Raw genomic sequence first — 56,579 nt, forward strand, 5'->3', positions numbered from 1 at the left:
TACGATCCGTTCGGCCAGCGCAGAAACCCGGTGTGGGGAGAGCCCACGCCGGCGTCGTTCGCCAGCGAGACGACGCGGGGGTTTACCGGGCACGAGGGCGATGACGAGCTCGGGCTCGTCAACATGAAGGGCCGGATCTACGATCCCAGGCTCGGGCGGTTCTTGACGACCGACCCGATCGTACAAGCGCCGCTCTCGGGTCAGAGCTGGAACCCGTACAGCTACGTGCGCAACGACCCGCTCAACCACGTGGATCCGAGCGGGTTTCAGCCGGCTGCTCAGGATGAGCAGGTCGATCCGGACGAGTTTCACAAGGATCCCGCGGTGCGGCGCATGCTGAACTGCGGTGGCGCCGAATGTAACGATCCATTCTTCCACCCAGAAAACCCGAGGGTAGAAGGCTCATTCGAGGCTGCGGAGGTCGGCGCGACGACGGCGCCTGTTGACGTTGGCACGACCGGAACCTCGTCGGGCTTCGCATCGCAGCCGGTGACCGTCTCGCCGGAGCACGCCGGCGCCGGCGGCCCCGGTACCGTCGTCGGCCAGACCTTGCTGGGCGCCGCGGAGGGCACGCGCGACCTCGGTCTCGGCATCGCACGGTCGCTGGTGCTGAACGCGCTCACGTTCGGGATGTACGGCGGCTACGAGCTCGGCGGCGCAATCTGGGCGGGCTACGAGCAGGACGGGATCTTCGGCGCGCTGAACGCAGTGAACCCGCTCTACCACATCGGGCTGGGCGCAGCGGACACGACCCTCGCGATCGACGGAGGCGACTACCGGGAAGCGGGCGCGGCGGGGACCAAGGCGATGATCCTCGCGGCGGCCACCGTCTTCGGGATGGGCAAGGGGCTGGGAGCGCTCGCGGAGGAGTCGGCGGCGGGAGGCGTAACCGCGACACCGCTGGCAGCGAGGGCACAGCAGATCCACAGCGCCCTGCATCCAGTCGCTCAACGGATGCGAACAACGGCGGCACTCGATACCACCGGCGACCGGATCATTGCCGGAGGCGGGCCGGACCTCACTCCTGCACAACGTGCGTTGCTCGTTCCAGGAGAGATCGGCGCGAGCCTGCCCAACGCCCATGCTGAGGCAACCGCACTCAGCCATGCGCAAAAAGCGGGACTATCGCCGCAAATGCTGGCGGTCACACGTTCTATCTGTCCGCAGTGCGCATCACTAATCGAATCGAGCGGCGGAGCACTGACAAGTCCAACAACAGCCACATGGCCCAGGTGACAACAATGCGAAAGTTCGACGAATCAAATCTTATATCCAACCTAGAACGCTTACCCATCCCCTTTCGAGTTGCTTTCGCAGCAGCTTGCGCAGAGCGACAAATGTCGGCCTACCGAAGATTCGCGACACAGAAAGGACAAACTTCGACGAATACCATGGATATGGCCCTAGATACGGTATGGGCGGACCCCAATGCGACCCCAAATGCGGCCGACCTCGAGCACCAGATCGAGACAATCATGGATCTGATCCCGCAGGAAGGCAGCATCGAAGGGCCGTGGACGCAGGATGCTACGAACGCACAGAATGCCGGCATGGCCGTAGCCTACGCGTTGCGCGCGAAGCTGGCTGGCGAAGCGCAGGAGGCCGCATGGGCTGCGCGAGTTGCGTACGAAGCGCTCGACAACCTTATCAGCAACAATGAGAGAATCGACCCGAACACCCCCGGCAATGAACTGCGTATCCTCTCACATCCACTTGTTCAAGCAGAGCTAGGTCGGCAGGAGCGAGACATTCGCACTCTACTCGCCGCAGACCATCGAGAAACTACCAGGACGGTCCAAGAGCTCCGAGATCGAGCAAGAGCCGATGCCTCCGCGTTCTTCGGATCGAATTGACGAGCACCGCACCAGTCATAGGCAACGGGAATCAAATGATTTGCCCCTGCGAGCAACGTCCTGAGACCGAGACGAGCGAAGACATCGCCCCGAGGACACACGGCCACATTCTCAAGCTGGCCACGATCGCGCTCCTCACAGCCTGCTGCTCCGAAGTTCCACCGTCGGCGACGCCCACCGCCATCCGTCACCGGCAGAACATCGAGCAATGGCGCTCCGCACAGGCGCTCTCCGACGCGTACGTCCCCGAGGTCCGGGCCCGGAACCTCGCCGCGCTCGGCAAGAGCCGCCACGTCCCCTTCGCCCTCTACATCAACTCCATGCACGAGCGCATCCATCCCGTGTACGAGGAGGAGCTGGCGGCTGCGCGCGAGGCGTACCCGGAGCTCCGCGGCGAGGCGGACAGGGCCGTGCTGCTCGAAATCGCCGTGAACCAGGGGGATAGCCGCCTGGCCCGGCTGGGCGTCGCCAGGTCGAGTGGCTCCGTCGCCTTCGACGTTGTCGCGCTCGAGGCCGTGCGGCGCGCGGCCCCCTTCGATGCGCCACCGCAACTGCTCGTGTCCCCGGGCGGCAAGGTCTATCTCCACTGGATGTTTCACACCGATCCGTACCGGGCGTGCGCCCCCATCAACGCACGGCCGTTCATGCTCGCCAGCGCGCCTGCCGCGGCCGCCGCCGGCCAGCAGCCCGTCCCCGGCCACCTGACCGGCGAAGACCGCTCCGCTCCCATGGCAGGTGCCGCGCAACAAGGTGCAGCGCGCCAGACTCCTTCGACTCGTTTCAGGTGGGCCTGTCCGTTCCCCGACGAGGCAGACAAAAACGGCATCGACACGGCAAGCGTTGTCCTCCAGGCTTCCGTGGGAATTGACGGCTCCGCCCGCTCGGTAACGGTCCTGCACGATCCTGGGAACGGTTTTGGGCACGCCGCAGCCGCGTGCGCCATGAGGAAGGATTACACCCCAGGAAAGGACCGATCTGGAGCACCGATCGTGGCCACGACGCCGCCGATCACCGTCCACTTCGTCAGAGGCGAGGCCACGACGGCCTCCATACCGGGTGCTGTGCAACTGGAAGCAGCGCGTCAGCCTCTATCGAGTAGCTCAAAGTGGGCGTGTCCTTATCCCGAGGAGGCAGACAAGAACGCCATCGACAGAGGCACCGCCGTCATCAAGGTGTACGTGGAGCCGGACGGTTCCGCGCGCTGGGCGCAGGTCCTGTACGACTCTGGGTACGGCTTCGGGTCGGCCGCAGCCCAGTGCGCCATGGGTCGACGCTACATACCAGCGAAAGACAGCTGTGGAGCACCGGGCGCTGCCTGGACGCCGCCAATCACCGTCAATTTCATCAGGTAGCGGCCCTGACCACAGACGAATCCCCCGCCTCTCGCACGGAGAGCCGGCCCCCCAGCCGCGTCGTGCGGCGCCATGACGAGCGGCCCAGCGGAGCCCCGGCGCGCCACGGGCAGGCCAACCCTGGCTGGCATCGCCGCGGGGCCTCAGCCGCGAGCGGGCAGGATTCATCCAGTCCAGCTGTACGAGCAACCCTGACCACGCCCGCGTGGGGGGACGCGCCAGAACTTGCAGCGCCGCGTGGAGGGACGCGCCAGAACTTGCAGCGCCGCGTGGGGGGACGCGCCAGAACTTGCAGCGCCGCGTGGGGGGACGCGCCAAAACTTGCAGCGCCGCGTGGGGGGACGCGCCTCGCCTCGCCTCACGCGCATCGCCCCGCCGGATACCTGCTGAGCGCTTGTCGATGCACACAGGCCGCGTTACCTCGGCCTCATGGCCAACTCCGCATTTCTCGCCCGCCGGCTCACGCCGAGCGGGTGTATCATTGCAGGAACCAAGCTCGCCGCTCACCGGGAGGCGTTGAAGGCGAAGAAGATCAAGCTGTCTGCCAAGGTCGATGCGGCGGTCCACGCCGTCATCGCGGCCACCGGGGCCATCGAGGCGCTCGGGAGCACCGACGCCACGATGACGGAGATCGACCGCGGCGCCGACCGGTGCATCGGCGCATTCAACAGCGTCGTCGATAGCGTCGAGCGCGCGTTCGATCACGACGGCATCCTGCCGCTCTCGGAGGACGAGGCGGCGCGCCGCAGCGACGCCCTGCTCGTGCGCTCCGAGGTGCTCTCGTCAGGCATCGATTTCGTCCGTCTCGTCTACTCCCAGCAATGGGTGCGCATGAGCGCGATGATCAAGGCGCTCGAGCGCAAGGACGTGAAGGCGGCGGTGGAGCGGCTCGGGCTCTCGGCCGAGGCCAGCCGCCTGCGGCGCTGGACCGACCTGTACGGCCAGAAGCTCGGCGTCACCGAGGCGAAGAGCGCGGATCCGGCGATCAAGGCCGTGGAGGCGTGGCACGAGGCCTACGGCACGCTCATGGTCCACGTACACGCCGAGTACGACGACGACAGGGACGAGACGCACGCGCTCCTCCGCGACCGGCTGCTCTCGCCGTACGAGGACGCGGCCGACGAGGTGCGCCGCGCCGAGCAGCGCGCCCGCACGGCCACCGCCAAGAGAAAGGCGCAGGCAGAGCCCGAGCCGATCTGAACCCTCGCCGCGCCCCACAGCTCCTGCGCGCCATCGATATCCCGACCCGCACAAGCAAGCATCGAGACAGGCGCTGACGAGATCTTCAGGATACGTACTTCTGCGACCGAGAATTTTCCTCGCGCCACCGGAATGCGTCCCACGACGCGCCTGACCAGCACGGTCACCCGCGCATCCCGGCGCCTCCCAGGCCTTCCACCGACAGCCCTGCTCTGGTACGTGCGGCTGTCGCCCGCAGGCCTGGCTCGGGCGTACTCCGTTCGATCCGAAGCTCGCCCAAGGAGACAAGGAGATCCGCACCCGTGCGCAGGAACACCCGCCTTGGCATCGCGCTCCCGCTGTGCATCGCCCTGCTGTCCGCCGCCGCGGAGGGTCGCGCCGAGGCGCCGCCGGAGGCGGTCGCCCGCCTCATGGCGCAGGCGAACGCCGCCGCCCGCGAGGACCGGCTCGCCGACTCGCGCGATCTGTGGATGGCGGTCTTTCGGCTCCATCGCTCCCAGGTCGCCGCCTGCAACATCGGGGCGCTGTCGCTCCGCCTCGGCGACGCGCCGGCCGCCGTGCGCTGGCTGTCGATCTGCAAGGAGATCATGCGCGCCCCGCGGACCCCCGAGGAGCGCGCGCTCTACGAATCCCGGCTCAGCGACCTCGCCCGCGCGCGCCAGCTCACCGGCGAGCTCCACGTGATCGCGCCCGCGGGCGCGCGGATCACGATCGACGGCGCGCCCGCCGAGCTCGACGGCGGCAACCCCGTCCCCGTCGCCCCCGGGCGCCACCTGGTGCGCGCCGTGCTGAACGGCGGCATCGCGACGGCCGAGGTCGACGTGCCGCGCGGCGAGGCGCGGGAGGTGGTGCTCACCCTTCCCGCCCGGCCCGCCGCCCCTCCAGCCCCCTCTGCGGCCCTCCCCGCCCCGCCCGCAGGCCCGCGCGCCGCGCCCGTGAGCCCCCGCCCCGCCTTCGCCCCGACCGCGGCCGGACCTCGTCGCCGGCGGCTTCGGGCTCTCCGCCACGCTGGCGGCGATCGGCGGCGTGATGCTCGTCGGCGCGGGGAAGAAGGACGAGGCGGGCCACGCCGCCGCGCGCGCCGCGGGGCCAAACCGCTGCTTCCGGCTGACCCGGCCGATGTGCCAGGAGTCGGCCTCGGCCTACGACGACGCGCGCGCCTACCGGGGCGTGGGCATCGCCGGCCTCATCACGGGCGGCGCCGCGCTGGCCGCCACGCTCGGCTACATCTTTTATCCGCGCGGCCCGGCCGAGATCTCGGCGACCGCGGGGGGACTCACGCTGACCAGCGCCTTTTGATTCGATCTCCCCCCTCGGCGGTGCGCCCGATCTGGCCGAAGGCCACCGCGCCCGCGCGGCGATCTGGCGAAAACTTGCGTGACGGCCGGGCGTCGAGCGCGGCATACTGCGCGCCTGAGACGACCTGGCAGACGACACCCCGGCGGATTGGGGCCGCCTGGATGTCAGCGCCGCAGCCTCGTGCCGGAGGACTGACGCATGGGCAGGCCCATCGCGCATTGCGCCGTAGCTTCCATCTTTCTCATCAGCTCAGCCTCGTTCTTTGCCTGTGGTGAGGGCACCTATCAGGGTGGAGCCTGCGCGACCACGGACCACTGTCAGTCGGACGACCAGAACGTGCCGGGGACCGTCTGCCTCGACGGACACTGCGAGTGCGGCGAGCCGGGGAAGGTCATCTGCTGCGCGCCCGGCGAGGAGGAGCCGGACTGCTTCCTCGCGTGCCGCCGCTGCGACGAGTGCGCGGAGAACACGGCGGAGTGCTCCGGGGTGCCCGTGCCGCCCGGGGGCTGCGAGAGCGACGCGGAGTGCGCAGGCCCGCCCGATCCACGGTGCGGCGTGGGGCGGTGCGTGGACGGCGCGTGCGAGGTGGAGATATGGCGAGGGCCGATCGCGTCGCAGCTCCGCGGCGATTGCAAGGACGAGGAGTGCACGGCCGAAGGGCGCGTGGTCAGCGTGCCGGCCTATGACGTCTACGATGACGGCAACCAGTGCACCCTCGACATCTGCGAGGTCGACGAGCCGCGGCATCTCACGCTCGAGGATGTCACCTGTCCTTCCTCCGGCGCGGGGCGATGCCATAAAGGCGCGTGCGTGCAGTGCTTTGCTGAAGACCCGACGCTGCTGTGTCCCGGCGGGCTCGCGTGCGATGGCATCTGGTGCGTACCGGGGCACTGCGTGAACGGCGCGCGAGACGCGGGGCTCGGGGAGACCGGCTTCAACTGCGGCGGCCCGTGCCGGCCGTGCCCGCAGAGCGAGCGCTGCGGCGCCGCCACCGACTGCGCGAGCGGCGTGTGCACGAACGGCAGCTGCATGATCCCGACGTGCAGCGACGGCGTGAAGAACGGCGACGAGAGCGGCGTCGACTGCGGCACGACGTCATGCCCGCGCTGCCCGCCGGGCCGGGGCTGCAGGACCGGCGCGGACTGCACGAGCGGCGTGTGCTGGAGCGGCGCCTGCGAGGCGCCCACCTGCAGCGACGGCGTGAAGAACGGCGATGAGACGGGGGTCGACTGCGGGGGCGAGGGATGCGCGGCGCCGTGCCCCGGTTGAGGGCGCCGGCGAGCGCCGCTCAGGTCGCCGCGTCGAGCGAGCGCGAGAGCGCGCGCAGCAGCGCGGCCCCGTCCCCCTCGTACGCCCGGCCGTGCATGCAGGCGAGCACGCGGGGCGACGTGGCCGCCAGCTTCTCGAGGAGCCGGGGCGCGTCGGGACCGTGCGCGTAGTAATCCATCGCCCGGCGCATGGCCTCGCTCGGCTCGAGGATGTCGTCGCGCGTGAGCGCCGGGTGGTCGGCGCCGGGCTGCGTGAAGAGATCGCCGCAGAGCAGCGTGGCGGTCGACTCCTCGAACAGGTAGCCGCACTCCCAGCCGTGCGGCAGGTGGGGCGCGTCGAGCCAGCGCACGCGGCGCCGGCCGAGCTCGAGGACCTCGCCGTCCTTGAGCGCCCGCGGCGCGCGGTCGAACATGTCCCCGTCGACCATCGCGGCGATCCGCCCGCACACCGGCGCCGCCTCCGGTGCCGCGTCGAGCAGCTCGTTCATGGCGCCGCACTCGTCCGACTCGCAGTGAGAGAACGCCACGTAGCGCAGCCGCTCGACCGGCATCACCCGCGCGATCGCCGCGCGCACCGCAGGGAAGAGGCGGCGCGGGCCCGTGTGGAAGAGCAGCGGCGCGTCGTCGACCAGGAGATACTGGTTGAACGAGAACGCAGCTCTGCCCTCCCCCACCGGGGTGTGGAGCTGGTAGGTGCCATCGGCCACCTCGGTGACCCGAGCCTCGCTCGGTGAGTCCGCCATCCGCTCCTCCTCTCGCGCGAGAGGCGCCGTTCCGCGCGCGCTCCCTCGTGAGCGGCCACCCTACCAGGGCGAGCCGCTCGCGAGAAGCGCCACGCCCGCGCCGCGCCGCTGCCGGAGGCGGCGCGCCGCGACGGCCGCGGTCAGTTCGCGAAGCGGAGGTTGTCCAGGAAGTAGGGCCCCGAGCCGGGGTTCACGGAGAGCTCGAGCGTGATCGACACGTCGCTCGGCGACGCGTTCAGCGCGGCCACGGTGGGCGCGGCGAGCGTGAACGTGACGGGCGAGAACGCGTTCCTGGGGAGGGGGGTGAGGCCGGCCGACCCGACGAACTGGTTGTGGATGCCCTTGGACGGGATCGAGATCAGCGCGACAAGGGTTCCGACCCACGACGGATTGGGCTGGATCGCCGACGTGAAGAAGTCGAGGCGCAGCTTGTCGCCCACCGGCGCCATCCCCGCCGTGCTGAACGGCGCGCTCTTGATCTGGCTCCACGCGTTCGGCGTCCCGACCCGGAGCGACCGGATCCCCTCGGTCACCCAGCCCGTGGCGAACGAGAGCGGCGCCTGCGACGACGTCCACAGGCCGGACCGCTCGAACCCGAGGACCGGATTGCCGAAGAGGAAGTCGCTCATCACCTGCTGGCGGAACGGGATGAACTCCTCGGCGAGCAGGTTCGAGATCTCGAAGCGCGTCCTGCCGGGCTCGCCGGGGATGTCCTCCGTCTGCTCGGAGGTGTGGGTGAAGAGAAAGGTGTTGTCGGGGATCGGCGAGGAGAGGCCGACGTCGTTGTTCGCGCCGCTGCCCTGGCTCTTGACCAGGTGGCACCCGGAGCAGGAGATGGACTGGGCGCGCGCGAGGAGCTGGTCGGGCGAGAGCGGGCTGCCCACGGCGGTGAGCTTCTGCTGGATGGCGGTCCTGAAGGCCGAGGGTCCGCTGCCGACGGCGTTCCGGTAGTTGTTCTGCTCCGTGATCAGGAGGGCCTCCCCGGCGCCGAACGAGGCCGGCACGAGCGTCGGATAGTCGAACCGGTTGATGTCGCCCGCGGAGGCGAGCGCCGCCACCGCGTTGTCGACGAACCACGACTGGAAGCTCGCCGCGCGAGGGTCGGTCGAGGCGGGGTCGAAGAGCAGCGCGGACGGGTTGTCGTCGACGTGCTGCGGCATTACGAGCAGCTGGCAGGCGCTGCCGGAGCAGTCGTGCGAGAGCTTGAACTCCCGGAGCGCCCAGTCGTCCTGCCTGAAGGGGGGAGGCCGCAGGAAGTCGTTGACGCGGATCTGCCCGCCGCCCGCGCTGAACCGGTCGATGTGGATGACGGGCGAGAACCCGGGGAGGCCGTCGAAATAGAAGTCCAGCAGCGCGGCCGTCCGGTCCTCCACGCTCTTCGCCGGATCCGACAGGCCGTGCCAGAACTCGACGACGGGGCGGCAGCCCTCGCGGCCGAGGCTGGGGGTCGGGTTGGGCAGCCTGGACTCGAAGATGATGAAGCTGCGCATTCCGCCGTTCAGCTGGATGTGCCCTCCCCGCCGCGCGAACACGATGCGGTGCTCGCCGCAATCGGCCCCCAGCGGGTCCGCGAGATCGAAGCGGTTCACGAGCGTCGTGGCCATGTAGAGCGACTCTTCCGGCAGCCCCGCGAACGGGTCGGTGTCCGCCTCTTGGCCGACGGCCCGGCTGCAGATCACCGGGAAGCCGTTGATGGACCCGTCGAAGCTCTCGGTGAAGATGCCCTGCGTCGGCGGAGGAGGGTTGGAGAGCACGACATCGTCGCAGTGCGGGCCGAGGGCGAGCCCCTCGCCGGCCTTCCGGTACGTGTCGAACATCTGACGAAACACCTGCAGCGGCGTGAGGCCCGGGACGCCGGCCTGGTCGACGAGCTGCTGCAGCACGTCCTTCAACGTGAACGCAGACACGATGTCGGTGTCCGTGACGACGAGGGACTTGCGGGGATCGATCGGGAACGTGAGCGCCTGAGCGTCGGCGCCGACAGCCTCGGCGACGCCGTCCGGCTCGCCTTCCATCGGATCACCCGCCGCGCAGGAGACCGTGGGGAGCGCGAGCGCAAAGAGCGCGGCGCGGCGCGCCCACCGCCGCGTCGTGGCGGCGGGAGACTCGCTTCGAGAACGCAACGTCGGGCTGGAGCAAGATGGGCCGGGAACCATGAAACCTCCTGAAAACCATCGAGACGAAGGCTCGATGCGTCGGCCTCATCAGCCGACAGAGCGTGGATGGCGCCACGGCTTTCCGCCCTTCGAGAAATTGTTGAGCTCGCAAGATTTGCGCGCCTCGCGTCGACGCGGCCCGGACCGGTCCGGGGCGAGCGACGAGAGGCGCCGCGGCCGGTGGCGAGGCTCGCCCCGAGCAGCGCGCCTACGACACTTCCACACGATACCCAAGTGCAGTGATCGGACGGCCGCGCGGCGCACCTCGGCGGACCGTTGACGCGGGAGGGAGCCATGCCCTCCAATGCAGGGATGACCTCGCTTCATCGAGCTCTCGCGCTCGTCGCCCTGCCCGCCGCGACTGCCGCGCTGAGCGCGGGGTGCAGCTTTCCCGATGTCGTCTTCACCGAGCCGGCGAGCTCGAGCTCTGGCGGCGCGGGCGCCGCCCCGTCGTCGGACGCGGCGGGCGGCAGCGGGGGCGCGGCGGGCGGCGGCGGGGGCGCGGCGGGCGGCGGGGGCGCGGCGGCCTCCGGCGGCGGAGGTGGGGGAGAGGCGGCCTCGGGCTCCGGCGGGCGCGGCGAGGCGACGTCGGGCTCCGGCGGGAGCGGCGGCGGGATGGTCGACTGCGACGCGGACGGCGACGGCTATCCGTCGATCGCGTGCGAGGGCGGCACCGACTGCAACGACAAGCACGCGCAGGTCCACCCCGACCAGCCCAACACGTTCTATGACACCCCCATCCGCCCCGGAGGCGGCTTCGATTATGACTGCAGCGGCCGGGAGGAGCCGCAGATCCCCGCGATCCGCTGCGAGCGCGGCGGGGCCTGCCGGGACGAATCCAACGTGTACCTGGTGGAGGAGGTCAAGTGCGGGGATCCAGGCCCGGTCGGCAGCTGCAACCTCCTCTGCCAGCAAGACGTCATGTACGCCGGGCTCAAGAGAGCCTGTCACTGATCGAGCACGCGGCGCGCGTCGGCTCGCCTGCCCGGTGGCTCGCCGAGCCGCCGCCGGCGAGCGCGGCCCGGAGCCGCCGCGCGTCGGGCACGGAGCGGCCCGCGCGCGACGGGCTCAACCTCCGGCCTGCCCGCTCGCCCCCCATCGCTCGATCGGCGCGTGCGCGATGATCGTCAGCTCGTTCCCCTCGATCGTGTAGTCCATGTCGAGCCCGCCCTCGGCCCGGACGCGCGCGAGGCCGAGGCCCGAGATCCCGTCGATCATCGCCGTCTCCGTGATGAGATCGTCGTAATGCTTCACCGGGTCGCTCGCGGTCTTCAGCGCCATGAGCCGCCGCTCGACCTCGCGCAGGCTCTCGGGAGACGCCTCGTTCCGCGCGCGGATCTTCATGACGTGCGAGCGCTCGTCCTCCTCCAGCGCGAGCTCGAGGGTGACGCGAGGCCCGGTGGAGTACTTCGTGATGTTCTCCGCGAGCTCGTGCGCGGCCATGTAGAACCGCGAGCTCACATTCGCGTCGTCCAGCACCTGGCCGCAGAAGCTGGACACCAGCCGCAAGACCGCCGTGGCCAGCCGCTCGTTCGGAAAGAACGTCACGCAGAGGAACAAAGAAGCGCTCTGCGCCTGCTTGGGTGATGACACGGCCGGTGATTCTAGAGGCTCTCCCGGGCGAATCCAACCATGACTTCCGCGGCGGCGCCCGTTCCCGCGCGGCCCCCGTGTGCCCTCGACGTCCCCCTCACCATTCCTCCAGGTGTGTCCGCGCCACCCCGACACGGCCCCCGGTGCGCCTCGCGCGCACCACGTCGCCGCCGCGCGAACACATCGTCAGCGGCGACCGCACAGGCTGGTGACGTGCAGCCTGAAAGTACCGTAATGCGCCGCACAGCGAGGGTTGTGTATCATCGCTTGTTCTGCAAGGCAGGCGGGCTCGTGCACGGCTCGTCCCTGCGCCGCGCGCGAGGCCCGAACGCGAGCCCGAAGTTTCCGCCTGGGTCGTCCAGACGAGGCGCGACATCGTCGTGGTGAGTCGCTAGCATCGCTCCCGGGCATCACCGATGTCGCGGATCGGCCGCATCGTCTCGACGCGCGCTTGTCGCGGACGAACCGAGGAGAGCTGACGTGAAACCTCAACAGAACCTCTGGAAGCTCGCGTGTGCGGCGCTCGCCGTGCTGTCCATGGCGTGGATCGCGGGCTGCGATCAGGGGGGCGGGGGCGCGGTCAGCGGCGATGGCAACGGCAAGAGCAGCCCGGAGACGGCCAAGGTCGTCAAGCTCGCGTTCGTGACGAGCGGATCCAGCGAGTTCTGGAAGATCGCGATCGCCGGCGTCAAGAAGTACGAGCAGGAGGCCAAGATTCAAGTCGACGTCAAGATGCCGCAGAACAGCACCGTCGACAACGCGGCCCAGCGCCTCAAGGGCATCCAGGACGGGGGCACTCTGGTCGACACCGGCGTCGACGTGATCGACAAGCAGAACGTCGCGGAGTTCAAGGCCAGGCTCGTCGCGCTGAAGAGGTAGCGCGACCCCGGCGGCGCGAGCGGCGGCCCCGCCGCCCTCGAGCCCCCTCCCGCACATGACGTTCGCCCCCGCTCCGCTCCCCCTCCCCGACCCTCCCCCGCTGCTCGCGATGCGCGGGATCGTCAAGCGCTTCCCGGGCGTCACCGCGCTCGCCGGCGTCTCCCTCACCCTGCGCGCCGGCGAGGTGCTCGCGGTCGTCGGGAGAACGGCGCGGGCAAGAGCACGCTCATGAAGATCCTCGGCGGGGCGTTCGCCCCCGACGAGGGGCAGATCGCCATCGACGGCGCGCCCGTCGCGCTGCGCGGGGTGCGCGACGGGAGGCGCCTCGGCGTCGCGCTGATCCATCAGGAGCTGATGCTCGCGCCGAACCTCGACATCGCCGCGAACATCTTCCTCGGCAACGAGGGGTCGAGCGGCCTCTTGGCCCCGCTCCGGCGCGAGGCGCTCCGCGCGGGGGCGGCGGCGCTGATGAGGCGCGTCGGCCTCTCGCTGCCAGAGGCGACGCCCGTCTCGGCGCTCACCGCGGGGCAGATGCAGATGGTCGAGATCGCCAAGGCGCTCTCGGTGAACGCGCGCATCATCCTCATGGACGAGCCGACGTCATCGCTCACCGCGGCCGAGTCGCGGGAGCTCTTCGCGATCGTCGAGAAGCTCCGCGCCGAGGGGATCGGCGTCCTCTACATCTCCCACCGCATGGACGACGTGCTGCGCCTCGCCGACCGCATCGCCGTGCTGCGCGACGGCAGGCACGTCGGCGACCTCCCGCGGGCCGAGGCGACGCACGACAGGCTCGTCGCGATGATGGTCGGGCGGGAGCTCAGCGGCCGCTACTTCCCGGAGAGGCGCGAGCGCCCGCCGCGCGAGCCCGCGCTCGAGGTGCGCGACCTGCTCGTGCCCGGCGCCCCCGCGGGCGTGAGCTTCACCGCGCTCCGCTCGGGATCCTCATCGGCTCGGCCATCACGCGGGTCATCGACAACGGCATCAACATGTTCCAGATCCGCTACAGCGACGACGGCGTCCGGCGCATCTGGCGCCTCGACCCGAGCTGGACGTTCATCATCATCGGCGCCGTCATCCTGGTCGCGGTCGTCTTCGACCAGGCGGTGCACCTCGTCCAGGAGCAGCGGCGCGCGCGGCGCGCGGCGCGCGGCGCTGACGAGAGCGCCGCGCCGCCGCGCCCGTTCGAGGCGCCCCCCACCGCGGGCGCCGGGTAGCCGCGCCTCGCCGCGCGGCGGCGCCTCCGTCCGCGCCGGGCTACGGCGACACGGCCTCGCCGAAGCGCTCCTCGCTCATCCCGCCCGCGCCCTTCAGGGAGGCCTGCGCCGCGTCGCCGAGGCTGCCGCCGAGATAGACGAGCACCTCCCTGCCGCCGCCGAAGGCCACGACAACGTCCCCGAGCCCATCTCGGTTGAAGTCGCCGGCGCGCGAGATCTTCGTCTCCGCCGTGCCCCCGAACCGCGGGTTCATCGCGGCGTCGGGCTCCGAGTCGGGGCGCTCGCCGCCGCGGAACACGTACGCCTTGCCGCCGAGGCCGACCTCCGGCGCGCCCACCAGCATCTCGGCGAAGCCGTCCCCGTCGAGGTCGCCGCTCGACACCGTCTGACCGAACCGATCGGACGCCGCTTCGCCGTGGAGCTCCAGGTCGGCGGTCGTGTCGAACGCCTCCCCTGGCCCGCCGAGGAACAGGAAGGCCGCGCTGTTCATCGGGTCTCCCACGAGGAGATCGGCGAAGCCGTCCCCGTCGACGTCGCCCGCGCCCACCGCGCGACCGAGCTCGCCCTCGCCCACGAGGAGGCCGTCTGGCACCGTGTCGAGCGCGCCGGCCGACGCGAGATAGACATAGACGCGCTGGCTGCCAGGCGCCCCGACGGCGATGTCCGAAAAGCCATCTCCGTTGAAGTCCGCCGAGGCGACCGAGGCGCCGAACTCGCTCGCGTTCTGCACCCCCGTGAACATCGCGTCAGCGACCGTGTCGAGGGCCTCGGGGCCGCCCAGGTACACATACACGCTGCCGGGCTCAATGTGATCGGGGCCGCCTCCCGGCGCGCCGATCACGAGATCTGCGTAGCCGTCTCCGTTGATGTCCCCGGAGGCCAGCGCGTCGCCGAACCTGCGCTCATCGCCCGGCAAGCTCCCCGACATGTCCGGCTCCAGGGTCCACGTCGCCGGCTCGGACGAGCTCCCGAGGATCACGCGGACCATCCCCTTGCTGTCTGCGTACGTCGTGGCTGCCACCACGGCGTCGGCGAAGCCATCGCCGTTCACGTCCGCGGTCGCCACGGCGCCGCCGAAGCCCGCCGCCTCGATGGCGCCGCCGGTCCTCGGGTTCACCCCGGCCAGGACTCCATCCTGCGCCGGATCGACGCTGTCGCCCGCGCCGCCCAGGAAGACGTAGGCGGCCCCGCAAGGGATGTACTCCGGGATCGCGTAGTGGAGCGCGCCCACGAGGATGTCGTCGAAGGCGTCGCCGTTGAGATCGTGATGGCCCCGTCCCACGTTGATCCATCGGACCGCGGACGGCTCGGAGCAGGCGCCGGCCGCGCACGCGCGGACCCGCCAGTAGACCCGGCTGCCCACCGGAGGCTCCGCCGAGCCCTCCAGATCGGCGGCCGGCCGCCAGCGTGTCGCCGCCGTCGTCTCGCTCGCGAGGAGGGCGGAGAACGAGGGATCTTCGCCGAGCTCGATGGTGTACTCGACGCTTTCCCCCGCGGGCGACGCCGACGGCTCCCAGACGAACGTGGGCCTCCGGGTGTCGGGCACGAGCATCGAGCCGACCGGGCCATCCTGGACCGGCAGCCGCGGGACCGGCGTCGACGGCGCGAGCCGCCCTCCGTCGCCCCCGCCGCCGCCGCCGCCGGCGCTCCCGGCGCTGCCGCCGCCGCCGGCGCTGGTCGCGCTCGCGCCGCCGCCCGGACCGGGGTCTCGGGTCACGTCCTCGATCCCGAGGAGATCGGCGCATCCGAGGAAGAGGGGCGCGAGCGCGATGCCCAGGGGAAAAGAGCTCCGCATCCCCGCGAGGGTACGCGAGCGGCCAGAGGCGACAAGGACAACTGATGCCCTGCGCGCGCGGCGCGCCGACGTCGATCGTCGTTCGTCGCCGCGCGCGAACGTCACGACTATCGTCGCCGCCCGCGAGGAGCGGCTCATGAGAAGGACATATCGTATCTTGCTCGCGCTTCAGGTCTCCGCCCTGGGCGCGGGCTGCGGCGACGGGACCGTTCATCGCGTTCGCGGGCGACCTCGCGTCCGCCGAGGGCGCGGACCGCCTCGCTCCGCCGTCGCGGAAGACCCGTTCGGGCCCGCCCCGGAGACGTGGCGCTCGGACGTCGCGATCCTCAAGGGCGACCTGTCGCTGATGCGGGGCCGCATGGAGGCCCTCCTCGGCGGTGCGGCGCGCGGCGACTGAGGGGCGCGCCCCGCGCGGGCGGCGCTCAGGGCGCCTGGCAGGAGACGCGGTGGATCGGCGCCTCGTCCCCTTCGCCGATCGTCACGTAGTCCCACCCGCCGGGCAGCCACGCGATCGCCTCCCCCTGATCCTCGTCGGCCGCCGGCATCTCGCACGGCGGGCCGGTCAGCGCCTGCGCGACCGTCTGGTCGGGCGCCATCGGATAGAAGAAGACGTGCGAGTAGGTGCGGAGCAGCACGCCGGCGCCGTCGGCGCGCACGTCGCCGCCCGTGAACGACCGGCTCCCGACCGGCGCGGCGATCGAGCCCGCGCCGACGAGCGTCGCCGTCTGGCCGGCGGCGGGCCGCGTCGAGAGCTCGTAGATCCCGGCGCTGTCCTTCTTCTTCTTCACCTTCGTCACCACGGTGATCGCCCCGGTGACCGGGTGAACCAGCAGCGTCTCCGCGTTGTGGCTCCCGTCGGGGTACGCGAGCGAGATCACCTCCGCCGCCACCGCGCGCCGAGCGCCGCCGAGCGCCGCCGGCTCCCTCACCTCGTAGAGCGCGTAGCGGTCGCGCTCCCGGTCGTTGTCGCCGATGTCCCCGAACAAGAGGCAGCTCCCCCCGCCCCCGCCGCACGGGCCCCGCGCCGCGCCCTCCCAGTCGACCGCGCGCGCGCCCGCCACCTCGATCTCGCCCCGCGGCGCGCCGTCAAGCCCGATCGCAAAGAAACGCGGGCGGTCGCCGGAATCGTTGTGGAGGTACAGCGTCCCCGGGTGCACCGCACCGGCGACCACACCGGAGCACTCGTCGGCGTCGCCGCGCGGCAGCGCGCCGATCCGCACGGCCCCGCCGCAGCGGGGGCAGCCCGAGGTCCGCGCCGCCGCCGCCGCCCTCGCCGGCCCCGGCCCCGGCCCCGAGCCCCGGCAGCCCGCGGCGAGCAGCGCCGCCGCGAGCCCGAGCCGCGAAAGCCACCGCGCTGTAGCTTTGCGACTCGAATGCAACGCGCGGGGATACCGGGGAGATATCGAGAGCTTGCGCAGGATTCCGCTTGCGGCATTCGGCGGCGGTTGTGTCATTATCGCGGGGATACCGTAACAAATCCGCGACGCACGCAGCGGCGCGAGGCAACCCACCCGGGCGCCTAGCCCCTGACCCCTGACGATCGAGGAGACCGTCATCCTGGACGTCATCGAACGCTACGAGTTCAAGTACCTGGTGCCGGAGCGGCTCGTCCCGGCGATCCGGGCCACGGCGCGGTCCGTCGGCCGGGCGGACAAGTACGCGAACGAGGACGGCTCGTACCGCATCCGCTCGCTCTACTTTGACACGCGCGGGCACGATCTCTACTGGGCCAACGCCCGGGAGCAGCGGGACCGCTTCAAGGTGCGGGCGCGCACCTACCCCGGCAAGAAGAGCCCCGTGTTCCTCGAGGTGAAGCGCCGCGTCCAGGATGTCATCGTCAAGTCGCGCGCCTGCGTGCCCGCGGACGAGTGGCGGGAGCTCGTCGAGCGCGGCAACCCCGCCGCGCTGGAGCGGCTCGCGCCGGGCGTGCGCAAGGGCGCCGAGAAGTTCATCGGCGCGGTCCACCGCCACGATCTCCGGCCCACGATGCTCGTCGACTACGAGCGCGAGGCGTACGAGAGCACGCTCGACAAGTACGCGCGCATCACGTTCGACCGGAGGGTCGTCTGCCAGCGCAAGGAGGCGCTGGATCTCGAGGCGTCCGATCGGGGGTGGCGCCCCGTCGACCACCCGGTCCAGACGAACACGCACGAGCCCGTCTGCGTCCTCGAGCTCAAGTTCGAGCGCAGGCCGCCCGCGTGGATGGTGGCGCTCGTGCGGCGCCTCGAGCTCGTCCGGCGCTCGTTCTCCAAGTACTGCTACAGCATCAACGCACAGCTGATGCTGCCCGACGCGCGCTCGGCCCGGATCGAGGGAGGGCCGCGGCTATGACGGAGTGGCTGTCGATGCTCTCGCACGGCGAGGCCGTCGAGTGGCGCAGGGCGCTCATCTCCCTCCTCGTCGCCTTCGGGCTCACGCAGGGCATCGCCGGCGTCTACATGCTCACGTTCCGCGGCCTCTCGTACTCGCGGACCGTCGTCCAGAGCATGGCGCTCGGCAGCATCATCACGTGCACGCTGATGCTCGCCGTCGGCAACAACATCGCCGCCGGCATCGGGATCGCGGGCGGCGTCACCGCCATCCGGTTCCGCACCACGATGCGCGATCCGCGCGACGTCGTGTTCGTCTTCGCCTCGCTCGCCATCGGCATGGCGAGCGGCGCGCAGGCCTACGGCGCGGCGATCGCGGGGGCGGCGATGTTCGCGGGCGCGACGCTCATGCTCCACGTCACCGGCTACGGGTCGCGCCGGCAGCCCGACGGGCTGCTCCGGTTCGTCGCGCCTGCCGGACAGCCCGGCGCGGAGCTCGCCGGCGCGATCGCGGGCATCCTCCGCGAGCACTGCGGCTCCTTCTCGCTCGTCACCCTGCGCGAGGCGGCGCAGGGCACCGTCATGGAGCACGCTTACCAGATCAGCGTGCGCCACCCGGAGCTCAGGGCGCGCCTCGTGACGAGCCTTCAAGCGCTCCCCGGAGTCGAGGACGTGAGTCTGATGCTCCAGGAGCCGACGCTGGACCTCTAGCCATGCATCTCTGGCGAATCCGATCCGCGCTCTCCTCCGCGACCCCCGCGCTCACGATGCTGGGCACGCTCGGCCTCGCGGCGTGGCTGAGCCGCTCCTCGAGCCCGAGCGACGGCATCCTCGCCTTCGCGCAGGCCGACACCGAGATGGTGGCCACGGTCGAGGTCGGGCGGGTGGCCTCGATCGAGGTCGACGTCGGCGACGTGGTCGCGCCGGGTCAGGTGCTCGTCGCGCTCGACAGCGGCGCGATCGACGCGGAGCTCGCGGTGGCGCGCGCCGAGGAGGCGCGCCTCCGGGCGATGATCCCCGCGGAGCACGCGCGGCTCGATCAGGAGCTCGAGGCGGGCGTCGAGCAGCTGAAGCTCGAGCTCGCGCGCGAGCTCGAGGAGCAGCGCCGCGCGCGCGCCGAGGGCGAGGTGCTCGCCAGCGAGGTCTCCCGGGTGAAGCGGCTGATCGAGGACAAGCAGGCGAGCCACGACGCCCTGGGCTCGCTCGACGTGCAGCGCGCGGGCGTCGAGGCGATCGCGACCGAGAAGCCCCGCACCATCCAGCTCCTGCGCGCGCAGATCGCGGCGGCCGAGGAGCGCCGGAAGAGGCTCCTCCAGCAGGCGGGCCCGGAGACGGCGAAGATCGAGGCGGACCTCGCGGTGACGCGGCGGGAGATCGAGCAGCTCGAGGCGCAGCGCGCCCAGCACACGCTGCGCGCGGCGCACGGCGGGCGCGTCTCCGCGGTGCGCAAGCGGCCGGGCGACGTCGCCGTGGCGGGCGACCCGATCGTCGAGATCGCCAGCGCGCCCGGGCGGGTCATCGCCTGCGTCCCGGAGCGCGCGGCGCTCCACGTCGAGGCGGGCGACGCCGCGACGATCTGGGCGCGCGGCCAGGACGGCGCGCCGCTCACCGGCCGGGCCGTCACGGTCGGGCCGGTGGTGGGCCAGCTGCCGCTCCGCTGCTGGACGGACCTGAACGTGCCGGTGTGGGGCCGCGAGGTCACGATCGCGCTGGATCACCCCGTCGAGCTGCTCGCCGGCCAGGCGTTCGACGTCGCCTTCACGCGGGGGGCGTCCCCGCCCCCCGCGCCGCCGGCCCCCGGCGCGCCGGTCGTCGCCGCGGCGCAGGGCGCGCCCGCGGCGGCGGCGCCGCCGGCCGGGGCCGCCGACGCGATCCGCATGACGGTGCCGGCGGCGTTGCGGCAGCGGTCGCGCTTCGAGCCGTCCGGCATCCTGCCCCGGCCCGCGGAGGGGCGGTACCTCCTCGTCAGCGACGACACGGGCCACAAGGACGCGGAGGACGAGGGCGTGCCCTGGCTGTTCGCGATGTCGGCGGCCGGCGCCGTCGATCCGGAGCCGGTGCCGGTGCTCGGCGTCAAGGAGCTCGCGGACATCGAGTCGATCACCGCCGGCGACGGGGGCGACGTGTACCTGCTCTCGTCGCAGGGCTACAGCGCGAAGGGCAAGCGCAAGAAGGCGCGCACCGCGCTGCTCCGGCTGAAGCAGGATGGCCGCGGCTTCCGCGTCGACGCCGAGGCCTACCTCGCGGAGCTGCTCGACGCGGCGGGCCCCGCGGCCCTCGCGGAGCTCGGGCTCCCGGGCGGCACGCGCCCGCTCGAGATCGAGGGCATGGCCTACCGGGACGGCGCGCTCTACTTCGGGCTGAAGTCGCCGCTCGACGCCGAGGGCAACGCGCTCATCTGGAGGCTCGGCGCGCCCCGCGCGCTCCTCGAGGGGCGGCGGCTCGAGGGCGCCGGCCTCTCGCTGTGGGCGCGCGCGCGCGTCGACGTCGAGCTCAACGGCGCGCCCACGCCGGGGGGGATCTCCGATCTGTGCTTCCTCCCGGACGGCTCGCTGGCGATCGCCTCGACCCCGTCGACCGCCGACGGCGCCGCGGGGTCGCTCTTCCACGTGCTGCGCCCCGAGGGCGGCGTCCTCTCGCCGAGCCTCGTGCGGCGCTTCCCCGGCCAGAAGCCGGAGGGCATCTCGCTCGCGCTGTCCCCCGGCAAGCTGATCGTCGTGTTCGACGCCGGCGCCGAGGCGCCCTCCTTCCTCGAGCTGCCGTGGCAGGGCTGAGCCCGCGCCGCGGCGCCGCCGTCGCCCCGAGGGCTCTCCACGGAATCCGTCAGGCATGAAGATCGCTGAGGTTTTCTCCGTTCGTCGCGGCCGCTCCTCCTCCTCCTCCTCCGCCTTCCCGCGCGCGAGGTCGCCGGTCTGGCCGTCGATCGCGTGCCTCTCGCTCGCGGCCTGCGCGGCGCCCGCGCAGCTCGAGGGGTCGGAGCGCGCGATCGCGCTCTACCGCGAGGCGCGCGCGGCAGAGGCGCAGGCAGAGCCGCGCGGGGGCGCGGGCCTCGGGGCGGGGCGCCGCGCCGCGCCGCGCGAGCTCACCGCGGACGAGGCGGTGGCCATGGCCAAGGAGCGGAGCGCGACGCTCGCGATGATGCGCGCGCGCGAGGCCACGGCCCGGGCGCGCGTCGACGCCGACGCGGCGGGCACCTACCGGAACCCGGAGATCCGCGTCTCGCAGCTCCGGCTCGATCAGGTGCTCGATCACGAGCCGCGCCTCGCGGCGGGGGTCCGCATCCGCCCTCCCCGGCCCGGCGAGGCCGGGGCGGCCGCGGACGTCGCGCGCGCGGACGTGGACGTTGCGCGCGCGGAGACCCGCGTCTCCGAGCTCGAGCTCGAGGCCGAGGTCCGCTGGCTGTTCGACGACGTGCTGCTGCTCGACGCCGAGATCGAGGCGCTCGAGGCGGTCGCCGCGACGCGCCGCCGCCTCGCGGACCAGGAGCGGGCCCGGGTCAGCGCGGCGCAGGGGACCGCGGTCGACGAGGCGATGGCGGCGCTGTCGGCCGCGGTGGCCGAGGAGGACGGCGCCGCGCCGCGCGCGCGCCGCGAGGTCGCGCGCGCGGCGCTGCTCGAGCGCGTCGGGGTCGACCCCGCCGCGCCGGTGCGCCTCGTGGGCGAGCCGGTCGCGTCCGCGCCGCTCGTCGCCCTCGCGTCCGAGGAGGCGCTGATCGAGGCCGCGCTGAGGAACCGCCCGGAGATCGCGCTCGCGGCCGCCGAGATCGACGGCGCCGGCGCGGAGGGCGCGCTGGCGCGCGCGACGCGCTGGCCGTGGCTCTCGTTCATCGAGTTCGGCTACGAGTTCTCGCCGGCCACGCGCGACCCGCTGGGCTGGACCCTCGAGGCCGGGCTCGAGCTGCCGCTCTTCGACACGCGCTCGAGCGAGATCGCCGCCGCGGACGCCGGCGCGATCGCGGCGCAGCGCACGCTCGCCGCCGAGGTCCAGCGGGTCGCGCGCGAGGTGCGCGATCGGCTCCGGGAGGCGCGCGCGGCGGGGGCGCTCGTCGAGGAGTTCCGGGCGCGCGCGCTCCCGGCCGTAGAGCGCGCCGGGATCGAGGTCGCGCGCGCCCTCGAGAGCCGCCAGATCGACGCGGTGCGCGCGCTCAGCCTGGAGGAGCGGCGCGCCGCCGCGCAGGTCAAGCTCCTGAAGCTCGTGCGCGAGTACCGGACGGCGCTCGCCGAGCTGCGCGTCGTCGTCGGCGGCCCGCTCGACGGGCGCGCGCCGGCGGCCCGGCGCTGAGCCCAGGGCCCCGGCCTTCCTGTTCAGAGGGCCGCGCGCACCGCCGCCGCGCGGCGCGTCACGGCCAGGGGTTCGACGTGAAGCTCGCGGAGACGCCCCGGCTGTCCGTGGCCGTGAAGACGACCCGCGTGCCCGCGGGGACCTCCTTGCTGATGGCGTACTCGCCCTCGCCCCAGGACTGGGGCTCGAGCCTGTGCGTGGTGCTGTTCACGCGCGCCGTGACGCCGGTGATGCGGTACCCCGGCTCGACGACCTTCACCTGGATCCACCACCGGTTGACGTTCGGGGACACGGTGAACTGGAACCCCGAGGTCGTGGTGCCGCCGCCGGAGCCGCCCGCGCCGCCTGAGCCGCCGCTGCCGCCCGAGCCGCCGGTCCCGCTGCTGCTGCTCGTGCTGCTGCTGCTTCCGCTGCCCGAGCCGCCGGTGCCTTCCAGCATCCTCGCCTTGACCCACTTGCCCGACTCGGTGAGCTCCGAGTCCGGCCAGTTGCCGGTGGTCCTGGCGCCGGGGGTGAGCGCCGAGGCCGTCTCGTTCTTGTCGAACAGCGACCAGTTGGCCCAGCTGATCTTGTTGGCGTTCAGGAAGTTGATCCAGGTCTGGGACTCGTTGAGGTTGAGCCCGGTGTTCCCGGAGGCGTCGCAGGTGCCGAACTCGGTCACGAACAGGGCGAGGCCCCTGTCCATGGCCGTCCTCGCCTTGGCGCGCAGGCTCTCCTTGTGCGTGTTGGCGTAGAAGTGCAGCGTGTAAGCGATGTTGGAGAACCCGGTGATCGGGTCGTTCGCGGCGATGTCCACGTCCTGCGACCAGGTCGGCGTGCCGACGATGATCACGTTGTTCGAGCCCGTGCTGCGGATCGTGTTGATCACCTCGATCGCGTAGGGCTTGATCGTGCTCCAGGGCTCGTTGTCCGGCTCGTTGTAGATCTCGAACAGGACGTTGGGCTGGTTCCCGTAGGTCTGCGCCATCTCCCGGAAGAAGGCCTTGGCCTGCTCCTTGTGGTCCTGGGCGCTGTGATCGTGCCAGTCGATGATCACGTAGATGCCCCGGGCGATCGCCGCGTCGACGACGGTCTTCACCCGGTTCTTCTCGGCCGTCGGGTTCGTGAGGTACCCGCCCGACTCGACGCCCATCGCGGCGCGGACCACGGTCGCCCCCCAGCTGTCGGCGATCGAGTTGACGACGCTCGCGTTGTAGAACGAGCCGCCCCACTGGCTCCAGAACAGGCTCATGCCCCGCAGCTGGACCGGCGCGTTGTTCTGGTTCCGGAGCTCCTTGCCCACGATCTGGAGCCTGCCGTGCACGTCCACCGGCCTCGTGGAGGCCGCATACGACTGCTCTTCCGTGAGCTCGCCCTCGATCGCCTCGCCTTCGCCCGTGTCCGACGGCGCCACGCAGCCCGCGAGCGCGGCCGCTTGCACCGCCGCGAAGCACAGCCCGAGCCGGAGGCCCGAGCCCGTCAGCATCCCCCAAAGCGCGCTCTTCATCATCCCGTCCTCCCGGAGAGCCAGGGGCACGCGGCGCGCCGGAGCAAGAGAGCACCTCGCGAGCCGCTCTCCCGATCTCGCCGCGGCGCAAAGGGAAGCCGACAGCCTGGGTCCAGGCGCGAGCCGGCGCAGCGCGAAGAGAGGTGACGAGCGTCGCGGGGTCGGAGCGTGAGACGCCGACGCGCGATCGGTTCCTGGCTAAGTAACGTTGATAACGCCCGCTGCCCCGGAGACGACCCCCGGGCGCGGGAAACGAAGCATGAGCAGTCTATTAGCACATTCCCGTCGCACCTTGAAAGATCAAATTCCGGAGGGGGCCGATATGCAACAGCGGTGAACCTTTCTACATCGCAGCGTCACGCTGTCGGGGCGTCACGTTGCCGAGCCGGGGATTCCCTCACTGCGTCACGACGTGGTGATGGCCCACACCGTAGGAAGGCGTGGTGATGGCCCGCACCGCCTCACGTGCGATGACGGGCCGGCGCTCCGCTCCTTGCCTTGCCGCGCGCGGCTGCGCTTGCTCCGCGGCAGCGATCTGCACTCGCTTGAGCGGGCCCCCGCGCAGTTGAGCGGCGCCTCGCGCAACGGCGCCGCTCGGGGCGGCGCGGCGCCGCGAAAAGGCGGCTGCATCGCGCTGGTATGCCCGTTGCTCTTGCGACCCCCGTGCAAGGCGGACGGGGGTGCTGCTGGGTGACAGGGCAGCTCCGTCGTCAGGTCGTGCGGCCGCGGACGGCCGCAATGGCAGGATGGGAGAGAGAGATGATCACGAATCTGAACAATGGGTCGCTCCGTCGTGGGTTCCGTTCTCTTCTGGCGCTGCTCCTCGCGGCGGCGGCGCCCGCGTGCCTCGCGGCGCCCGTGGAGGAGCCCGTGGACGAGAGCATCGATGCGAGCGACGAGGCGCTGCGCTCGGGCGACGCCTCCGGCTGGGCCTTCTTCGACGGGACTCGGCTGCTCTCGGCGAGGTCGTTCAACCCGGCGGGCGGCGCGAACCACGTCGCGCTCTCGGGGGTCGGGGTGTATACGGTCACGTTCGACGACCTGGGCGGCAGCGGCGGCAACGTCCAGGTGAACTCGACGGGTGGAGAGGGTCGGCGGTGCAAGGTGTCCTCGTGGCAGACCGTCGACACCGCGCTCAAGGTCCACATCCGCTGCCACACGGCGGCCGGCGCGCCGACGAGCTCTCCGTTCGTCGTCTCCTATGCCCGCCTCGCGGGCGGCACCGCGGTCTCGAGCGCGGGCGCTTATCTCTTGATGAACCGGCCGACGGGCGGCGCGCTCTCCAGCGAGCACCAGTGGGGCGCGTCGGCGTCCGTCACGCGGACGAGCGCGGGCCGCTACACCATCACGCTCGCCGGCAACGGATCGGTCGAGAGCTCCGTGCTCGTGACGGCGGTCGGCAGCGGCCCCGAGTACTGCAAGCCGCTCACCTGGTCGAGCCCGTTCGGGAGCACGAACATCGATGTGCTCTGCTTCGGCCAGGGCGGCGCGCCGGCGGACACGAGCTTCTCGCTCCGGTACCTCCGCGAGCCGCGCGAGGCCCCGTACGAGAGCGGCGGCTACGTGGTGGCGAACGAGCCGACGACGGCCGACTACACGCCCGCGAACCAGTACCACCTCATCACGTCCGAGTGCAACGACAGGAGCGAGACCGTCGCCGTGCACCGGATCTCGCCCGGGCGCTACCAGATCACGTATCCGGAGATGGGCGGCCTCGCGGGGGTCGCCCGCGGCGCGGCCCTCGCCACCGCGGTCGGGGCGGGCTCGGACTACTGCAACGTGGTCGGCTGGGAGCACCCCTCCGCGGATCCGGACGCGATCCGCGTCGGCGTCCGGTGCTTCAACGCGAGCGGGCTCCTCGTGGACGCGCGGTTCTCGCAGGCGTACTTCTCCGAGCTCTACCACATCTGCTGAGCGCCCCGCCGGCGCTCGTCGAGCGGCGAGCCGTCAGGGCTCGATCCAGCGTCGATCGACTGGCGGAGCGCTCCCGCGGGCCGACCCCGCTTCCCTTCGTTGCTCCTCCGTCGAAACCAACTACCCTGCCGGACGTCTGGCGGGCGGAGCCAGACGGGAGAGCGGGCAGGCCGGAGGGAGCCATGAGCGCAAAGAATGAACGCCGACGGATGCGTCTCGAAGCCGAGCGGCGCGAAGAGATGGAAATTGCCACGACCACGCCACGCGATCCGCACGACAGGACCTGGGGCTTCTTCGGCGTGGGCTCGTTGCAGGCACAGTTCCTTCGTCGCCCGTCGCGGCAAGCAGGCGTGTGTTACGAGATCCGCGGCGACCTCGACAGCCTGCGCCTCTTCCGCTCCGTCTCGCCCAGCGCGGGCGCCGGTCTCGTGGTCGGTTACGACCAGGTCGCGGCCAAGCATGAAGCGCTATGGCGGTTGCTCCGTAACCTGGAGGAGCTGCGACTCCCTGTACGCCGTCAGCTCGAGCCGGTCGGAGTCCTCGACGGCGAGGTCCTCGAGGCGACCGTGTGCGGGGGCGTGCAAGCGATTGCCCGGTTCACGTGGAAGCGTGGCGCAGTACCGGACGGTTGGCAGCCGCTGGCAGAGCTCGTGGAGTCGTCCATCGCGGAGTTCGACGAGCTCGAGATCGCCCACGAGGAAAAGCCTCAGCAACAAATTCCAGGCCGGCCGCAACCGCCCAAACCGGCGCGGTAGCACATCGATCTCCAGGACACCGAACGGGTTGAAACCCCGCCGAACGCGGATCTCGCGCTCGCCGGCGATCGCCGCGCGCCAAATTTATGATTGACGCCGGCCATGTTAGCGCTCACATTCGGCGCTCCAGAGCTTCTTTCGCCTTGCCATGGATAGGGCGTCATGAAGACCCCCGTCCGCGCCACGCCTGGTTCGTATCCCGTGGCTTGGACGTCAACGAGGAGAGCGCCCATGTCGTCTAGCGTTGGCTCTGTGAGCTCCGATCGCATTCACCATCGCTCCCGTTGGCTGCCACCGGTCTGGGGCTGCCTGGGCCTCTGCTTCGCGCTCAGCCTCGGCTGTAGCGACGACGGTCACTCTGGCGGACCGGCCGCCGGAGAAACCTCCTCGAGCGGCTCCGGCGGCGGCGCTGCTTCCGGTAGCACGAGCAGCGGCGATGCCGCTGGCAGCGGCGGGGCGACCGGGGGCGCGGGTGGAGCGAGCTCGGTTGGAACGGGCGGCGCGGGCGGCGCTGGCGGCGCCGGCGCTGCCGGGGCCGGCGGCGCCGGAGGTACGGATGGCGGCGACGTGATGAAGTCCGCCGGGTGCGGCAAGACGCGCACGCTCCAGAACGGCGCTGGCACCGTGCAGAGCGGCGGGAAGAGCCGCAAGTACACCCTGCACGCCCCCGACGATTACGACAGCGACCACCCCTACCGGCTGATTCTCTCCTTCCATGGGGCCACGGGCAACAGCGGCCAGGTCGCGCCCTCGTACTTCGGGCTCTGGTCGCTCTCCGAGGGGAGCACCATCTTCATCGCGCCCGACGCTGTCGGCGGGTTCTGGTCAGCCGACGACGTGACCTTCGTCGACGACATCCTCAAGCAGGTCACCGACGATCTCTGCATCGACACCTCGCGCATCGAGCTCGAGGGCTTCAGCCAGGGCGGCGCCATGGCGTGGACGCTGGCCTGCGCGCGCCCGAACGTCTTCCGCGCCGCCGTGGTCCACTCCGGCGGCGGCCTCGCCCGTCCCGCGAGCTGTCAGCCGATCGCCTTCATGTCTTCGCTCGGTCAGCAGGAGAGCGGCGGCGCCGGACAAACCTCCAACAGCGATTTCTTCGCCAAGCAGAATGGATGCACGGTGGAGAGCTTGGCCAAGGCGCCGAGAGGCGGCCACGCCTGCTCTGACTACGAGGGCTGCTCCGCGGGCCATCCCACCCGCTGGTGCGATTACGACGGCGGTCATACTCCGTCGCCGAACGACGCCGGGCAGAACACGTCGTGGATGCCCCAGGAAGTCTGGAACTTCTTGAGTCAGTTCTAGAGCGGTCTTCAACCGAGTCTGGTACGGCCCGAGTCCACGCCCGAGGAGAGGCGGTATCGGCTTGCGCACCAGGTTGGCGTTGTGTAGCATCTCCGCCCGATGAACCGAATCAAGACTCATGTCCTCGGGCTCGCATCGCTCTCGTTGGCGCTGCTCGCCGCGCCGCCCGCGCGCGGGGCATCGCTACAAAAGGTCGACCAGGGCGAATGGGGGGCAGACGGCCTCCCCAGCTACGTCAACATGTACATTTACGTACCTGACGAGCTGGCGACCAAGCCTCCCATCGTCGTCGCTCCCCATCATTGCCAGGGAAATGGCCGGGGGACGTTCAGCGAGATGTCGAGCCTGGTTTCCATCGCGAACACCAGCGGCTTCATCATGATCTTCCCGGAGGCCACGGGGCAGAACTGCTGGGACGCGGGCTCGACGAGATCGCTCAAGCACGACGGCGGCGGCGACACGGGCGCCATCGTCCAGATGGTGAAATACACGCTCGCGAAGTACAGCGCCGATCCGGGCCGCGTGTACGCGGTCGGCGGGTCGTCGGGCGGCATCATGACCGAGGCGCTGCTCGGCGTGTACCCCGACGTGTTCATGGCCGGCGTGTCGCTCATGGGCGTCCCGTGCGGCTGCTGGGCCGAGGGCTACAACGACGTCACCGGAACCGGGAGCACTGCCCAGTGGAGCGGGCCCTGCGGGAGCGGCAGCGTCACGAAGACCGGGCAGGCGTGGGGAGACCTCGTTCGTTCGTACTATCCCGGCTACACCGGCCATCGCCCGCGCCTGCAGCACTGGCATGGCACCGACGACACGATCCTCAGCTACAAGAACATGGCTGAAGACGTCAAAGAGTGGACGAACCTCTTGGGTCTGAGCGAGACCCCGGATGGGACCGACACGCCGAGGACCGGAACCACGCGCCAGTTCTGGAAGAGCGATTGCGGCTACACGGTCTACGAGGCCTTTTCGATGGCCGGCGTCGGGCACTCCGTGCCGTTCGACGGACCCGCCGTCGCCGCCTATTTCGGCCTCGACAGGGCCGGTGGTCAGGATCCAGAGACGGCGGCCTGTCCGGGTGCTGTTCCCGGTGGCGACGACACCGGCGGTGCGGGCGGCGCGGGCGGCACCGGAGGCGCGGGTGGCGCGGGTGGCGCGGCCGGCACCGGAGGCGCAGGCGGCGCGGCCGGCGCCGGAGGCGCGGGCGGGGCCATGGAAAGCGGCGCTGGCGGCAGCGTGGGCAGCGGCGGCGCGATCGGCACCGGGTCCGGGGGAGCAGGCGGACAAGACGCCAGCGCTGGATCGGGCGACTCGACGGGAGGCGAGAGCTCGAGCTCCGGCTGCAGCTGCGCCGTGGGCGACGACGCGCGAGGCTCTGGCACCCAGGCGGGGCTCCTCCTCGCCGCGCTGGGATTGCTGCTCGGTCGCGCGAAGCGCCGCCCGCGCTGAGCCCTCGTTCAGCAAGGGTGCGGGAGAACCGCTGTGATGTAGAGGTGCTCTGGGTTTCTCCCGGCCCTGCCGCATCATCCCGGAAACCGAGACGGGATTTCTGACGCGCGCGACTCGACACCGGACCGTCCGCCGGGCTGCGCCACCCCGCTCCTACCGCGGCATCAAACAAATCTCATCTCACCGCAGTCCGCGACATGCGCGCGCTCCCCGGCGCGCGCGCAGCGCCGTGACAGCCTCGCCTGGACGCGAGATCGCTCTCGCGCCGCGCACGGCTCGCGCAATGCATGAACGAGCACGATCCCTCGCTGGATTTCGCTCGCCCGTCCCGAGCTGCGCGAATACGATGGGGGCTGGATTTGTATGATGGATAACAATCAGAACTTCACGGAAATCGAACGCGAGAACGCGACGCTGCGCCGGCGTGTGGCCGAGCTGGAGGGAGCTCAGGCGAAGCTGGAAGCGCTCTGCTCGGTGAGCACGGCGTTCATCGCCTTCTTCGATCGGAACGGCGTGGTTCTGGAGATGTTTCCGACGCTCGTCATCCCTGCCGAGATGGCCAGGCACGCACGGGGCAGACACCTCACCAGCGTGGTGCGAGACGACTACATCGAGCGTTGCGCCGAGGTCATCCGGGAGTCGCTCGCGAAGCAAACGGTCCTGAGCATCGAATACCCCATCACGCTTCGCGATCGCCAGCTGTGGATCCAGGCCGCCTGCAAGCCGTTCACCGAGGACAGCGTCCTCTGGGTCGGGCGCGACGTCACGGCGCAACGACACCTCGCGTCCGCCCAGGCGGAGCTGCGCGACTTCCAGGCGCTCGTCGACAGCGCGCCGGACGGCGTGTGCATGGCCTCGGAGGAGGGCGCGATCTTCTATGCCAACCAGGCCTTCGGGGCCATGACGGGCCACGGCGACGGCACGCTCGGCATGCGCCTCTCCGACCTGTACGTGGAGGAGCAGGACCCGCTCTCCGGGATCGTGCAGCGGTGCTTCGAGCGCGGGTCGTGGCAAGGCACCCTCGGCCTCGACCAGCGCGACGGGGGCACCCTCCCCTGCCAGGTCTCGATGGTCGCGCTCGCCGGCGAGGCCGGGCGGCCCCCGGCGCTCGCCACCATCGCGCGCGACCTGACCCCGCTGCGCGAGGCCGAGCTCGAGCGGCTCGCCCTCCAGGAGCAGGTCATCCAGGCGCAGCAGGCCACGCTGCGCGAGCTGTCCACGCCCCTCGTCCCGCTGGCCGAGGGCGTCGTCGCCATGCCCCTCATCGGCGCCCTCGACAGCGCCCGCGCCCAGCAGGCCATGGAGAAGCTCCTGGACGGCATCGTCCAGCACCAGTTCCACACGGCCATCCTCGACGTCACCGGGGTCAAGGACGTCGACGCGGAGTCCGCCGACGCCCTGCTGCGCATCGCGCGCGCCGCGCGCCTGCTCGGCGCCAAGCTCGTGCTCACCGGCATCGGCCCGGACACGGCCCAGACGCTCGTGGATCTCGACGTCGACCTCGAGAGCATCACCACCCACAGCACCCTGCAGAGCGGCATCGCCCACGCCCTCGCCCCGCGTCCGGCCCGCCGCGCTGCGCGCGCGCAGCGCCGGGCATCCTCCTGACGCGCGAGCTCAGCCTTCCGAGCGAACGAGCCAGTACCAGTGAGCGGAGAGCAGGCGCCGCCGGCTCGTCCGCGCGTCTTTCAGCCGGAGCTGAGGCGCGAACACGCGCTCCACCGCCGCGGGCGACAGCGCGAGGCCGCTCGGCGAGCGGTCCAGCGCCCAGATCAGGTGCGTACCGCCCGGCCGGAGGAGCCGCGCCACCTCCGCCACGTAGGCGCGCTGCCCGGCGCCGTCGAGGCAGTGAAAGCAGCCCACGTCGTAGGACACGTCGAACGGTCCGGTCAGCATGTCCAGGTGCGTCACGTCGCCGACCAGGAACTCCGGACGCACCTCATCCTTCGCCACCCTCTCCCTCGCCTTGGCGACGGCCACCGGCGAGAAGTCGACGCCCGTCGCCCTCACCCCGCGCTGCGCCATGTACCGCGCGAGCCGCCCCAACCCGCACCCGAGCTCGAGCGACGTCCGCGGCCGCTCGGAGCGAACGAGCGCCTCCAGCTCGCCCGGAATGCGGATGTCGCCCCACCACGTGACAGGCGCCTGGTAGGCACGGTCGAACGTTGCGCTGGTCGTCGGTGCACCCATCGGATACCTCCTCGAGCGCGCATCGCGCTCGGTCTCCACCCAACATAGATAGCATGCTATGAATGTCAAGGCGAAGGCCCCCTGGGAGCCGCAGGCCACCCCGACTTTCTGGATCAACCACGCGTCGCGCCTGCTGATGCGCCACTTCGAGCGGCGGCTGCGCCCGCTCGACTTCGGCATGGCCTACATGCCGGTGGCCGTGGCGCTCGAGGAGAACGGCGCGCTCCTGCAGCGAGAGCTCGCCGAGCGCGCCCACGTCGAACAGCCGACGATGGCCGCCCTCCTGGGCCGCATGCAGCGTGACGGCCTGGTCAAGCGCACGCCGCACCCGGGCGACAAGCGCGCTTTCCACATCTCGCTGTCGGCGAAGGCCGAGGCGCGCCTGCCGCTCGCCAAGGAAGCGCTGCGCGAGGTGGCCGAGCGGGCGCTGCAGGGCTTCACCGACCGAGAGCGCGCGACCTTCCTGGCGATGCTCCGGCGCGTGGTGGACAACCTCACCGGGCTCGGTGATGACGAGGACGGCGCCGAACCCTAGAGCGACAAACGGGTTGAAACCGCTCGAAAGAGCAGAAATTCGAACCGCCGAGCCGCCAAGATCTACTTATCTTCTTGGCGTTCTTTGAGTCCTTGGCGGTTCATTTCTCGGTCGATCAGCGTGATCGGTGTCCCCGGGGATCGGTCGATTGGAACCACCTCGTGCCATGTTCTGCCGCAAACATCGCGCTCGTGCGCTCGTCCGCTCAGTCCGCGGCAAAGCAGTAGACGCGGCCGTTCCCGCCCCCCGGAGCGGTGTCGGCGCAGCTGCCGCTCGCGTGGACCGAGTTCCACGGCCGGTACATGTCGGCGTTGCTTCCGCTGGGGCCGAGCCCGTCGGAGTGCCCGACCGTGGCGGTCTGGCTCGCGTCCTCGGAGGTCCAGTCCGCGCAGGTCTGGCCGGCCTTCAGGGTGCCGTCGCGGTTCGTGCCGGTGAGGATGTCGTGCTGGTTCGGCGTCGGGGAGCCCTCCCACTGGCCTGGCACCATCTCGCCCTTCTCGTCGAGGAACACGGTGTGATCGCCGAACCGCGCGTGCAGCTCCTCGATGTTCGCGGCCACCATCACGAGCTCTGCATTGTACCAGGGGCCGGCGCCGATCCGGTCCTTGGCGTGCACCGGCTGATCGTCCGGGCCCTTCTCGACGCTGAGGTAGGCGCGCCAGGTCTTCGCTCCGGCGCCGACCGCGGCGGCCAGGTCCTGGCACCGCTTGTCGGCGCCGGCGAGCCCGCCCAGATTCGCGGTCGGGCTCCCGGTGCTCGACACGAAGAAGCTGAGCGACGGCCCGCCGCTGCCGCCGCTGCCGCCCGTGCCGCCGCCTTCGCCCGCGCCGCCGCTGCCGCCCTCGCCGCTGCCGCCCTCGCCGCTGCCGCCCTCGCCGCTGCCGCCCGTACCGCCGCTGCTGCTGCTGCTGGCGCCGCTGCTGCTGCTGGCGGCGGCGCTCGCGCTGCTGCTGGTGCTGCTGGAACCGCCGTTGTCCTCGTCGCCGCAGCCGGCGATGGCGAGCGAGACGCCGAGGCCGAGGAATATGCCGACCTTGCAAAGATTCTCTGAACGTGATCGCTTCATGGAAGACTCCCGAACAAGATGCCGCGCGTGGGCGCGCAGGATAGCCTACATGGGGCGGATCGAGGTCGGGAGACTGCTGTCCTGGATGCCTTTCGCGATGAGACCGGCGAGCGGCTCGGCCCCTCCGGGGGACCGGGGCTGCTCGAAGCGATCGACGAAGAGGCGACGATGAGGCGACCTACCCTCGTCGGGACCAGATCCGGTCGAGGAACGCGCGCACGTCGTGCGGGAGCTTGCGGTGAAACGCCTCGCGATCGAACCCGGCGGGATCGCTGGCGGGCAGGAAGCCCGGGGTCCTCATCTGGGGAGGGAACGGGCTCAAGAAGGAATGATGGCCTGCGTTCTCGACGACCTCGAAGGTGACCTGAGCCCGGTCGGGGACGAGGTCGAGCACGAGCTGCCCTTGCCATCTCGGCGTCATGCGGTCGTGCTCCGCGACGAGCAAGAGGATGGGCGCCGTGACGTCCTGCAAGGCGTCGTTGAGGCCGAACCAGCCGGTCGCGGGGGCCATCAGGACCAGCGCCTTCACGCGCGGGTCCTTCGTGACCTCGATCTTCTGCCCGTATCCCGCGAAGGGCTGCCCGCCCGCGACGGCGAGCGCGGTATAGCCCCCCATCGAGTGCCCGATGACCGCCACGCCGTCTTCCCCCAGGCGCGGTCCGAGCTCCGCATCGGAGGTGACGGCATCGATCGCGAGGCGAACGTGCCGAGGTCGATCGCGGAGGTTCTCGAGCGTCTCGGACCTGGACCGATCGTTGCGGTTGTCCCCCGGGTGCTCCGGCATCGCGACGACGTATCCGCTCTGCGCGAGGTGGGACGCGAGCGTGCGATACACGAGCGGCGAGCTGCCGCCGCCGTGCGAGAGGACCACGAGCGGCAGCGGGCCGCCGTCGACGGGCGCGTTCGGCGCGACCTCGAGCGAATAAGGCCCCATCGCCACGATCTCGGCGGGGACGCGCGTCGGGTACATCAGCAGGACCGGGAACGAGAGGTCCTTTGCCTCGTCGCGCACGACGAGGCTTCGGCTGCCCACGAATCGACTCATGCGGGGTTCTCCTGCGGAGCTCTGGAGGACGGGAGAGGGTCTGGAGGTGATCGTCTACTGGAGAGGGAGGAAGATGTCGGTGACGCCCTCGTGATCGGGCACCTCCGGGAAGAAGCGCACGCGCTGCAGGAAGAGCGGGTAATCCCGCGGCTCCTCGCCGCTCGCGGGGAGCCAGGCCGCGTAGAGGTGCCTCACGGCGTGGAAGAGCGTGTCATCGCCCCCGATGTGCCGCAGGACGGCGCACCGGCCGCCGGGGATCGTCTTCGCGACGACGCCGAGCGGGTTCTCTGGCACGGGGCGGCCGGTCGCCGCGCAGAGGTCGAGGCGGAAGGCCTCCGGCGGGGTCTCGGCCGGGTCGTCGTAGAGGACGTTGAAGGTCGCGCTGCTCCGCGGCGGCAGCCGGTTCTCCTTGCGCCACCCGATGAAGCGCCGCACCGATTCGAGGACCCGCTTCGGGTCGCCCCGGTGCTCGAGGGCGGCGACGCGGGTCTCCTCGAACCGCGCGATCGTCACGTCTCCGGCGCGATCCTGCGGGCGGAGGGGCAGGGTCCTCGCCTCGCTCAGGCGCTCGTGCATCGCGTGCCACGGGTCCCACCGGGGCTGTTCCCGGAACTCGGACGGGGTCTGGCCGAACGCCTTCTTGAAGGCGCGGCAGAACGCTTCGAGGCTCTCGTACCCGCTCGCCAGCGCGATGTCGGTGACGCGGGCCTGATCCCGGAGGGCGAGCCGCTGCGACGCGCGCCGCAGGCGGAGGAGCTTCACGTACTCGTGGACGCCGATGCCGAAGAGCTCGGAGAACTGGCGGTGAAAGTGGTATTTCGAGAACGCGGCGACGCCGCTCAGCCGATCGAGCGTCAGGTCCTCGTCCAGGTGCGCGTCGATGTGCTCGAGCACCCTGCGGAACCTGGCGAAGCAGGCGTTCTCGGTGACTTCGGTCAAGGGCGGTGTCCTCCTCGGCGAGCGACAGGATAACGAGGGGGTGCCGGCCGTGCCTGACCGAAGTTGCTGAACTTCAGGGCGACCCCTCGTGCGGGCTGCCGGTCCAGCGCAGGTCGGCGAGGATGGGGAGGTGGTCCGAGCCGAGGTCCGGGCCGATCCAGGCGCGCTCGGTGGTCCAGCCCGGCCCGGCGAGCACGTGGTCGATGCGGATGCCGAACCAGCGCGTCCGCTTCGTCGCGCCGAACCCCAGCCCGGCGCGGGAGAACGCGTTCTCGAAGCCCGACCAGAAGCGACGGTAGATGGCGCTGTCGACCGGCATGTTGAGGTCGCCGACGATGACGGCCGGATAGGGCGCCTCGTCGACCCATTGTCGCGCGAGCTCGGACTCCCACGCGCGCAGCGCGATGACGCGGTCGTGCTCCGCGGCCTGCTTCCAGAGGCCGTGCATCAGCGCCTCGATCGCCTCGCGCGGCGTCTCCAGGTGCAGGTTGAGGAGGCTGAAGGTGCGCGCCCCGGGCGCCGCCTGCGCGCCCGGCCGCGGCGCGTCGGGCGCGCCGGGTGCGTCTGGCGCGCCCGCGGCAGCGGCAGCGGCAGCGGCAGCGGTAGCGGCGGCCGGAACGGGAGCGTGGTGCGGAGCGCCGGGGGTCGCGCGATCCGGCAGGGCGATCGCGTAGCGGAGGATGGCGCCGTGCCCGCCGGCGCGCCAGACGTCGTTGCGATCTCTCGACTCGGCCTTGAGGACCGGATACCGGCTCACGAGGCACATGCCGCGGTCGACGTGGACGGACCACCCCGGGAAGGCGGCTGTCAGATCGGGCTCGGGGATCGAGCACTCCTGCAGGGCGAGCACGTCGGGCCGGGACTCGGCCACGAAGGCCTTGAGTCGCTCCATGCTCATGGCGCGGCTCCCCGTGTTGAAGGACGCGACGCGCAAGTCCCCGCGGCCCGATCCGCCGGTGAGCGCCCGGAGGGAGAGGCAATACCCGAGGATGGGCCCGACCACGATCGCCGCCGCCAGCGCCGCGGGGATGAGGGCGCGGCGCCGGAGCAAGAGCGCGGCGGGGACGATGATGAGCAGAGGGAGGGCGATGACCTGGCGCGGGCCGAAGAGGAAGAGCGTCGCGGGCCAAAAGCGGTCGCCCAGGATGGGCAGGGCGAGCCAGACCGCGGCGACCCCGAGAAGGTAGAGCACGGCGGCGGCGAGCACGGCGGCCCGAAGACGGCGCCAGCGCCGCGGGGACGGACGCAGAGGGGCTGGGCCCGGCGGGGCGGAGGGGGATTCCGTGGATGGCGCGCGCTGGGGCATCGAGGTGGTTCCGTGGGTGTGGGTGGACCCTGCCGTCAACGGGCGGAGGCGTCGAGGAGCAGCGCATCGGCGAGGGTCGAAGCGGTCGCGGCCATGGCGCGCCAAGATAGCCCAGACGGATCCGTCATCCCACACTGGGGGCCTCTGCGGCACGTCGGGGCGACGGGCCGTAGGCTTTCTTACACTCGACAGCTCCCGACAGGCTCCGGGCTGAATTGATCTTCAACCTGGAGGCTGCCGACACCCTCCGGGCTGAATTGATTTTCAACCTGGAGGCTGCCGACACCCTCCGGGCGCGCTTCCGCGCGCGGCGGCTTGTCGCGGCGTCGTTTTCGCACCTAGAATCCCCAAGCCGGACGGCGGCTTCATCGGCGCGTCCGTATCCGAGGCCCCCGTGTCGAAGCTGGTGATCAACGGAGCAAAGCTCGAATGCAGCGAAGGACTGTCGCCCTCCGCCCTCACCGTGCTCCCCGCGAACGGGACCGACGCTGACGAGGCGCCCGTGGCGACGGTCATGGACTTCCACCCGATGACGAACATCGCGCCGTTCGGCATGTGCAAGACGCTGGCGAATCCCCAGGTCGCGTCCGCGACCGCCGCGGCGAAGGGCGTCCTCACCCCGATGCCGTGTGTCCCGGCGATCGCCGCGCCGTGGTCGCCCGGCGCCTCGATCGTGACGATCACCGAGCACAAGGCGCTCACCGGCGACTCGACCTGCCGCTGCGCCTGGACGGGGATCGTCCGGATCACCGACGCAGGCACCGACGTCGACGTGGACTGAAGTCAGTCATCGTCCGGCGGCGGCGGCGGCGGTTTCAGCGCTCGCAGGAGCGACTCGACGTCGCGCTCGCTCGCGCCGGCCGCACGCAGCTTCGCCAGCAGCGCCTCCGGCGAGCCTGGCGCGGGGGACGGGAGCACGGGCGCTGGCGGCGGTGCCGCCGGACCAGGGGGACGCACCTGCGCGACCACGGCCCGAGGATCAGCGCGCGGAGAGGCGATCGGCGGCAACGCGGGCGCTTCGGGCGGCGGCTCGACGAGGTGCGGCGGCGCGGCCATCGGCGGCGGCGGTGCCGCCATCGGCGGCGGCGGTGCCGCCATCGGCGGCGGCGGTGCCGCCATCGGCGGCGGCGGTGCCGCCATCGGCGGCGGCGGTGCCGCCATCGGCGGCGGCGGTGCCGCCATCGGCGGCGGCGGTGCCGCCATCGGCGGCGGCACGGGCGGCGATGCGCTCTCGCCGAGCGACAGCGTGCCCTCGCCTGCGCTCGGCGCCCGCAACGGCGGCGTGAGCGGCCCCCACGGCGCGCCGGGCACCGTGGCGACAGGACCGGACGCTCCGGCCGGCTGGATCGGAAACGGCGCCACCTCTCGATGCCCGGCCGCCCCCTGCTGCTCCGGCCGCAACGCCATGGTCCCCGTGCCCGCCTCCTCCCGCTTCGCGGTCGCCGCTCCCAGCGTCGCCTCGCCTGCCGGCGCGGGCGCAGGCGAGAGCGGCGTGCCGGCCCACGGCGTCGCGTCGACCCTCCACGGAACGGTCGCGTCGCCCGCCTCCGCCACGGGGAACGGCACGGCCGCCTTCGCCGCTGCGGTCGCCTGCTGCTCGGGCCGCAGCCCCACTGTCTCCTGGCCTGCCTCGGCGCTCGTCGTGGCCGGCGCCGTCGCTCGTGGTGGCGACGTGGCCGGCGCCGCGGACCGCGCGAACGGCGCCGGCGCCTGGGCCCACAGCCGGGCCCAGTCCACGTCGCGGCCCGGCACCTCCAGCGCCGCCGCCACCACGAGCGACGGCAGCGCCGCCTCCTCGCCGGGCACGTCGACACGGCCGCGCCACACGAGCGCAAACGCCTCGCGCTCCCCGTCGATCGCCAGCGTGTCGCAGACCATCTCGACGGGCCGCTCCGCGGTCGATGCGCCCGCGGAGCGCTGGAGCACGCGGGCCACGCCCCGGGCCGAGGGAAGCCGGGTCTGCACGCGCGGCGAGCCCGACTGCAGGCCGTCGAGGAGCAGCCACTCGTCACCTCGCAGGTGATCGACCTGCTGGTCCGGCGGAGCGGCCTGGAAGTACGCCCACGGCATCGCGTCGGGGATGTCGGCGATCGGCGCCTCCAGAGCGCGAGGATCGATGCTCCCGAGCAGCCGCCTGCGCGCGAGCCACAGACGCGAGATGGGCGCGAAGCTGGTCGGCCGCCGGGGATCGGCCGGATCGACGAGGTTGGGTGTCGCCTTGCCGACCGGGTTCGGCTCGCCTGGGCCGCCGAAGGCGCGCTCGTAGACCAGCGGCATGCGATCGAAGGGCCTCGGGCCGGCGGGACCGCGGTCGCCGAAGACGTGGACCACCTTGTCGAGCACCAGCCGCCCGTCGCGGGCGAGGCCGAGCCGTGCCGACATTGCGGGCAGAGGGCTGCCGCCGGGCGGGTACGCGTGCCCGACGAACGTCACGTCGCAGCGCGGGAGGTAGGGCGCGAGATCGCTCGCGTCTTCGATGCTGCGCGAGGGGTGGCCGCCGAACTGCCGCTCCTCAGAGCGGAGGTCGGCCGTTCCCACGTGGCGTGCGATACCGCTCTGGACGAAAGCGAAGCGCGCCTTGACGACGACGGTGAGCCAGAGCCGCTTCTGGTACCGGAACGGCACGACCGCGCAGGAGACGTCGCCGGAGGCGATCGAAAGAGGACCCATGGTGATGTCCGCTAGACTACCATCGTTCGAGATGGTCGCCGCGTTCACGTCGACAGCTGCTCCCGAGGGCATCGCGCCGTTCACGCTCACGACCGATCGCTGGTCCCCGGCCGATCTCCCCATCGTGCGCATTCGCGGCACGGAGCAGATTTCGCGGCTCTACCGCTTCGAGATCCTCCTGGCCCGCGTCGAGCACGCGCCTGCGGCGATCGAGCGCGATCTCCTCGGGCAACCGGCGCGCCTCGCGCTGCGCACCGCGCCGGACGAGGGACGCACGGTGCACGGGATCGTGCGCCGCATCGAGGCTGAGGGGACGCTCGGCGATCAGGGAGGCCGGCACGGCTACCGGCTGTGGCTGGCGCCGCGGCTGTGGCTCGCCGGGCGCGGTAAGAACAGCCGGATCTTCCAGGACCTCACGGTGCGCGAGATCGCCGACCGGATCCTCGACGACTGGGGCTTGCCCCGGCAATGGCACCTCGCGCGGGAGCACGCGCCGCGCGCGTACTGCGTGCAGTATCAGGAGAGCGATCTCGACTTCCTGCTGCGCATCCTCGCGGACGAGGGCATTTTCTTCCATTTCGAGCACCCGGACGGCGAGGGCGAGGGCGAGGAGATCGTCTTCGCGGATGATGCGCACCTCGTCAGGCCGATCGACGGCGAGCCGGCGCTCGAGGTCCGCGAGGGCGACGGTCTGTCCACGCGCGAGGACGGCGTGCGCCGCTTCCGCCTGCGGCAGGAGGTGCGGCCGGGCGCGGTGCTCCTCAAGGACTTCGACTTCGTCCGGCCGGCGCTCGACCTGCGCGCGGAGGCCCGCGTCGCCGCGAGGGAAGACGCGTTCGATCCGGCGCGGGTCCGGGTGTACGACCACCGCGGCGAGCGCGAGCGATCCCGGCTCGACACCGCGGTCGCGCGGCTCCACCTGGAGCAGCACCGCACCGGCGCCTCCGTCGGCGAGGGCGAGAGCCACTGCCGCCGGCTGTCGCCCGGACGCTGGCTCGAGCTGCGCGGCAGCCCGGCGGACGGGCACGACGGGCGATACACGATCTTCCGTGTCGACCATGAGGGCTGCGTGCCGGAGCGGCAGAGCGGCGGTGAGGCGGCGGGGGAGGTTTACCGGAACACGTTCCGGTGCGTGCCGCTGGAGGTGGCCTTTCGCCCGCGGCGGCCGCGGCGCGAGCTCCGGCAGGTGGTGGAGACGGCGACCGTCGTGGGGCCTCCAGGCCAGGAGATCCACACCGACGAGCTCGGTCGGATCAAGGTGCACTTCCACTGGGATCGCGAGGGCGAGAACAGCCCGAGCAGCTCGTGCTGGATCCGCGTCGCGCAGGCGTGGGCCGGCGCGGGATGGGGGTTCCAGTTCATCCCGCGCGTCGGGATGGAGGTGCTCGTGACGTTCGTCGGCGGCGACGTCGACCGGCCCATGGTCACCGGGTGCGTCTACAACGCGCAGCACCCCCACCCGTTCGCGCTGCCCGCGAGCAAGACGAAGAGCGGGATCGTGACGCAGACGACCCGCGGGGGCGGCGGGCACAACGAGCTGAGCTTCGAGGATCGGCGCGGGCACGAGCGGGTGCACGTCCACGCGCAGAAGGACCTCGACATCGCCGTGGAGAACGACGAGACGACGCGGATCGGGGCGAACCGGACCGAGCACATGGGGGGCAACCGGTTCACCCTGGTGGGCGGCAACAGCTTGAGCAGCGTGGGGGGTGACCTGACGCATACCGTGGCGGGGAATGAGACGTGGGTGGTCGACGGGGACCGATCGTCGACGGTGCGGGGCGATGAGAGGGCGACGATCGAGGGGAACGCCGTCGGCGTGGTGAATGGGCACGTCGACCGGAGGGTGGCAGAGGACCTGAGCACCCGCGTCGGAGGGCGGGAGCGGCGCGAGGTCGACGGCGCGAGCGAGGCGCGCTTCGGCGATGAGGTGACGACGCGCGTGTTGGGATCGGCGGTGACGCTGGTCGGGAGGCACGGCGCGGCGCGGTCGTACACGCTGCGGGTCGAGGGGACGACGGACCTGTCGAGCAGCGGATCGACGGAGATATCGTCGGAGAAGGAGGTCGTGCTCCGCTGCGGCAAGAGCACGCTTCGCCTGGCGCCGGATCATATCGAGCTGTCGTCGCCGGCCATCTTCTTGCAGGCGGACGGCGCCGCTGCGGTCCTGGAGAAGGATGACGTGCGGCTCCGCGCGAAGGCGCGGGCGCTGGTCTTCTCGGACAGCAAGGTGCTGCTCAAGTCGGCGGGGGCGACGGTGAGCCTCACGGCGGACGCGAAGATCGATGGGGCTGCGGTGAGGCTGAAATCTCCGGACAGCGAGTCCGCCTCCGACGTGCAGACGACGTCGCAGAAGACAAGGATCGAGCTGAAGGACCAGGCAGGACAGCCGCTCGCCTACCAGCGGTTCCTGGTCCTGCTCGAGGACGGCGCTGAACGGGGAGGGATACTCGACCGCGATGGCAAGGCAGAGATCCATCTCGACGGCTCCGCATCAATCCTGTTCCCGGATCTCGCGGAAGTGGAGGAAGCATAGACATGCGACCGTACGTCGTTCGGCAGGGCGACTACCTGACCCGGATAGCGCATATGCGTGGCTTCTCCGCCGAAGAGGTGTGGAACCACCCGTTGAACGATGCGCTTCAAAAAAAACGCGCGAGCCCTGATGTCCTCCAGCCCGGCGATATCCTCTACCTACCCGACGCAGGCGAGAGATGGAACCCGCTGCCGCTCACGACTGGCGGAGAAAACCACTTCACAGCACACATACCGACCGTCGAGGTCAAGCTTGCACTCGAAAGTATCGACAGGACGCCTGTCGAAAACCAACCCTTCCGTGTGGAGGGCATCGGGCCGAACCCGTTCGAGAGCAGAACCGACGGGAGCGGGATCGCCCTCTTCCATGTGCCGATTCACATTCGTGAAGTAGGCCTTTCTCTGTACGAAGCAGGCCTGTATTATCGCGTGCGCGTTGGCCACATGGACCCTGCCGTCGAGCTGAGCGGCGTCGCCAAGCGCCTTGCACACCTCGGTTACCTAGTGTCTCTCGACTTCAGCGAGGTCGAGCTTTCCGCCGATACGCTGCGCGAGCCGATTGCGGCCTTCCAGAGAGCGCAGGGGCTTCAAGTAACGGGTATAATCGACCACAAGACACGCGACACTCTTGTCCAGTCGCACGGTTCCTAGCCGCGGCAGGTATGGCACGATGCGGCGTCCGCATTGCAATCAATTCGACCGGCGTCATCGGCGTCCCCCGCATGGCGTTCGAGCGCTCCCATCCGCTAGGCTCTTCACACTGAATCCGGTCCGCTGCTAATGAGAGGCACCGCCAGTGACTCATGAGCAATTTCTTAGTCTCCTCCTCCTTGCGAACACCAGCCGATCTACCATTCCGATTTCAGGCCTGACCTTGGCGGAAGCCATCGCTCGTTGGGTAGCATACGCAGCGACATGCCATTTGCGCATATACCACACAAGCGAGCACATTCCCTACGTCACACATGTGTGGTACCACTGGGCCAGAGATGGTGCCGAGGATGTTGACATCGCCTTGCCTACACCCGGAGGACAGACAAAGCTCAAGATCGTGGTCAACGCTACCACGATTGAGCATTTGTATTCCCTTCGCCTCAACGACTACAATCGCCGGGAATATACCGAAGCGACGGGACGCGTTCAACGGCATGGCGGACGCCTTTCCATCAGTCCTCAGGAAGACAGGTATGTTTGGCCGCTACCAGACCCGCCGCCGCCCCCCTCACCTCCGAGGCCCACTCTGCCCCGAGCGAGACGGTATCGCGAACCAGAGACGTTAATGTTCAATCCAGACGCATGTTGTAGACGGTCGCTGAACGACATTCGCGAAGTAATTGACTCTTGGCAATGGGTTCGGGGAGCCCTAGCTGCAGGGCAGTGGTCAGGGCTCTTCGGGATAGATGTATCCGCTAGCCCGATAGATCTGAATCGCATTGTAAGCACGGAAATCACCATATGCGAGCTAAGACATTCAGATTGGGATCTGTGGGCACGCGCTATGATTGCGACAGACCCCATCCAGAAGGAGACAATTCGCACAATAGCGGCCTCAGAGATTATGAACCATCATGATGATTCAGCCCGCGGGCGCTTCTGGGCAATCGTCCATGATTCTGCAGCGATTCCACCGTAGAGTAGCTGCCTGGTCGAAGGCACCGCAGTTGCGCTGCTGTCTCGGATTGGAGTTGCTATGCGTGGGTATGCCGGACAAGATCGTGGCGAGCCTCCGGACAGCGCGGCCGAACGACAACGTCTGGACCACGCAAGTCTCCGCTCGCATCGATTTCTTGCAAACTGTCACCCGGGGGTCAAAGTCGAGCCATCCTGGGAGCGGCGGGTCGCCGCCGACTCCTTTCCCTTAGGGCTCAGCCGACGAGCCCGAAGCCCTGGTACCTCGTGAGCTGCCAGTGCTTGCCGATGCGCTCCAGGAGGCCCTCGACGCGCACGGGTCGGCGGTCTCTGTGGGCGTCGCATGCGACCTGGTAGTCTCGTTCCTCCAGCGAGATCTCGACCGCGTGGGTCCTCCCCTCCACCTCGGTGGACAGGATCACGCGGCGCTCGTCGCTGATAGCGTGCGCGGAGCGCTTCGCCCTCAGCTCGACGACGTACCCCGTGAGGCCCTGCGGGCGCGCGACCGTCGGTTGCCGCAGCGCGCTGCCGACCTCACGGACAGCCTCGAAGGTGCGTCGCTCGTAGCGAATGGGCGCGAGCCGCTCTAGATCTTGCGGCACCGCTGCGCGGGGAGACCAGCTCACACCGAAATCCACCGGTGTATCCTGGAGGGCTTCATGGAGGCTCCCCAGCGCCTCGCACATGTTGGCGTTCAGACCCTCCACGAATAGCTGATCCAACCGCTCGGCGTCCTGCCCTGAGCGCAGCACATCGCGCAGCCCCCGGAGCACCCGAACCATCACGCGGCGGGCGAACGGGGAGGGCTCGGGCGTGTTCGGCGCACCGCGGCCATGGCGGCCGCGTAGCGGGATGAATGGGTCTACCGGCGATTCAACCTGCAAGACAAAGCTGCCTCGCGCGGGCGCAGGGATGAGGAGCTCATTGGCAAAACGGCGAGCCGCCTTGTGCTGTTGGGAGAAGTATGGGACGGGCGTCATGATCTCTGCGGTTGCTGCATAAGCGAATAGGTCGAAGAGCGCATGATAAGCAGTGAGCAACCCCCGAAATCCGAGGCGGTCGCCGCCCCCTGATACCAATATACGGGCCATGAAGACGTCGGTGCGCGCCCCGACGATATCCGGCCCGTCCAGGTCGTGCACGATGGCGTCGACCGGGCGCTCCTCGATCTCGCTCAGGGCGTTGATAAGGTTGTCTCGCATGCGCGCAAAGTCGTCGAGCTCCGTGGAAGCAGGGACGAAGAGCCGCACGGGCTTCCCGTCCTCGTCCTGAAGGGAAGTTTCGTAGACGTCAACGTCGTCGTCGGAAATGCCGGCTATGCGCGACCACCCGTGCCGTTCCAGGTAGTGCTGCAGGTGCCATGGACGGACTGCGTCGATCGACTTCATGCGCGCTTCCCTCTGATCGCGAGCTGCTTCAACGGCCCCTGCAGCGCTTCCACATTGAAGCGATTGGAGCGCGGTATTCCGATCCGGATGGTCGAGTCATTTCGTGATACCGGTCCTCCACGCAGGTCATGCCAGTAAGCGCAGCGCCTGAGGAGGAGCCGCTCCTCGGACACGTCCATCCATTCTCCGTCGGGCTCCGGCATGACGTGCACGACGAGGATCCGAGGCAGTCCGGCCCTGCGCGTCAAGTCGTTGTAGGCCTTGATATCGAGGTCATACGAGATGTGCGTCTCGAACACCCTCGCGCGTGTCGTGGCCTTCGCCTGGATGCCGATTTGATGACCCAGGTCGCGGGGCTTGCCCTGTATGACGGTGAGGTAGCCTATCCAGAGATCCACGCCGAAATCGTCGGGGGGTGTATGAGCGGTGCACCCCGCTCGCGCTGAGACCGCTCGGAGATAGGCCAGACTGAGCTGCTCCTGGATACGCTGCGTCGGAAGCACCGACGCCGTCGATAGCCGGTTCCGGACGGGGCAGCAAGCGACGTCAGCCTCCCCCCCCGTGCAGCAGCCATGGACGAGCCTACCAAGGCGACGCTCGCCCCCGGGGCGGCCTCCAAGGCGGGGCGAGGAGCCCGCTGTTCTGGTAAGACGGGGCTGATGACGGCAAGCAAGCGCGACTGGGCAGGGGGCCGCGTGGAGAGCCACGCCGAGCTGGACGCGACCGACCAGGCGTTCTGGGATCAGGCGGGGCCGGCGGCGCGCTTCGAGGCATCGATCGAGCTTTCGCTGACGGCGTGGAGCTTGCGGCATCCTGATGAACTTGCCCCCCGATTCGGTCGAGATGCCTCCGGCGTTCGCAGGCGCCGCGGCGCGGTACCTGGTGATCGGCGGCCACGGCCTGTTACTGCCGACGTTGCAGGCGTACCGGTGCACTTCATCGGCCGCGACGACCTCCTGGCGAACAAGCGGGCCGTGGGACGGCCGCAAGATCTGCGCGACGCGCGCGCCGCCGGGGCGGAACCGCGGACGCCGCGGAGACCCCCACGACCGCGCCGAAAGCCCTGAGACCTTCGCCGGTATCGCCGTCGCTGCGCGTCGCGCTCTCGCGCTTGCCCGGCCGGCAGGGGATCTTCTACGATGGCGCTCGCCGGCTCGCGCGGCGCCCTCGTCCACGGGCACGGCGGCGGCCCCGCATCGAGTGACGCAGCACCTGGGACCCACGGAACGAGGCGCACGCCATGACTCCGCTCGCTCGACCCGGTGATCTCCTCGCAGGAAAGTACCGCGTGGAGCAGGTGCTCGGCGAGGGGGGCATGGGCGTCGTCCTCTCCGCGAGGCACCTCCGCCTCGACGAGCTGGTCGCGATCAAGCTCATGCGGATCGAGACGGCGCAGGACGCCAGCCTCGTCGTGCGCTTCCTCCGCGAGGCGCGCGCGGCGTCGAAGATCAAGAGCGAGCACGTCGTGCGGATCAGCGACGCCGACACGCTGGAGTCGGGCGCGCCCTACATCGTGATGGAGCACCTCTCGGGGCAGGACCTCGCGTCCAAGCTCCGGGACGAGGGCAAGCAGGGCATCACGGAGACCGCCGGCTTCGTCCTTGAGGCGTGCGACGCCCTCGCCGAGGCGCACGCGCTCGGGATCATCCACCGCGACCTGAAGCCCGCCAATCTGTTCCTCGCGTCGACCCGGGACGGCGGCGCGCGCGTCAAGGTCCTCGACTTCGGCATCTCGAAGCTCGTGAGCGGCGCGGGCGGCCAGGACATGACGCGGACGGCGTCGATGCTCGGCTCACCCATGTACATGTCGCCGGAACAGATGCTCTCGACCCGCGACGTGGACGCGCGCACGGACATCTGGTCGCTCGGCGTCGTCCTCTACCAGCTCCTGGCAGGAGAGGCGCCCTTCCGGGCCGAGACGATACCGCAGGTGTGCGCGCTCGTGCTGCAGACCGAGCCGCGCCGGCTGCGCGACCTGCGGCCCGAGGTGCCCGCCGCGCTCGAAGCCGTCGTCGACCGCTGCCTGCAGAAAGATCGCGAGAGGCGCTTCCCGGCGGTGGCCGATCTGGCGGCCGCGCTGGCGCCGTTCGGCCCCGAGGGCTCGCAGCGCCTGGCCGATCGCATCTTGCGCATCGCCCGCATCGGTCCCGGCGCCAGGGGGTCGCTCGGCTCCGGTGCGGATCATCCCGCCCCCGCCCACGCGCTGGCGGCATCCGGGACCTCCTTGCTCGACCCCGTACCCCATCCGTCGCACGAGTGGTTGGGCCCCACGGTGGCCGCGACACCACCATCGCATGAGCCAATGCCGCATGCGGCGGGGCCAGCGGGCACGCCGCCGCTGGAGGCGCTCGCGGCGCCCGCGCCGCCGCTGGAGGCGCTCGCGGCGCCCGCGCCGCCGCTGGAGGCGCTCGCGGCGCCCGCGCCGCCTGCTGCACCGCAAACACCTGCGGGAGCAGCAGCATCCGAAGCGAGCTCGGAACGGCCGCCCACCGGGGCCGGCGTCAGCACAACTCTGCCCGTGAAGGCAGGCGCCGCGCCGAAGAGATCCAGCGCTCCGGCGGTGCTCGCGGTGCTTGCGGCGGTCGCCACCGTGCTCGGGGTTGCCGTGGCAAGCTTCAAGTCTCTCGGAGACAGCGGCCCGACCGAACAGGCCACGACGTCCATGGCCTCTCCTCCAGCTCCGGGAGCGGTCTCGGATCAACCGAGCCCCCAGGGGCCGCCCCCCTCGCAGCCCCCCCTGGCCGATACCGCGCGCCAGAACGATAGACCCTCTGCCGACGCAGCGCCGGCGACGTCCACCCCCGCAGCGCCGGCGACGTCCACTCCCGCAGCGCTGGCGACGTCCACCTCCTCCGGCGGCACGAGCGCGCCCACGCTCCAAAGCGCGCGGCCTGCAGCGGCCCCTCGCGCCGCACCGGCCACGCCGAAGCCGACGCCGCCCCCCGCACGCCCCGCCCCGGCGCGCGCAGCCGATGACCCGTTCGAAGGACTTCCCCAGTGAAGAGCGGTGTTCTCTTCCGATCCCGCGCCCGCGCGGCGGGGCTCGCCGCGTGCATCCTCACGACGATCACCGGTGCGCCGGGCGCACGCGCCGACGCGGGCGACGCGAAGAGGAAAGCGGATGCCCGCGCGCTCTTCGAGGAGGCACGCAAGCTCACGCGGGAGGGCAAGTACGCGGAGGCGTGCCCGAAGCTGGCGGCGAGCCTCCAGCTCAACGCGGGCATCGGCACGCAGTTCTACCTCGCCGACTGTCTGGAGCACGTCGGCCAGCTGGCCAGCGCCTGGATCAACTACCTGGAGGTCGTCGACGCGACGAAGGCTGCCGGCCAGAAGGCACGGGAGGAATACGCGCGCGCACGCGTGGACGCGCTGCAGCCGCGGCTCTCGCGGCTCGCCGTCGTGGTGTCCGACGAGGCTCGGCGCACGCCGGGGCTCGAGGTGAGGCGCGACGACGCCGTGCTGGTCGAGGCCCAGTGGGGCATCGCAGTCCCGGTGGACCCCGGGCCGCACAAGATCTCCGCCACCGCCACCGGAGCGAAACGCTGGGAGACCACGGCGGCGATCGAGCGGGAAGGACAGACGGTCACCGTCACGATCCCGCCGCTCGAGCGCGCGGCTCGAACACCGACGCAGGCCGCCTCGGGCCCCCCAGCCGCCTCGCCGCTCGCTGGCACCGTTCTGCTCCCGAGCACGGCGTCGCCGCCCTCGCCCGAACCGAGGGCCACGGCGCCCGAGAAACCCGCGGGCGATCCGGGCTCACCGCTGCGCACCGCCGGCCTGGTCACCGGCGGGGTCGGCCTGGTCGGGCTCGCCGTCGGCGCGGGCTTCGGCATGACGGCGCTGTCAAAGAACCGCGAGGGCACCGGGCATTGCGACGTTTCGAACGCCGGCGCCTCGAAGGCGTGCACGCCCGAAGGCGGCGCGCTGCTCGATGAGAGCAAGACGGCCGCCACGCTCTCCACGGTGAGCTTCATCGCGGGCGGCGTCGCGCTCGCCACCGGCGCCGCCCTCGTGCTGCTCGCGCCGCCCGCGCGAAAGGCGGACCCGCGAGGAAGAACGGACGCCGCGGCCAGCGTGCTCCTGGGCCCCGACGGCATCTCGCTCGTGGGGAGATGGTAAGGGGATCCGAGAAGCAGATGAGGAGAGCTCCACGACGCTCACGATGGCATGCGGCAGCGGCGGCCGTGTCCTGCGCCGGGCTGGCGAGCTGCCTGTTCCTGGACAACGAGTGGCACCCCTGCGACTCGACCTGCACAGGTACGTGCATGGCCTGCGAGGAGACCAAGACCGGCGAGCCCGACGGCACGTGCGCCCCCGTAACGGCGAACACGGATCCCGACGACGAGTGCCCAGGTGGAGCCTGCCGCGGAGACGGCGCGTGCGAGGCGCCGAGCGGCAGTCCTTGAACGAAGCCCGCGCTCACCCCTCCGCACCCAGCGCTCGCGCCCGTAACCGGATCTCGCTCCCCTCGAACGGACGCGGTCCCGCCTCGGAGGGACGTCGGGCGGCGTCCGAGGTTCAGAACGCCACGGACGCCTGCAAGCCCACGCCCACGCCGCCGCTGTCCGACTTGCGCGACTGATAGCCGCCGCGGAGCGCGGCGGAGAACAGGTCCGAGATCTTCAACGTCGCCTCGCCGACGAGCCGCACCCCGAAGCTACTCGCGCTCGGCATGTCCGTCACCTCGATCACTGGCGCCAGCGACAGCGAGTCTCCAGCGGGGAAGTCCACGCGGCTGTAGAATGTGGTCCCGAACTCCGTATCGCTCCCCAGCCCGATCGTCTCGAACCCCAGCGTGATCTTCGAGCCGTACGGATCGCCGATGAGAAATGCACCACCGACGCCCATGGTGAAGCTCTTCTTCGTCATGCCGGCGAGCAGCTCCGCCTCCACATGCCACGAGTCCGAGAGCCGGAGCCTAACGCTCGGCGCTGCATAATAGAGGCCCACCTCGTAGTTCTTGTCCTTCGGCGCTTCCGGCGACTTTCCGAGGATGACCCCGGCGCGCATGGAGAACTCGGTCACCATCCGGAGCAGTCGATACGTGTACGAGAGCTCTGCTTTCCAGTAATGGTCGCCTACCTCGCGATCGCTCGGCTCGGCGTCAGGGCACTCCTCGGCGCTCGACGCCTGACACTCTGGCTCGTTCGGGGGGCGCGCTCCGAAGTCGACGCTCTCGACCCTCGCCGACGCCGTGCTGCGCCGCCCGCCGGACCGCTTCAGCAGCGTGCGCTCCACGGCATCCATGGGGGCCTCAGCCACCTGCACGTGGTGCATGCGCGCGCGCGAGGCGAACACGCTCGCGCGGACGCCGTCGACGCGCTCGATTTCGATCGTATAGTCCAGCCCCGGCGGCACCACCACATCCAGCGGGATCACCGCGACGTAGGCGAGCGCGGCGCTGCCCGACCGCTGAAACGACGCCGACCGCAGGGTTCCATCCGGCAGCCTGTAGACGACGAACGCCTGTCGGATCAGGTGGGCATTATCGAAGCTCGCCTCGATCGAGAGTACCTCTCCAGACTTGCCCACCGAGACCGGCGCGTGGACCATGCGCACCTCCGCCGCGGCAGCCGGCGCGTCGCGCGGGCTGGTCGAGGTCGCCTGCGACGCCGCCTGTCCTCCGGCCGCCGCCGGCGCTCCCACGGGAGCATCCCCGGCCGACGCAGTGGCCGGGCCCCCAAGCACCAAGGCAACCGCGCAGAGAAAGGCAAACACGCGCCCGAACGAGCGCGCCGGTGGAATCACGTCCGGTGCCTGATCGAGCATCACCACTGGTAGCTCACCGCCGCGCCCACACCTGGACCCGAGTGGTCGATGGTCCGACCCTGATACGAAGCGCGCACGCTGAACACCAGGGGGTCCTGCACCCTCCACCCCAGCTGGAGCACGGCGCGCGCTCCGACCTTGCCCTTTCCCTGGGACACCTTCTTGGACGCCTCGCTCTCCTCGGCGGGCTCGACGCTCGGCTCACCCGTCGCTCCTGCGGGCTGGTTCGTCACCTCGACCCGGAACAGCATCGGGAACCTCCGGAAAGCGGCGAGCTCCAGCTGCGTGATGCCACGTGCACCGATCCCACCCAGGAGCTCGCCGCCCAGGACGAGGTTCGTGTGCTTGTCGTTGCCGATGCGGAACATGACATGCCCGCCGCCGGACACGCCGCCCTCGCCAAGCCCTACGAGGGCGCGACCGATGAGCGACGCTCCGTAACTGAAGCCGACCTCCGTTTCGAGATACCCGTACGTGAGCCCCACCTTCCGTGGATCGAGGTCGAGCTCCCCATCGAGCTCTTCGACGTTGCCGCCATAGCCGCTGTACACGCCGAACCCGGTCCGGAGCGCCCGGATGCCGGTGTCGCCATACCGGAGGCTCACCATCCCCTCCACCTGCAACATGTAATCGTTGTCTCTCAGCCGGTTGTAGTCTGCGAAGTCGGTCGAGACGGCCACCGTCGTCTCGATCGGCGCCGGCTCGTGATCGGGGAGCCGCGGCTCGAGCGGCAGCTCTGCTGGCGCCGTGCTGCTGCCCACGACGGCAACCATCTCGCCGGCGCTCGTCGCGGCCTCCGCGAAGAACTCCATGTGTTGGTTGATGAGCGCGCTGCCAGGGATCACCGTGGAGAAGTACCCGCGGCCCATGGGCGTCATCGGGAACGGCTGGTAGTTGGGCTGCTTGGGCGTCCGCAGGTGAACGACCGCGCCCACGGCACCGTCGCGCAGTTGCATACCGAGCTCGAGGGGCACGCCGGCGACAGCCCCGGCCGGCGTGATGAAGGCGAGCAGGAGATCCCCCTTGGCGCTGGCCTTATCCGTGGCCTTCTGCTCCGACGCCTTGCTCTCGGCGACCATCATGCGGCGCAGCGCCTGCGCCTCCTCGTTGAGCACCGGCGCGAAGCGGCTGGACGGCGACGCGCGCACGTATTTCTCGTAAGCGTCGATGCGCGCCGCCGGATCCGCCCCTCCCAGGCTCTCGAACATCGCCGCAAGGGCGGCGGCGTCGGGATCCCCCGCCCGCGGTGCGTTGCTCGCCGGGATGCCATACGTGGAGTCGCTCGCGTCCTTCGCCGGTTTGTCGGGCTTCTTCGCGGGCGCCGGAGGGATCCCCGAGGCGATCACGACGTCGCCTGCCTGCGGCGTCCTGGTGGGCGTCCCGACGGCCTGAGCGAGAGAAATGGTCGGGCGAAGCTGCACGATCTGAAGCGTGCCGATGAGGAACCGATCCGTGACGGTCTTGCCGGTGATGGGGTGCTTGAGCCGGACGGGACGCCAGAGCTGCACCCTGGCCCCCTCGGAGACGCCTACGGTCTGCCCCAGATCGAGGAGGAGGTCATTGCCCTGGATCTCGAGCACAACCCCGGTGGCCTCGTCGGCGCGAGCCTCCCGCTCTCCGACGAGGAACAAGGCGCTCGCAGCAAAGAAGGGCATGAAAACGAGAAGCGTATTTCGAAAGCGCGCGCGCATTCACAGCACCTTCCCCGAGCGGATCCTGGACGTCACCGTCCCCTCGCGGCAGTGACATCGCCTACATCATTTACACAAAGTTCATGCTCTGGGGAAGAGCGATACGCCGCGCAGTCTCATGGAGCTGGCGCTCGTCAGGTCGAAGCCGGCGCACCTGTCTCAGCGCGGAGCGCTGGCGCCGGCGGATACGACAAATCGATCGTGGACGGATGCCCGGAGCTACTTCCGGGTGGGCTGCGGTCGCTGCGCCGGAGGCGTCTTCTTCTCCGGCGCGCGTTCCCCCCTCGCCCCCTTCTTCGCCGCAGCGCCCTTCTTCGCCGCAACCTTCTCCCCGGCTGCAGCGCCCTTCTTCGCCGCAGCGCCCTTCTTCGCCGCAGCGCCCTTCTTCGCCGCAGCGCCCTTCTTCGCCGCAGCGCCCTTCTTCGCCGCAGCGCCCTTCTTCGCCGCAGCGCCCTTCTTCGTTCCAACCCCCTTCTTCGCCGCAACCCCCTTCTTCGCCGCAACCCCCTTCTTCGCCGCAACCCCCTTCTTCCCCTCCCCCTCTCGCTTACTCGCCCTCGCCCCCTTCCCCGTCGCCCCCTCCTCCTTCGCCCGCAACGCCCGCTGCGGCGCCACCGCGCGGTAGCTCTCCTCGATCCACTCGAGCAGCATCGCCTCGGGCACGCGGTCCTTCGGGCCGAAGCGCGCTGTCACCCACCCGCTCTTGCCGAGGTTGTACCCGGTCGGCGCCGCGAACGGCAGCAGGAGCGCGGCCTCGCCCGACTGCGGCAGCTTCGCGGTCACGACGAGCTTCCCTTCGTGGAGGTTGAGGAAGACGAAGATCTTCCCGCGCACCTTGGCCACGCGATCGCCCCAGGGGAACTCCTCCACCGCCTCGGGATAGGCCAGCGCGGCATCGCGCAGCCTCGCAAGGATGGGTGAGAGCCGCGCGTCGTCCTTGATCGTGGTCATTCGCCGAGCCTAGGGCGCACGCCGGACCGCGTAAAGCCAGAGCCGCTCGCCGCGTCAGACGCTGCGCCGACAGCCGCCGAGCAGCGCGAGCCCGAAGCGCGTCTTACGCCCCCCGGGCACCCTTCCCTTCCCGCGCGTGGCGCCCCCGACAGCCGCGGTGGGACCACCTTGACAGTGTCACCCTGGCGCGCTTACGTGGCAGGCGATTCGCCCGCCCGTTCCGGAAGGGGGCCGAAGCGGCCAGCGGAGCAAACGATACGAGGCGAGCGGAGCATGGCGGAGGACCGATCCCACCGAGACGATCTACAGCGCGACAACGAGGCCCTGCGCGCGCAGAACGAAGAGCTCCGCCGCGAGCTCGCCGAGCTGCGGCGGGCGCTCGCCAGACCCGACCCCGGTGACGGGTCGCCGCCCGGAGCGCCGCCCCCTGACCCCGGCCCCGGCGCCAAGGAGCGAACGCCCCGCGGCGGCGCGCCGTCCGACGACGTCGACGTGCTCCGCGCGGTCCTCGAGGCCGCGCCCATGCTGCTCTTCGCCAAGGACACGGGCGGCCGCTACATCCTGGCGAACGGGTACTTCCTGAGCTGGGCGCGCCTCGCGTGGGGCGATGTGGCCGGGAAGACCGATCACGAGATCTTCCCGAAGGAGCGCGCCGACACGTTCCGTACCTCCGATCTCGAGGTCCTCACCACCGGCCGGACGCTCTCGTGGGACGAGGGCGACGTGAGCCCCGACGGGCAGCTCCACCACTTCGCCGTGCTCAAGTTCCCGCTCAGGGACGCGGCCGGGGCGGTCCGCGGCGTCTGCGGCGTCTCGACCGATATCACCAGCTACAAGCGCGCAGAGGCCGAGAACCAGGAGCTCCAGGCCGAGATCATCCGCGCTCAGGAGCGGAGCCTGCGCGCCCTCTCCACGCCGCTCTTGCCGATCGCCAAGGGCGTCCTCGTCATGCCGCTCATCGGCGACATCGACCAGCGCCGCGCGCAGAGCGCCCTCGAGGTGCTGCTCGGCGGCATCGTCGCCCACGGGGCCAGGCGGGTGATCCTCGACATCACCGGCGTGCCGGCCGTGGACGCCGACGTCGCGAACGCGCTGGTCAAGACGGCCCAGGCCGTCGGGATGCTCGGCGCGACCGTGATCCTGACAGGCATCCAGCCGAAGATCGCAGAGACCCTGGTCGAGCTCGGCGCCGATCTCAGCGGCCTTGTCACGCGGTCGACGCTGGAGAGCGGCATCGCCCACGCGCTCAAGGGCTGACTTCCACGGGGCCATCCGGTAGGGTGCCGCCCGCAGGAGCTATCCATGTTTGCGCTCGAGAACCGTGTTCAGGAGTATGCCTGGGGCTCGCGGGAGGCCATCGCGGCGCTGCTCGGACAGGGACCCTCCGACAAGCCGCAGGCCGAGCTCTGGATGGGCGCCCACCCGGCGGCCTCCTCGATCGTCGAACTCGACGGAGGCCGCGAGCGCCTGATCGACGCCATCCCCAGGCACGCGGACGCCTTCCTGGGCGCGCCGACGCGCGATCGCTTCGGCGCGCGGCTCCCGTTTCTGCTCAAGGTGCTCGCGGCCGACCAGCCGCTGTCGCTGCAGGCGCACCCGGACGAGGCGCAGGCGCGGCGCGGGTTCGACGCGGAGAACGCGGCCGGCGTCCCGGTCGACGCGCCCGAGCGCACCTACCGCGACCCGCACCACAAGCCCGAGCTCATCTGCGCGCTCACCCCGTTCGACGCGCTCTGCGGCTTCCGGCCGGCCGAGGCCCTGACGGACGCGTTCGCGCTCCTCGCCGGCGGCCCGGGCGACGCGCTCGTCCCGCGCGGCAGCGGGCCCATCGACGCGGCCGCGGTCGCGCGGCTCGTCGAGGGCCTGCTCGCGCTCGGGCCGGCGGCGCGGCGGGAGGTCGTGTCCGCCGTGGTCGAGGCGTGCCGGGCCCGCGCCGAGGCGGGCGGGCCGCTCGCGCGCGCCGCGGGCTGGGCGCTGCGCCTGCACGAGCTCTACCCGGGCGACGTCGGCGTCGTGATCGCGCTCCTGCTGAACGACGTGCACCTCGAGCCGGGCGAGGCGCTGTACCTGCCGCCGCGCCGGCTGCACGCCTACGTGCAGGGGGTCGGGATCGAGATCATGGCGAGCTCCGACAACGTGCTGCGCGGCGGGCTCACGCCGAAGCACGTCAACGTCGGCGAGCTCCTGCGCGTCCTCGACTTCTCCCCGTGGCGCGTCGAGCCCGTCGCGCCGCGCCGGGCCGGCGCGGAGTCCATCTACGACACCCCGGCGCCGGAGTTCCGGCTCTCGCGCATCGAGCTCGACGCCGCGTCGTCGTGGCGGACCGACGACCGGCGCGGCCCCGAGATCGTGCTGTGCACCCGGGGACAGGCGTCGCTGGCCGACGCGCGCGGCGCCGCCCAGGGGCTCCGCCAGGGCGGCTCGGTCTTCGTCCCGTTCGCCTCGGGGGGCTACGCCATCGAGGGAGAGGGCCAGTTCTTCCGCGCCACCGTCGGCCTCTGAGCCGCGCCGAGGGGCGCCTCGCTCCCCGCGGAGCACCGCAGAGAAGCCTGAGCATCCCCGCGCCCGGACAGCGGCTCACGACGACGCGGCGCGCTCCCGCGCCGCCGGCCGGGGGCTCGCGCCGTCGGCCGCGGCGGTCGCCGGCGCCCCGCGCGGGGGCGCCGGCGGGTCCGCCAGGTCGCGGCGGAGCGACCGGGCGGCGGCGCGCCACGTGGCGAGCACGCGCCGCTTCATCACGCGGAGCTCGTCAGGCGGGGCCCGTCGAAGAACAGCGCGGCGCGCAGCGCGCGGCCCTGCGCCCCGAACCCCCGCCACCAGGCGAGCATCCAGTCCGGCGCGAGCATCGGCTCGTCCATGTCGCTCCGCCCCATCAGATCTTCCCACGCCGCCCGCATCGCGGCGAGCTCGGCGACCTCGGTCACCAAGTGAAACCGCAGCATCTCCCCCTCCGCCTCGTCCCCATCGAGCTCCCCTCCCCGTGCCCGCCGCGCCGCGCCGCCCCCCTCGCGCGGCGCGGCGCGGCGGCATCGCCGCCCCTCAGCGCCATCGCGGCCGCAGCTGGGCGATCGCCCCGCGCGCCGCGCCGAAATGCTTGTCCAGCCACGTCATTCGATATCCCTCCTCGGCGGCGCGTCGCTCGGCGCGCTCGTGATCGTAACGGACCCGGTGAAACCAGACGTCCTGTCGCGACGAGTCGAAGATGGCGAACTCGGCGAGCTTGTCGCGCCTCCGGGCCGCGTCGACCGAGCCGGGGTTGATGAAGAAGCGCCTGCCCCGCGCGCGGTCGAGCGAGACGCGATCGCAGGCCGACCGCAGCGTCGCGACGCCCGCCTCGACCTCGTAGAGCGCCTGGACGTGGGTGTGCCCGAAGAAACAGATGCGCCCGCTGGGCTCGCGCTCGCCGAGGAGCCGCGCGTTCTCCTCGATGTGCGCGGGGCTCGTCATGTATTCGCACGTATCGTCGACGCCGCCGTGAATGAGGACGATCTCTCCCTCGATGAGGCGCCGCCTGGGCAAGAGGGCGAGCGCCCGCTTGCTGTCCACGGAGAGCGCGGCGCGCGTGCGCTGGAGCGCGAAGGCGGCCTTCGCGCCGCAGCGCTCGACGTCGATCCGCCCGATCGCGACGAGGTCGTGGTTGCCCGTGATCGCGAGGACCGGCGGCCGCCCGAGCAGGCGCACGCACGCGTCCGAGTCGGCGTTGTATCCGACGATGTCCCCGAGGCAGAGCAGGTGCTCGACACCCCGCTCCGCGAGGAACGCCTGCACGGCCGAGAGGGCCTCGAGGTTACCGTGAACGTCCGCGATGATCCCGTAAAGCATGGCGCGCCACCTTTCGTGTGAGGAATGTGCTGGCCCATCGCGCGAAGGGCCTCGGGTCGTCCCAGGCGAAGGCGTCGTGGACCGTGGGCGCCCCCGCGACCGCGGCACGAGCGCCGGGGGGCGCTCGGGGGAGAAGCGGATGGCGTCGATGTCCTGTCGGTCCATGATCACTCGAACAGCGAGGTCGACGGGCCG

Annotated in this window: 50 protein-coding genes and 2 pseudogenes (2 of these 52 cut by a window edge); 29 read left to right on the forward strand and 23 right to left on the reverse strand. The window is 71.0% G+C overall.

Translation table 11 applies throughout. The features are described 5' to 3' along the window. From WME98_RS53195 to WME98_RS53210, 4 genes and pseudogenes are all read left to right on the forward strand, one after another. Positions 1 to 1,236 (forward strand): annotated as a pseudogene (locus WME98_RS53195) (RHS repeat-associated core domain-containing protein) (it extends 5,483 nt beyond the left edge of the window). Between the two features lie 5 nt (positions 1,237 to 1,241). Continuing rightward, positions 1,242 to 1,853, forward strand: a complete 612-nt coding sequence (locus WME98_RS53200) for a DUF416 family protein (RefSeq protein ID WP_437949188.1) — start codon at positions 1,242 to 1,244, stop codon at positions 1,851 to 1,853. A 35-nt stretch (positions 1,854 to 1,888) separates the two neighbouring features. Beyond that, positions 1,889 to 3,205: an energy transducer TonB gene (locus tag WME98_RS53205; protein ID WP_437949189.1), complete on the forward strand. Its 1,317-nt coding sequence runs from the start codon at positions 1,889 to 1,891 to the stop codon at positions 3,203 to 3,205. 429 nt (positions 3,206 to 3,634) lie between these two features. Further along, positions 3,635 to 4,405: a phosphoenolpyruvate--protein phosphotransferase gene (locus tag WME98_RS53210; RefSeq protein ID WP_437949190.1), complete on the forward strand. Its 771-nt coding sequence runs from the start codon at positions 3,635 to 3,637 to the stop codon at positions 4,403 to 4,405. Positions 4,406 to 5,027: 622 nt separating this feature from the next. Here WME98_RS53210 and WME98_RS53215 read toward each other — a convergent pair. Further along, a complete protein-coding gene (locus WME98_RS53215; protein ID WP_437949191.1) occupies positions 5,028 to 5,261 on the reverse strand; it encodes a hypothetical protein in 234 nt (77 codons plus the stop codon). A 170-nt stretch (positions 5,262 to 5,431) separates the two neighbouring features. Between WME98_RS53215 and WME98_RS53220 the strand changes: the two genes are divergently transcribed. Both WME98_RS53220 and WME98_RS53225 read left to right on the forward strand, forming a co-directional pair. Beyond that, positions 5,432 to 5,704 (forward strand): hypothetical protein, encoded by a 273-nt coding sequence (locus WME98_RS53220; RefSeq protein ID WP_437949192.1) that lies wholly within the window; start codon positions 5,432 to 5,434, stop codon positions 5,702 to 5,704. A gap of 198 nt (positions 5,705 to 5,902) precedes the next feature. Continuing rightward, complete coding sequence (locus WME98_RS53225; protein WP_437949193.1) at positions 5,903 to 6,973, forward strand: hypothetical protein; 1,071 nt, start codon at positions 5,903 to 5,905, stop codon at positions 6,971 to 6,973. 19 nt (positions 6,974 to 6,992) lie between these two features. Here the strand turns inward: WME98_RS53225 and WME98_RS53230 are convergent, their stop codons facing one another. Both WME98_RS53230 and WME98_RS53235 read right to left on the reverse strand, forming a co-directional pair. Next, positions 6,993 to 7,715 carry an MBL fold metallo-hydrolase gene (locus WME98_RS53230; RefSeq protein ID WP_437949194.1) on the reverse strand — a complete coding sequence of 241 codons (723 nt, stop codon included), beginning with the start codon at positions 7,713 to 7,715 and terminating at the stop codon, positions 6,993 to 6,995. Positions 7,716 to 7,855: 140 nt separating this feature from the next. Further along, a complete protein-coding gene (locus WME98_RS53235) occupies positions 7,856 to 9,838 on the reverse strand; it encodes a hypothetical protein (RefSeq protein ID WP_437949195.1) in 1,983 nt (660 codons plus the stop codon). 327 nt (positions 9,839 to 10,165) lie between these two features. Here WME98_RS53235 and WME98_RS53240 point away from each other — a divergent pair, with 327 nt between their 5' ends. Further along, positions 10,166 to 10,825, forward strand: coding sequence for a hypothetical protein (locus tag WME98_RS53240; protein WP_437949196.1), 660 nt, complete (start codon positions 10,166 to 10,168; stop codon positions 10,823 to 10,825). Between the two features lie 114 nt (positions 10,826 to 10,939). Here the strand turns inward: WME98_RS53240 and WME98_RS53245 are convergent, their stop codons facing one another. After that, the gene (locus WME98_RS53245) at positions 10,940 to 11,464 is read right to left on the reverse strand and encodes a hypothetical protein (RefSeq protein ID WP_437949197.1); all 525 of its coding nucleotides are present in this window, start codon (positions 11,462 to 11,464) and stop codon (positions 10,940 to 10,942) included. 480 nt (positions 11,465 to 11,944) lie between these two features. Between WME98_RS53245 and WME98_RS53250 the strand changes: the two genes are divergently transcribed. The 3 genes and pseudogenes from WME98_RS53250 to WME98_RS53260 all read left to right on the forward strand — a co-directional run. Continuing rightward, entirely contained in the window at positions 11,945 to 12,343 is a 399-nt protein-coding gene (locus WME98_RS53250) for a hypothetical protein (RefSeq protein ID WP_437949198.1), read from the forward strand. 55 nt (positions 12,344 to 12,398) lie between these two features. Then, positions 12,399 to 12,575: a hypothetical protein gene (locus WME98_RS53255; RefSeq protein WP_437949199.1), complete on the forward strand. Its 177-nt coding sequence runs from the start codon at positions 12,399 to 12,401 to the stop codon at positions 12,573 to 12,575. Further along, positions 12,572 to 12,886, forward strand: a pseudogene (locus tag WME98_RS53260) (ATP-binding cassette domain-containing protein); the annotation flags it as partial. The gene WME98_RS53255 and the pseudogene WME98_RS53260, both read left to right, overlap by 4 nt. Positions 12,887 to 12,943: 57 nt before the next feature. On the opposite strand, the gene WME98_RS53265 reads toward WME98_RS53260, so the two are convergent. Then, entirely contained in the window at positions 12,944 to 13,126 is a 183-nt protein-coding gene (locus WME98_RS53265; protein ID WP_437949200.1) for a hypothetical protein, read from the reverse strand. A gap of 203 nt (positions 13,127 to 13,329) precedes the next feature. Here WME98_RS53265 and WME98_RS53270 point away from each other — a divergent pair, with 203 nt between their 5' ends. Continuing rightward, on the forward strand, positions 13,330 to 13,557 hold the full coding sequence (locus tag WME98_RS53270) for a hypothetical protein (protein WP_437949201.1): 228 nt from the start codon (positions 13,330 to 13,332) through the stop codon (positions 13,555 to 13,557). A 40-nt stretch (positions 13,558 to 13,597) separates the two neighbouring features. Here WME98_RS53270 and WME98_RS53275 read toward each other — a convergent pair whose 3' ends face one another. Beyond that, positions 13,598 to 15,352 carry an FG-GAP-like repeat-containing protein gene (locus tag WME98_RS53275; protein ID WP_437949202.1) on the reverse strand — a complete coding sequence of 585 codons (1,755 nt, stop codon included), beginning with the start codon at positions 15,350 to 15,352 and terminating at the stop codon, positions 13,598 to 13,600. A 136-nt stretch (positions 15,353 to 15,488) separates the two neighbouring features. Between WME98_RS53275 and WME98_RS53280 the strand changes: the two genes are divergently transcribed. Next, a complete protein-coding gene (locus tag WME98_RS53280) occupies positions 15,489 to 15,749 on the forward strand; it encodes a hypothetical protein (protein ID WP_437949203.1) in 261 nt (86 codons plus the stop codon). A 25-nt stretch (positions 15,750 to 15,774) separates the two neighbouring features. Here the strand turns inward: WME98_RS53280 and WME98_RS53285 are convergent, their stop codons facing one another. Continuing rightward, complete coding sequence (locus WME98_RS53285) at positions 15,775 to 16,731, reverse strand: hypothetical protein (protein WP_437949204.1); 957 nt, start codon at positions 16,729 to 16,731, stop codon at positions 15,775 to 15,777. Positions 16,732 to 16,945: 214 nt separating this feature from the next. Between WME98_RS53285 and WME98_RS53290 the strand changes: the two genes are divergently transcribed. Genes WME98_RS53290 through WME98_RS53305 form a run of 4 tightly spaced genes read left to right on the forward strand, consistent with a single transcriptional unit; the run spans position 16,946 to position 21,942 of the window. Further along, positions 16,946 to 17,683, forward strand: a complete 738-nt coding sequence (locus tag WME98_RS53290; RefSeq protein ID WP_437949205.1) for a VTC domain-containing protein — start codon at positions 16,946 to 16,948, stop codon at positions 17,681 to 17,683. Continuing rightward, complete coding sequence (locus WME98_RS53295) at positions 17,680 to 18,372, forward strand: DUF4956 domain-containing protein (protein ID WP_437949206.1); 693 nt, start codon at positions 17,680 to 17,682, stop codon at positions 18,370 to 18,372. Before WME98_RS53290 ends, WME98_RS53295 begins: the two co-directional genes overlap by 4 nt. 2 nt (positions 18,373 to 18,374) lie before the next feature. Further along, on the forward strand, positions 18,375 to 20,435 hold the full coding sequence (locus WME98_RS53300) for an HlyD family secretion protein (protein WP_437949207.1): 2,061 nt from the start codon (positions 18,375 to 18,377) through the stop codon (positions 20,433 to 20,435). A gap of 55 nt (positions 20,436 to 20,490) precedes the next feature. Further along, positions 20,491 to 21,942, forward strand: a complete 1,452-nt coding sequence (locus WME98_RS53305) for a TolC family protein (RefSeq protein WP_437949208.1) — start codon at positions 20,491 to 20,493, stop codon at positions 21,940 to 21,942. 58 nt (positions 21,943 to 22,000) lie between these two features. On the opposite strand, the gene WME98_RS53310 is transcribed toward WME98_RS53305, so the two are convergent. Then, positions 22,001 to 23,428 (reverse strand): glycoside hydrolase family 5 protein, encoded by a 1,428-nt coding sequence (locus WME98_RS53310; RefSeq protein ID WP_437949209.1) that lies wholly within the window; start codon positions 23,426 to 23,428, stop codon positions 22,001 to 22,003. A 759-nt stretch (positions 23,429 to 24,187) separates the two neighbouring features. Here WME98_RS53310 and WME98_RS53315 point away from each other — a divergent pair. From WME98_RS53315 to WME98_RS53335, 5 genes are all read left to right on the forward strand, one after another. Then, on the forward strand, positions 24,188 to 25,342 hold the full coding sequence (locus WME98_RS53315) for a hypothetical protein (protein ID WP_437949210.1): 1,155 nt from the start codon (positions 24,188 to 24,190) through the stop codon (positions 25,340 to 25,342). A gap of 182 nt (positions 25,343 to 25,524) precedes the next feature. Beyond that, the gene (locus WME98_RS53320) at positions 25,525 to 26,097 is read left to right on the forward strand and encodes a hypothetical protein (RefSeq protein WP_437949211.1); all 573 of its coding nucleotides are present in this window, start codon (positions 25,525 to 25,527) and stop codon (positions 26,095 to 26,097) included. Positions 26,098 to 26,664: 567 nt separating this feature from the next. Next, positions 26,665 to 27,402, forward strand: a complete 738-nt coding sequence (locus WME98_RS53325; RefSeq protein ID WP_437949212.1) for an alpha/beta hydrolase family esterase — start codon at positions 26,665 to 26,667, stop codon at positions 27,400 to 27,402. A 99-nt stretch (positions 27,403 to 27,501) separates the two neighbouring features. Then, positions 27,502 to 28,848, forward strand: coding sequence for an extracellular catalytic domain type 1 short-chain-length polyhydroxyalkanoate depolymerase (locus WME98_RS53330; protein ID WP_437949213.1), 1,347 nt, complete (start codon positions 27,502 to 27,504; stop codon positions 28,846 to 28,848). Positions 28,849 to 29,214: 366 nt separating this feature from the next. After that, the gene (locus tag WME98_RS53335) at positions 29,215 to 30,456 is read left to right on the forward strand and encodes a PAS domain S-box protein (protein ID WP_437949214.1); all 1,242 of its coding nucleotides are present in this window, start codon (positions 29,215 to 29,217) and stop codon (positions 30,454 to 30,456) included. Positions 30,457 to 30,465: 9 nt separating this feature from the next. On the opposite strand, the gene WME98_RS53340 is transcribed toward WME98_RS53335, so the two are convergent. Further along, a complete protein-coding gene (locus tag WME98_RS53340) occupies positions 30,466 to 31,038 on the reverse strand; it encodes a class I SAM-dependent methyltransferase (RefSeq protein ID WP_437949215.1) in 573 nt (190 codons plus the stop codon). Between the two features lie 58 nt (positions 31,039 to 31,096). Here WME98_RS53340 and WME98_RS53345 point away from each other — a divergent pair, with 58 nt between their 5' ends. After that, the gene (locus WME98_RS53345) at positions 31,097 to 31,573 is read left to right on the forward strand and encodes a MarR family winged helix-turn-helix transcriptional regulator (protein WP_437949216.1); all 477 of its coding nucleotides are present in this window, start codon (positions 31,097 to 31,099) and stop codon (positions 31,571 to 31,573) included. Between the two features lie 205 nt (positions 31,574 to 31,778). Here WME98_RS53345 and WME98_RS53350 read toward each other — a convergent pair whose 3' ends face one another. From WME98_RS53350 to WME98_RS53365, 4 genes are all read right to left on the reverse strand, one after another. Next, positions 31,779 to 32,639 (reverse strand): DUF1554 domain-containing protein, encoded by an 861-nt coding sequence (locus tag WME98_RS53350; protein WP_437949217.1) that lies wholly within the window; start codon positions 32,637 to 32,639, stop codon positions 31,779 to 31,781. Between the two features lie 178 nt (positions 32,640 to 32,817). After that, a complete protein-coding gene (locus tag WME98_RS53355; RefSeq protein ID WP_437949218.1) occupies positions 32,818 to 33,684 on the reverse strand; it encodes an alpha/beta hydrolase family protein in 867 nt (288 codons plus the stop codon). 54 nt (positions 33,685 to 33,738) lie between these two features. Beyond that, on the reverse strand, positions 33,739 to 34,623 hold the full coding sequence (locus WME98_RS53360; protein ID WP_437949219.1) for an AraC family transcriptional regulator: 885 nt from the start codon (positions 34,621 to 34,623) through the stop codon (positions 33,739 to 33,741). A gap of 73 nt (positions 34,624 to 34,696) precedes the next feature. Further along, a complete protein-coding gene (locus tag WME98_RS53365) occupies positions 34,697 to 35,830 on the reverse strand; it encodes an endonuclease/exonuclease/phosphatase family protein (protein ID WP_437949220.1) in 1,134 nt (377 codons plus the stop codon). Between the two features lie 493 nt (positions 35,831 to 36,323). On the opposite strand from WME98_RS53365, the gene WME98_RS53370 reads away from it, so the two are divergent. Beyond that, positions 36,324 to 36,710, forward strand: a complete 387-nt coding sequence (locus tag WME98_RS53370; protein ID WP_437949221.1) for a DUF4280 domain-containing protein — start codon at positions 36,324 to 36,326, stop codon at positions 36,708 to 36,710. Between the two features lie 2 nt (positions 36,711 to 36,712). Here the strand turns inward: WME98_RS53370 and WME98_RS53375 are convergent, their stop codons facing one another. Next, the gene (locus WME98_RS53375) at positions 36,713 to 38,599 is read right to left on the reverse strand and encodes a DUF2169 domain-containing protein (protein ID WP_437949222.1); all 1,887 of its coding nucleotides are present in this window, start codon (positions 38,597 to 38,599) and stop codon (positions 36,713 to 36,715) included. Positions 38,600 to 38,603: 4 nt separating this feature from the next. Here WME98_RS53375 and WME98_RS53380 point away from each other — a divergent pair, with 4 nt between their 5' ends. Further along, complete coding sequence (locus tag WME98_RS53380) at positions 38,604 to 41,135, forward strand: type VI secretion system Vgr family protein (protein ID WP_437949223.1); 2,532 nt, start codon at positions 38,604 to 38,606, stop codon at positions 41,133 to 41,135. Positions 41,136 to 41,137: 2 nt separating this feature from the next. Further along, the gene (locus WME98_RS53385; RefSeq protein ID WP_437949224.1) at positions 41,138 to 41,785 is read left to right on the forward strand and encodes a peptidoglycan-binding protein; all 648 of its coding nucleotides are present in this window, start codon (positions 41,138 to 41,140) and stop codon (positions 41,783 to 41,785) included. Between the two features lie 1,214 nt (positions 41,786 to 42,999). On the opposite strand, the gene WME98_RS53390 is transcribed toward WME98_RS53385, so the two are convergent. Together WME98_RS53390 and WME98_RS53395 are read right to left on the reverse strand one after the other, a co-directional pair. Next, positions 43,000 to 44,151, reverse strand: coding sequence for a hypothetical protein (locus WME98_RS53390; protein WP_437949225.1), 1,152 nt, complete (start codon positions 44,149 to 44,151; stop codon positions 43,000 to 43,002). Next, positions 44,148 to 44,963, reverse strand: a complete 816-nt coding sequence (locus WME98_RS53395) for a DUF4365 domain-containing protein (protein WP_437954142.1) — start codon at positions 44,961 to 44,963, stop codon at positions 44,148 to 44,150. The genes WME98_RS53390 and WME98_RS53395 overlap by 4 nt, the downstream gene beginning before the upstream one ends. Before the next feature lie 428 nt (positions 44,964 to 45,391). Here WME98_RS53395 and WME98_RS53400 point away from each other — a divergent pair, with 428 nt between their 5' ends. Next, positions 45,392 to 47,152, forward strand: a complete 1,761-nt coding sequence (locus WME98_RS53400; protein ID WP_437949226.1) for a serine/threonine-protein kinase — start codon at positions 45,392 to 45,394, stop codon at positions 47,150 to 47,152. Beyond that, positions 47,149 to 48,270, forward strand: coding sequence for a hypothetical protein (locus WME98_RS53405; RefSeq protein ID WP_437949227.1), 1,122 nt, complete (start codon positions 47,149 to 47,151; stop codon positions 48,268 to 48,270). The genes WME98_RS53400 and WME98_RS53405 overlap by 4 nt, the downstream gene beginning before the upstream one ends. 399 nt (positions 48,271 to 48,669) lie before the next feature. On the opposite strand, the gene WME98_RS53410 is transcribed toward WME98_RS53405, so the two are convergent. The 3 genes from WME98_RS53410 to WME98_RS53420 form a co-directional block, all read right to left on the reverse strand. Beyond that, positions 48,670 to 49,797 (reverse strand): hypothetical protein, encoded by a 1,128-nt coding sequence (locus WME98_RS53410; RefSeq protein ID WP_437949228.1) that lies wholly within the window; start codon positions 49,795 to 49,797, stop codon positions 48,670 to 48,672. Between the two features lie 122 nt (positions 49,798 to 49,919). After that, complete coding sequence (locus WME98_RS53415) at positions 49,920 to 51,575, reverse strand: hypothetical protein (protein WP_437949229.1); 1,656 nt, start codon at positions 51,573 to 51,575, stop codon at positions 49,920 to 49,922. A gap of 255 nt (positions 51,576 to 51,830) precedes the next feature. Then, on the reverse strand, positions 51,831 to 52,562 hold the full coding sequence (locus tag WME98_RS53420) for an MmcQ/YjbR family DNA-binding protein (protein ID WP_437949230.1): 732 nt from the start codon (positions 52,560 to 52,562) through the stop codon (positions 51,831 to 51,833). Positions 52,563 to 52,835: 273 nt separating this feature from the next. On the opposite strand from WME98_RS53420, the gene WME98_RS53425 reads away from it, so the two are divergent. Together WME98_RS53425 and manA are read left to right on the forward strand one after the other, a co-directional pair. Continuing rightward, a complete protein-coding gene (locus WME98_RS53425) occupies positions 52,836 to 53,819 on the forward strand; it encodes a PAS domain-containing protein (RefSeq protein ID WP_437949231.1) in 984 nt (327 codons plus the stop codon). A 45-nt stretch (positions 53,820 to 53,864) separates the two neighbouring features. Then, positions 53,865 to 55,064, forward strand: coding sequence for a mannose-6-phosphate isomerase, class I (manA, locus tag WME98_RS53430; protein WP_437949232.1), 1,200 nt, complete (start codon positions 53,865 to 53,867; stop codon positions 55,062 to 55,064). A 75-nt stretch (positions 55,065 to 55,139) separates the two neighbouring features. Here manA and WME98_RS53435 read toward each other — a convergent pair whose 3' ends face one another. The 4 genes from WME98_RS53435 to WME98_RS53450 form a co-directional block, all read right to left on the reverse strand. After that, positions 55,140 to 55,301 carry a hypothetical protein gene (locus WME98_RS53435; protein WP_437949233.1) on the reverse strand — a complete coding sequence of 54 codons (162 nt, stop codon included), beginning with the start codon at positions 55,299 to 55,301 and terminating at the stop codon, positions 55,140 to 55,142. Next, complete coding sequence (locus WME98_RS53440) at positions 55,298 to 55,504, reverse strand: hypothetical protein (protein ID WP_437949234.1); 207 nt, start codon at positions 55,502 to 55,504, stop codon at positions 55,298 to 55,300. The genes WME98_RS53435 and WME98_RS53440 overlap by 4 nt, the downstream gene beginning before the upstream one ends. A gap of 97 nt (positions 55,505 to 55,601) precedes the next feature. After that, entirely contained in the window at positions 55,602 to 56,384 is a 783-nt protein-coding gene (locus WME98_RS53445) for a metallophosphoesterase family protein (protein ID WP_437949235.1), read from the reverse strand. A 167-nt stretch (positions 56,385 to 56,551) separates the two neighbouring features. Next, positions 56,552 to 56,579: the final stretch of a polysaccharide deacetylase family protein gene (locus tag WME98_RS53450; RefSeq protein WP_437949236.1), read on the reverse strand. Its footprint extends 1,103 nt past the window's final position; 28 of the gene's 1,131 nt are visible here — the last part of the coding sequence; its start codon lies beyond the right edge, outside the window — the gene reads right to left on this strand; its stop codon occupies positions 56,552 to 56,554.

The organism is Sorangium sp. So ce296 (genome assembly GCF_051529605.1).
GTDB classification, from domain to species: Bacteria; Myxococcota_A; Polyangia; order Polyangiales; family Polyangiaceae; genus Sorangium; species Sorangium cellulosum_D.

What these genes read in the sequence shown, in the direction of transcription:
- WME98_RS53305 (WP_437949208.1), top strand. Translation starts at nt 20,491, where the DNA reads ATGAAGATCGCTGAGGTTTTCTCCGTTCGTCGCGGCCGCTCCTCCTCC.
- WME98_RS53310 (WP_437949209.1), bottom strand. Translation starts at nt 23,428, where the DNA reads ATGAAGAGCGCGCTTTGGGGGATGCTGACGGGCTCGGGCCTCCGGCTC.
- WME98_RS53415 (WP_437949229.1), bottom strand. Translation starts at nt 51,575, where the DNA reads ATGCCCTTCTTTGCTGCGAGCGCCTTGTTCCTCGTCGGAGAGCGGGAG.
- WME98_RS53355 (WP_437949218.1), bottom strand. Translation starts at nt 33,684, where the DNA reads ATGAGTCGATTCGTGGGCAGCCGAAGCCTCGTCGTGCGCGACGAGGCA.
- WME98_RS53445 (WP_437949235.1), bottom strand. Translation starts at nt 56,384, where the DNA reads ATGCTTTACGGGATCATCGCGGACGTTCACGGTAACCTCGAGGCCCTC.
- WME98_RS53320 (WP_437949211.1), top strand. Translation starts at nt 25,525, where the DNA reads ATGAGCGCAAAGAATGAACGCCGACGGATGCGTCTCGAAGCCGAGCGG.
- WME98_RS53340 (WP_437949215.1), bottom strand. Translation starts at nt 31,038, where the DNA reads ATGGGTGCACCGACGACCAGCGCAACGTTCGACCGTGCCTACCAGGCG.
- WME98_RS53330 (WP_437949213.1), top strand. Translation starts at nt 27,502, where the DNA reads ATGAACCGAATCAAGACTCATGTCCTCGGGCTCGCATCGCTCTCGTTG.
- WME98_RS53395 (WP_437954142.1), bottom strand. Translation starts at nt 44,963, where the DNA reads ATGCCGCAAGCTCCACGCCGTCAGCGAAAGCTCGATCGATGCCTCGAA.
- WME98_RS53255 (WP_437949199.1), top strand. Translation starts at nt 12,399, where the DNA reads ATGACGTTCGCCCCCGCTCCGCTCCCCCTCCCCGACCCTCCCCCGCTG.
- WME98_RS53400 (WP_437949226.1), top strand. Translation starts at nt 45,392, where the DNA reads ATGACTCCGCTCGCTCGACCCGGTGATCTCCTCGCAGGAAAGTACCGC.
- WME98_RS53425 (WP_437949231.1), top strand. Translation starts at nt 52,836, where the DNA reads ATGGCGGAGGACCGATCCCACCGAGACGATCTACAGCGCGACAACGAG.
- WME98_RS53275 (WP_437949202.1), bottom strand. Translation starts at nt 15,352, where the DNA reads ATGCGGAGCTCTTTTCCCCTGGGCATCGCGCTCGCGCCCCTCTTCCTC.
- WME98_RS53385 (WP_437949224.1), top strand. Translation starts at nt 41,138, where the DNA reads ATGCGACCGTACGTCGTTCGGCAGGGCGACTACCTGACCCGGATAGCG.
- WME98_RS53295 (WP_437949206.1), top strand. Translation starts at nt 17,680, where the DNA reads ATGACGGAGTGGCTGTCGATGCTCTCGCACGGCGAGGCCGTCGAGTGG.
- WME98_RS53420 (WP_437949230.1), bottom strand. Translation starts at nt 52,562, where the DNA reads ATGACCACGATCAAGGACGACGCGCGGCTCTCACCCATCCTTGCGAGG.
- WME98_RS53375 (WP_437949222.1), bottom strand. Translation starts at nt 38,599, where the DNA reads ATGGGTCCTCTTTCGATCGCCTCCGGCGACGTCTCCTGCGCGGTCGTG.
- WME98_RS53205 (WP_437949189.1), top strand. Translation starts at nt 1,889, where the DNA reads ATGATTTGCCCCTGCGAGCAACGTCCTGAGACCGAGACGAGCGAAGAC.
- WME98_RS53380 (WP_437949223.1), top strand. Translation starts at nt 38,604, where the DNA reads ATGTCCGCTAGACTACCATCGTTCGAGATGGTCGCCGCGTTCACGTCG.
- WME98_RS53280 (WP_437949203.1), top strand. Translation starts at nt 15,489, where the DNA reads ATGAGAAGGACATATCGTATCTTGCTCGCGCTTCAGGTCTCCGCCCTG.
- WME98_RS53345 (WP_437949216.1), top strand. Translation starts at nt 31,097, where the DNA reads ATGAATGTCAAGGCGAAGGCCCCCTGGGAGCCGCAGGCCACCCCGACT.
- WME98_RS53335 (WP_437949214.1), top strand. Translation starts at nt 29,215, where the DNA reads ATGGATAACAATCAGAACTTCACGGAAATCGAACGCGAGAACGCGACG.
- WME98_RS53230 (WP_437949194.1), bottom strand. Translation starts at nt 7,715, where the DNA reads ATGGCGGACTCACCGAGCGAGGCTCGGGTCACCGAGGTGGCCGATGGC.
- WME98_RS53350 (WP_437949217.1), bottom strand. Translation starts at nt 32,639, where the DNA reads ATGAAGCGATCACGTTCAGAGAATCTTTGCAAGGTCGGCATATTCCTC.
- WME98_RS53300 (WP_437949207.1), top strand. Translation starts at nt 18,375, where the DNA reads ATGCATCTCTGGCGAATCCGATCCGCGCTCTCCTCCGCGACCCCCGCG.
- WME98_RS53270 (WP_437949201.1), top strand. Translation starts at nt 13,330, where the DNA reads ATGTTCCAGATCCGCTACAGCGACGACGGCGTCCGGCGCATCTGGCGC.
- WME98_RS53315 (WP_437949210.1), top strand. Translation starts at nt 24,188, where the DNA reads ATGATCACGAATCTGAACAATGGGTCGCTCCGTCGTGGGTTCCGTTCT.
- WME98_RS53200 (WP_437949188.1), top strand. Translation starts at nt 1,242, where the DNA reads ATGCGAAAGTTCGACGAATCAAATCTTATATCCAACCTAGAACGCTTA.
- WME98_RS53390 (WP_437949225.1), bottom strand. Translation starts at nt 44,151, where the DNA reads ATGAAGTCGATCGACGCAGTCCGTCCATGGCACCTGCAGCACTACCTG.
- WME98_RS53210 (WP_437949190.1), top strand. Translation starts at nt 3,635, where the DNA reads ATGGCCAACTCCGCATTTCTCGCCCGCCGGCTCACGCCGAGCGGGTGT.
- WME98_RS53225 (WP_437949193.1), top strand. Translation starts at nt 5,903, where the DNA reads ATGGGCAGGCCCATCGCGCATTGCGCCGTAGCTTCCATCTTTCTCATC.
- manA (WP_437949232.1), top strand. Translation starts at nt 53,865, where the DNA reads ATGTTTGCGCTCGAGAACCGTGTTCAGGAGTATGCCTGGGGCTCGCGG.
- WME98_RS53240 (WP_437949196.1), top strand. Translation starts at nt 10,166, where the DNA reads ATGCCCTCCAATGCAGGGATGACCTCGCTTCATCGAGCTCTCGCGCTC.
- WME98_RS53440 (WP_437949234.1), bottom strand. Translation starts at nt 55,504, where the DNA reads ATGCTGCGGTTTCACTTGGTGACCGAGGTCGCCGAGCTCGCCGCGATG.